General features: G+C 60.3%; 47 protein-coding genes. 31 read left to right on the top strand and 16 right to left on the bottom strand.

Annotated elements, in window-relative coordinates; all coding sequences use genetic code 11:
* Positions 1 to 380: 380 nt before the first annotated feature.
* Together GIW02_RS15870 and GIW02_RS15875 are read right to left on the bottom strand one after the other, a co-directional pair.
* Positions 381 to 1,601, bottom strand: coding sequence for a CaiB/BaiF CoA transferase family protein (locus tag GIW02_RS15870; RefSeq protein WP_236421939.1), 1,221 nt, complete (start codon positions 1,599 to 1,601; stop codon positions 381 to 383).
* A gap of 13 nt (positions 1,602 to 1,614) precedes the next feature.
* The gene (locus GIW02_RS15875) at positions 1,615 to 2,796 is read right to left on the bottom strand and encodes an acyl-CoA dehydrogenase (RefSeq protein WP_236411288.1); all 1,182 of its coding nucleotides are present in this window, start codon (positions 2,794 to 2,796) and stop codon (positions 1,615 to 1,617) included.
* A 156-nt stretch (positions 2,797 to 2,952) separates the two neighbouring features.
* Between GIW02_RS15875 and GIW02_RS15880 the strand changes: the two genes are divergently transcribed.
* The 19 genes from GIW02_RS15880 (at position 2,953) to GIW02_RS15970 (ending at position 23,273) form a co-directional block, all read left to right on the top strand.
* Positions 2,953 to 3,852 carry a LysR family transcriptional regulator gene (locus tag GIW02_RS15880; RefSeq protein ID WP_236411290.1) on the top strand — a complete coding sequence of 300 codons (900 nt, stop codon included), beginning with the start codon at positions 2,953 to 2,955 and terminating at the stop codon, positions 3,850 to 3,852.
* A gap of 452 nt (positions 3,853 to 4,304) precedes the next feature.
* Positions 4,305 to 5,426, top strand: coding sequence for a Re/Si-specific NAD(P)(+) transhydrogenase subunit alpha (locus GIW02_RS15885; protein WP_236411291.1), 1,122 nt, complete (start codon positions 4,305 to 4,307; stop codon positions 5,424 to 5,426).
* 15 nt (positions 5,427 to 5,441) lie between these two features.
* A complete protein-coding gene (locus GIW02_RS15890; protein ID WP_003187417.1) occupies positions 5,442 to 5,762 on the top strand; it encodes an NAD(P) transhydrogenase subunit alpha in 321 nt (106 codons plus the stop codon).
* On the top strand, positions 5,762 to 7,198 hold the full coding sequence (locus GIW02_RS15895) for an NAD(P)(+) transhydrogenase (Re/Si-specific) subunit beta (protein ID WP_105699076.1): 1,437 nt from the start codon (positions 5,762 to 5,764) through the stop codon (positions 7,196 to 7,198). Before GIW02_RS15890 ends, GIW02_RS15895 begins: the two co-directional genes overlap by 1 nt.
* A 179-nt stretch (positions 7,199 to 7,377) precedes the next feature.
* Positions 7,378 to 8,871: an acetyl-CoA hydrolase/transferase family protein gene (locus GIW02_RS15900; RefSeq protein WP_236411293.1), complete on the top strand. Its 1,494-nt coding sequence runs from the start codon at positions 7,378 to 7,380 to the stop codon at positions 8,869 to 8,871.
* Positions 8,872 to 9,189: 318 nt separating this feature from the next.
* On the top strand, positions 9,190 to 9,405 hold the full coding sequence (locus GIW02_RS15905; protein WP_032885015.1) for a DUF1127 domain-containing protein: 216 nt from the start codon (positions 9,190 to 9,192) through the stop codon (positions 9,403 to 9,405).
* A gap of 336 nt (positions 9,406 to 9,741) precedes the next feature.
* Positions 9,742 to 10,062 (top strand): DUF2388 domain-containing protein, encoded by a 321-nt coding sequence (locus GIW02_RS15910; RefSeq protein ID WP_236411294.1) that lies wholly within the window; start codon positions 9,742 to 9,744, stop codon positions 10,060 to 10,062.
* A gap of 102 nt (positions 10,063 to 10,164) precedes the next feature.
* Complete coding sequence (locus GIW02_RS15915; RefSeq protein WP_236411296.1) at positions 10,165 to 10,473, top strand: DUF2388 domain-containing protein; 309 nt, start codon at positions 10,165 to 10,167, stop codon at positions 10,471 to 10,473.
* Between the two features lie 39 nt (positions 10,474 to 10,512).
* Positions 10,513 to 10,833, top strand: coding sequence for a DUF2388 domain-containing protein (locus GIW02_RS15920; protein ID WP_131699555.1), 321 nt, complete (start codon positions 10,513 to 10,515; stop codon positions 10,831 to 10,833).
* The gene (locus tag GIW02_RS15925; RefSeq protein WP_236411297.1) at positions 10,830 to 12,791 is read left to right on the top strand and encodes a DUF7844 domain-containing protein; all 1,962 of its coding nucleotides are present in this window, start codon (positions 10,830 to 10,832) and stop codon (positions 12,789 to 12,791) included. The genes GIW02_RS15920 and GIW02_RS15925 overlap by 4 nt, the downstream gene beginning before the upstream one ends.
* A 375-nt stretch (positions 12,792 to 13,166) precedes the next feature.
* Positions 13,167 to 14,474 (top strand): CitMHS family transporter, encoded by a 1,308-nt coding sequence (locus GIW02_RS15930; RefSeq protein ID WP_159932315.1) that lies wholly within the window; start codon positions 13,167 to 13,169, stop codon positions 14,472 to 14,474.
* 65 nt (positions 14,475 to 14,539) lie between these two features.
* On the top strand, positions 14,540 to 15,307 hold the full coding sequence (locus tag GIW02_RS15935) for a TerC family protein (protein WP_236411298.1): 768 nt from the start codon (positions 14,540 to 14,542) through the stop codon (positions 15,305 to 15,307).
* A 212-nt stretch (positions 15,308 to 15,519) separates the two neighbouring features.
* A complete protein-coding gene (locus tag GIW02_RS15940; RefSeq protein WP_236411299.1) occupies positions 15,520 to 17,178 on the top strand; it encodes a Na/Pi cotransporter family protein in 1,659 nt (552 codons plus the stop codon).
* Positions 17,179 to 17,235: 57 nt separating this feature from the next.
* Positions 17,236 to 18,618 carry a M16 family metallopeptidase gene (locus GIW02_RS15945; RefSeq protein ID WP_236411300.1) on the top strand — a complete coding sequence of 461 codons (1,383 nt, stop codon included), beginning with the start codon at positions 17,236 to 17,238 and terminating at the stop codon, positions 18,616 to 18,618.
* Between the two features lie 72 nt (positions 18,619 to 18,690).
* Entirely contained in the window at positions 18,691 to 19,722 is a 1,032-nt protein-coding gene (locus GIW02_RS15950) for a DUF5924 family protein (RefSeq protein ID WP_236411301.1), read from the top strand.
* A 54-nt stretch (positions 19,723 to 19,776) separates the two neighbouring features.
* On the top strand, positions 19,777 to 20,925 hold the full coding sequence (locus tag GIW02_RS15955) for an MlaE family ABC transporter permease (RefSeq protein ID WP_236411303.1): 1,149 nt from the start codon (positions 19,777 to 19,779) through the stop codon (positions 20,923 to 20,925).
* A complete protein-coding gene (locus GIW02_RS15960; protein ID WP_236411304.1) occupies positions 20,922 to 21,725 on the top strand; it encodes an ATP-binding cassette domain-containing protein in 804 nt (267 codons plus the stop codon). Before GIW02_RS15955 ends, GIW02_RS15960 begins: the two co-directional genes overlap by 4 nt.
* Before the next feature lies 1 nt (position 21,726).
* Entirely contained in the window at positions 21,727 to 22,665 is a 939-nt protein-coding gene (locus GIW02_RS15965; RefSeq protein WP_101265194.1) for an MlaD family protein, read from the top strand.
* Positions 22,662 to 23,273 carry an ABC-type transport auxiliary lipoprotein family protein gene (locus tag GIW02_RS15970; RefSeq protein WP_236411306.1) on the top strand — a complete coding sequence of 204 codons (612 nt, stop codon included), beginning with the start codon at positions 22,662 to 22,664 and terminating at the stop codon, positions 23,271 to 23,273. Before GIW02_RS15965 ends, GIW02_RS15970 begins: the two co-directional genes overlap by 4 nt.
* 118 nt (positions 23,274 to 23,391) lie before the next feature.
* On the opposite strand, the gene GIW02_RS15975 is transcribed toward GIW02_RS15970, so the two are convergent.
* The 5 genes from GIW02_RS15975 to GIW02_RS15995 all read right to left on the bottom strand — a co-directional run bounded on the left by GIW02_RS15975 (position 23,392) and on the right by GIW02_RS15995 (position 27,790).
* Positions 23,392 to 24,621 carry a spore maturation protein gene (locus tag GIW02_RS15975; protein WP_236411307.1) on the bottom strand — a complete coding sequence of 410 codons (1,230 nt, stop codon included), beginning with the start codon at positions 24,619 to 24,621 and terminating at the stop codon, positions 23,392 to 23,394.
* 97 nt (positions 24,622 to 24,718) lie between these two features.
* Positions 24,719 to 26,050, bottom strand: a complete 1,332-nt coding sequence (gltP, locus tag GIW02_RS15980) for a glutamate/aspartate:proton symporter GltP (protein ID WP_236411308.1) — start codon at positions 26,048 to 26,050, stop codon at positions 24,719 to 24,721.
* Between the two features lie 727 nt (positions 26,051 to 26,777).
* On the bottom strand, positions 26,778 to 27,242 hold the full coding sequence (locus tag GIW02_RS15985) for an inhibitor of vertebrate lysozyme family protein (protein WP_236411310.1): 465 nt from the start codon (positions 27,240 to 27,242) through the stop codon (positions 26,778 to 26,780).
* Positions 27,243 to 27,244: 2 nt separating this feature from the next.
* Positions 27,245 to 27,409: a DUF1328 domain-containing protein gene (locus tag GIW02_RS15990; RefSeq protein ID WP_003170804.1), complete on the bottom strand. Its 165-nt coding sequence runs from the start codon at positions 27,407 to 27,409 to the stop codon at positions 27,245 to 27,247.
* Between the two features lie 81 nt (positions 27,410 to 27,490).
* Complete coding sequence (locus GIW02_RS15995) at positions 27,491 to 27,790, bottom strand: hypothetical protein (protein WP_236411312.1); 300 nt, start codon at positions 27,788 to 27,790, stop codon at positions 27,491 to 27,493.
* Positions 27,791 to 28,168: 378 nt separating this feature from the next.
* Between GIW02_RS15995 and algB the strand changes: the two genes are divergently transcribed.
* Positions 28,169 to 29,515 (top strand): sigma-54-dependent response regulator transcription factor AlgB, encoded by a 1,347-nt coding sequence (gene algB / locus GIW02_RS16000; RefSeq protein ID WP_236411314.1) that lies wholly within the window; start codon positions 28,169 to 28,171, stop codon positions 29,513 to 29,515.
* 10 nt (positions 29,516 to 29,525) lie between these two features.
* Positions 29,526 to 31,313, top strand: coding sequence for a KinB sensor domain-containing domain (locus GIW02_RS16005; protein ID WP_236411318.1), 1,788 nt, complete (start codon positions 29,526 to 29,528; stop codon positions 31,311 to 31,313).
* A gap of 3 nt (positions 31,314 to 31,316) precedes the next feature.
* Here the strand turns inward: GIW02_RS16005 and GIW02_RS16010 are convergent, their stop codons facing one another.
* The 6 genes from GIW02_RS16010 to GIW02_RS16035 form a co-directional block, all read right to left on the bottom strand.
* Positions 31,317 to 32,093, bottom strand: a complete 777-nt coding sequence (locus GIW02_RS16010; protein ID WP_236411319.1) for an N-acetylmuramoyl-L-alanine amidase — start codon at positions 32,091 to 32,093, stop codon at positions 31,317 to 31,319.
* A gap of 88 nt (positions 32,094 to 32,181) precedes the next feature.
* Positions 32,182 to 34,236 carry a GGDEF domain-containing protein gene (locus tag GIW02_RS16015; RefSeq protein WP_236411324.1) on the bottom strand — a complete coding sequence of 685 codons (2,055 nt, stop codon included), beginning with the start codon at positions 34,234 to 34,236 and terminating at the stop codon, positions 32,182 to 32,184.
* The gene (locus tag GIW02_RS16020; RefSeq protein ID WP_236411328.1) at positions 34,233 to 35,111 is read right to left on the bottom strand and encodes an endonuclease/exonuclease/phosphatase family protein; all 879 of its coding nucleotides are present in this window, start codon (positions 35,109 to 35,111) and stop codon (positions 34,233 to 34,235) included. Before GIW02_RS16020 ends, GIW02_RS16015 begins: the two co-directional genes overlap by 4 nt.
* A gap of 10 nt (positions 35,112 to 35,121) precedes the next feature.
* A complete protein-coding gene (gene dsbA / locus GIW02_RS16025) occupies positions 35,122 to 35,757 on the bottom strand; it encodes a thiol:disulfide interchange protein DsbA (protein ID WP_236411329.1) in 636 nt (211 codons plus the stop codon).
* A 168-nt stretch (positions 35,758 to 35,925) separates the two neighbouring features.
* Positions 35,926 to 36,531 (bottom strand): c-type cytochrome, encoded by a 606-nt coding sequence (locus GIW02_RS16030; RefSeq protein WP_236411330.1) that lies wholly within the window; start codon positions 36,529 to 36,531, stop codon positions 35,926 to 35,928.
* 33 nt (positions 36,532 to 36,564) lie between these two features.
* Positions 36,565 to 36,774: a cytochrome gene (locus GIW02_RS16035; protein WP_236411331.1), complete on the bottom strand. Its 210-nt coding sequence runs from the start codon at positions 36,772 to 36,774 to the stop codon at positions 36,565 to 36,567.
* A 204-nt stretch (positions 36,775 to 36,978) separates the two neighbouring features.
* On the opposite strand from GIW02_RS16035, the gene yihA reads away from it, so the two are divergent.
* Positions 36,979 to 37,620, top strand: a complete 642-nt coding sequence (gene yihA, locus GIW02_RS16040; RefSeq protein WP_236411332.1) for a ribosome biogenesis GTP-binding protein YihA/YsxC — start codon at positions 36,979 to 36,981, stop codon at positions 37,618 to 37,620.
* Between the two features lie 270 nt (positions 37,621 to 37,890).
* Here the strand turns inward: yihA and polA are convergent, their stop codons facing one another.
* Complete coding sequence (gene polA, locus GIW02_RS16045) at positions 37,891 to 40,680, bottom strand: DNA polymerase I (protein ID WP_236411333.1); 2,790 nt, start codon at positions 40,678 to 40,680, stop codon at positions 37,891 to 37,893.
* 74 nt (positions 40,681 to 40,754) lie between these two features.
* On the opposite strand from polA, the gene GIW02_RS16050 reads away from it, so the two are divergent.
* Entirely contained in the window at positions 40,755 to 41,045 is a 291-nt protein-coding gene (locus GIW02_RS16050; RefSeq protein WP_101265162.1) for a DUF2782 domain-containing protein, read from the top strand.
* A gap of 56 nt (positions 41,046 to 41,101) precedes the next feature.
* Positions 41,102 to 42,055, top strand: a complete 954-nt coding sequence (locus tag GIW02_RS16055; protein ID WP_236411334.1) for a homoserine kinase — start codon at positions 41,102 to 41,104, stop codon at positions 42,053 to 42,055.
* Between the two features lie 111 nt (positions 42,056 to 42,166).
* Here the strand turns inward: GIW02_RS16055 and GIW02_RS16060 are convergent, their stop codons facing one another.
* Positions 42,167 to 43,096, bottom strand: coding sequence for a metal ABC transporter solute-binding protein, Zn/Mn family (locus GIW02_RS16060; RefSeq protein WP_236411336.1), 930 nt, complete (start codon positions 43,094 to 43,096; stop codon positions 42,167 to 42,169).
* Positions 43,097 to 43,154: 58 nt separating this feature from the next.
* On the opposite strand from GIW02_RS16060, the gene zur reads away from it, so the two are divergent.
* From zur to GIW02_RS16080, 4 genes are read left to right on the top strand one after another with little or no spacing between them, the layout of a single operon-like run.
* Positions 43,155 to 43,637, top strand: a complete 483-nt coding sequence (gene zur, locus GIW02_RS16065) for a zinc uptake transcriptional repressor Zur (RefSeq protein WP_026136513.1) — start codon at positions 43,155 to 43,157, stop codon at positions 43,635 to 43,637.
* Positions 43,637 to 44,422 (top strand): zinc ABC transporter ATP-binding protein ZnuC, encoded by a 786-nt coding sequence (znuC, locus tag GIW02_RS16070; RefSeq protein WP_236411337.1) that lies wholly within the window; start codon positions 43,637 to 43,639, stop codon positions 44,420 to 44,422. The genes zur and znuC overlap by 1 nt, the downstream gene beginning before the upstream one ends.
* Positions 44,415 to 45,203: a zinc ABC transporter permease subunit ZnuB gene (gene znuB / locus GIW02_RS16075; protein ID WP_236411338.1), complete on the top strand. Its 789-nt coding sequence runs from the start codon at positions 44,415 to 44,417 to the stop codon at positions 45,201 to 45,203. Before znuC ends, znuB begins: the two co-directional genes overlap by 8 nt.
* Before the next feature lie 37 nt (positions 45,204 to 45,240).
* Complete coding sequence (locus GIW02_RS16080; protein WP_236411340.1) at positions 45,241 to 45,960, top strand: PA5502 family lipoprotein; 720 nt, start codon at positions 45,241 to 45,243, stop codon at positions 45,958 to 45,960.
* Between the two features lie 58 nt (positions 45,961 to 46,018).
* Here the strand turns inward: GIW02_RS16080 and katE are convergent, their stop codons facing one another.
* Positions 46,019 to 48,160 (bottom strand): catalase HPII, encoded by a 2,142-nt coding sequence (gene katE / locus GIW02_RS16085; RefSeq protein ID WP_236411342.1) that lies wholly within the window; start codon positions 48,158 to 48,160, stop codon positions 46,019 to 46,021.
* 265 nt (positions 48,161 to 48,425) lie between these two features.
* Here katE and GIW02_RS16090 point away from each other — a divergent pair, with 265 nt between their 5' ends.
* Genes GIW02_RS16090 through GIW02_RS16100 form a run of 3 tightly spaced genes read left to right on the top strand, consistent with a single transcriptional unit; the run spans position 48,426 to position 50,929 of the window.
* Positions 48,426 to 49,433: a methionine ABC transporter ATP-binding protein gene (locus GIW02_RS16090; protein WP_236411344.1), complete on the top strand. Its 1,008-nt coding sequence runs from the start codon at positions 48,426 to 48,428 to the stop codon at positions 49,431 to 49,433.
* Complete coding sequence (locus GIW02_RS16095; protein WP_236411345.1) at positions 49,433 to 50,107, top strand: methionine ABC transporter permease; 675 nt, start codon at positions 49,433 to 49,435, stop codon at positions 50,105 to 50,107. The genes GIW02_RS16090 and GIW02_RS16095 overlap by 1 nt, the downstream gene beginning before the upstream one ends.
* A gap of 51 nt (positions 50,108 to 50,158) precedes the next feature.
* Positions 50,159 to 50,929 (top strand): MetQ/NlpA family ABC transporter substrate-binding protein, encoded by a 771-nt coding sequence (locus tag GIW02_RS16100; RefSeq protein ID WP_236411347.1) that lies wholly within the window; start codon positions 50,159 to 50,161, stop codon positions 50,927 to 50,929.
* Positions 50,930 to 51,022 lie beyond the last annotated feature (93 nt).

Below are 51,022 nucleotides of genomic sequence, written 5' to 3' on the forward strand. Positions count from 1 at the left end.
AAGATTTCTTCAACAACTTCAACCACTTGCGCTTCCGATCTCTCGTTAGCGGGAGGCGAATTCTACAGCGTTACACGCTGCTGTCAACACCTCTTTTTCTCCGCTTTCGACCGAGAAGATCGAAACGTTAATAGAGCCAAACAACACCGCTCTACCAACTCCTTCTGGGCTTGAATGAACTCAAGCAACTCGCTGTCGAATCTCGCATAACTCTTTGTTTACCAAGGAGTTTTCCGTTTCGACTGCGCCGGAAGTGGGGCGAATTATAGACTTCCAGAATCTGCCGTCAACCCTTAATTTTGCTTTTCTATCAATTAGTTAGGATTGATTAAAAAACAACCAAGACAACACCCCTAACGCTTCTATATAGAGGGAAAGCCTCAGATAACGCCCGCTTCCTTTAAGGCAGCCACATTCGCCGCCCCTAACCCCAACACATCCTTTAGCACCTGAGCCGTATGCTCCCCTAATAGAGGAGGCGCACTTCGATACTCCACAGGCGTCTTGGATAAACGAATCGGGCTGGCAACCTGGGGCACCATGCCCGCCAACGCATGAGGCAACTCCAATGCCAACCCACGCGCCTTGACCTGTGGGTCGGCAAACACCTGGTCCAGATCATTGATAGGCCCGCACGGCACACCGACTTGCTCCAGCGATGCCACCCACTCGGCCGTCGTCTTGAAGACCGTCGCCTGGCGAATCAACGGAATGAGCTCTGCGCGGTTGGCCACCCGCATCGTATTCGTAGAGAACCGCGGATCATCCGCCCACTGCGGTTGCCCGGCCACTTGAGCAAACTTGCGAAACTGGCCGTCATTCCCCACCGTCAGGATGAAGTCGCCATCGGCCGTAGGAAAATCCTGATAAGGGACGATGTTCGGATGAGCATTGCCAAGGCGCTTGGGCGATACCCCTGTGGTCAGATAATTCATGGCCTGGTTGGCCAGGCAAGCTACCTGCACATCCAGTAGCGCCATATCGATATGCTGCCCGCCGCCGTCATGGTCCCGGTGAGCCAGTGCGGCCAGGATCGCCACCGTCGAATAAAGCCCGGTGAGGATGTCCGTCAAGGCCACCCCAACCTTCACCGGCCCAGCCCCCTCATCACCCTCGGGCCGGCCAGTCAGGCTCATCAGCCCCCCCAGCCCCTGAATCATGAAGTCATAACCAGCGCGCGCCGCATAGGGCCCGGTCTGACCGAAGCCGGTGATCGAGCAATAGATCAACTCCGGGTTGATCTCCTTCAGCGACTCATAGTCCAGCCCATACGCTGCCAGGCCGCCGACCTTGAAGTTCTCGATCAAGATGTCCGACTTGGCGGCCAGGTCACGTATCAGCTTCTGCCCCTCCGGCCGCGTGAAGTCGATGGTGACCGACTCCTTGTTGCGGTTGGCCGAGAGGTAATAAGCCGCCTCACTGGTGTTCTCGCCATAAGCGTCTTTCAGGAAGGGCGGGCCCCAGGCACGCGTGTCGTCGCCATTAACCGGCCGCTCGACCTTGATCACCTCAGCGCCAAGGTCGGCCAGTATCTGCCCGGACCAAGGGCCCGCGAGCACTCGCGATAAATCCAGTACCCGTAGATGCGAAAGCGCGCCCATGCTCATGCTCCTATTAATAGAAGGCCTGCAGACCGGTCTGCGCGCGCCCGAGAATCAAGGCGTGCACGTCGTGGGTACCTTCATAGGTGTTCACCACTTCGAGGTTGACCAGATGCCGCGCCACACCAAATTCGTCGGAAATACCGTTGCCGCCCAGCATGTCCCGGGCCATGCGCGCGATGTCCAGGGACTTGCCGCACGAGTTACGCTTCATGATCGAAGTGATCTCGACCGCCGCCGTGCCCTCGTCCTTCATCCGCCCCAGACGCAGGCAACCTTGCAGGGCCAGTGTGATTTCGGTCTGCATGTCGGCCAGCTTCTTCTGGATCAGCTGAGTAGCCGCCAAAGGGCGCCCGAACTGCTTACGGTCCAGGGTGTATTGGCGCGCGGTGTGCCAGCAGGCCTCAGCAGCCCCCAACGCCCCCCAAGAGATACCGTAACGCGCTGAGTTGAGGCACGTGAAAGGCCCCTTCAGGCCGCGCACATCCGGGAAGATGTTCTCGTCCGGCACAAACACGTTGTCCATGACGATCTCACCGGTAATGGAGGCCCGCAGCCCGACCTTACCGTGAATCGCTGGCGCGCTCAGACCCTTCCAGCCCTTCTCCAGGACGAAGCCGCGGATATCGCCCGCGTCATCCTTGCCCCACACCACAAACACATCAGCGATCGGGCTATTGGTGATCCACATCTTTGCGCCCGTCAGGCTGTAGCCGCCATCCACCTTACGTGCGCGAGTAATCATCGCGCCCGGGTCAGAACCATGGTCAGGCTCTGTAAGCCCAAAGCAACCGATCCACTCACCCGAGGCCAGCTTGGGCAGGTACTTCTGCTTCTGGGCCTCAGTGCCAAACTCGTTGATCGGCACCATGACCAGTGAGGACTGCACACTCATCATCGAACGGTAACCCGAGTCGATCCGCTCCACTTCACGCGCAATCAGCCCGTAGCTCACGTAGTTCAAGCCACTGCCACCGTACTGCTCTGGAATCATGGCGCCCAGCAGCCCGGTTTCGCCCATCTCGCGAAAGATCGCAGGGTCGGTCTTTTCATGCCGGAAGGCTTCGAGTACGCGGGGCGCCAACTTGTCCTGGGCAAATTGCTCAGCACTGTCACGCACCATGCGCTCTTCTTCGGTGAGCTGTTGATCCAGCAGCAGCGGATCGATCCAGTTGAAGCTTGCCTTGCCAGCCATGAGTCAGTCCTCGTTCATAAAGCAGAAGTCGTGCTAGGAGCCTAGGCCGGGGAGAGGCGGAGGGCAAACGAGGTTTTTGCATAGGGTTGTGCTAATTTCTCACTTCGAAACGTTTTATAAGGGCGCCGACGCGCTTTATCAGTGAGCACACAGTACATGCGCAGAAAAATCCCCAGCACCACCGCCCTTGTCAGTTTCGAGGCTGCAGCCCGTCACGAAAGCTTCACCAAGGCGGCGCACGAGCTTTCCATCACCCAGGGCGCCATTTGTCGACAGATCGCCAGCCTCGAGGAGTTTTTGAGTGTCGAGCTGTTTCGACGCTCACGTCGCGGCGTCAAACTGACGGAAGCGGGGCTTTCCTATAGCCGCCGCGTCGCCACACAGCTGGATGCAGTAGAGCGCGACACCCTGTCGGTGATGGGACAGCAGGGCGCCAATGTCATCGAACTGGCTGTGGTCCCGACCTTCGGCACGCAGTGGCTGATACCTCGCCTCAAGGACTTCCAGCGCAAGCACCCTGAAGTCACGGTCAACCTCACCAACCGGACGCGACCGTTTCTGTTTGCTGACACCGAGTTCGACGCAGCGATCTACTTCGGCGACGCCGACTGGCCAGGCACCGAATCCCACCGACTGATGGGAGAAAACCCGGTTCCCGTGTGCAGCTCGCGCCTACTGGGCAGCCGCAAGCAATTCAGCCCGCAGGAGATTGCAGAACTCCCGCTGCTGCAGCAGACCACCAGGCCCTACGCCTGGCGCCAGTGGTTCAACGCCCAGCAGTTGAACGTGCCGCGCGACATGACAGGGCCGCGTTACGAGCTATTCTCGATGTTGTCCCAGGCCGCCATGCATGACATGGGGATTGCGCTGATCCCACCGTTTCTTATCCAAAGAGAGCTGGAAGAGAAACACTTGGTCATCGCAAGCCCCGAGGCGTTGAACAGCTCGAAGGCTTATTACTTGATGATTCCAGAAAGAAAGGTCGAATCCGCCTCACTGCACGCATTCAGAGACTGGCTGATCGACCAGTCACAGCGCTACAGCCCCAGCATATAAAGGAAATTCCGAATTTATTGACCCTGTAGTCAGTTAATTTGAAAGCCTACAGATATACGTATATGTCGCGTTTAAGCAGACTGTACCTCTCGTTTGAAAATAAGGCTCAAAGCCATGATTCTTCTGGCTTGTAGCGACTATCAGCGGTCAATGCGCGACTATTCACGGTAGCCATGGCGCAGATACGGATAATTGCCTGAACCCCTTTAAACACATGTATTTAAAGAGGTTATTTCGAGACATTGCGACAATCAGTCACAGGGTGACTTGTAGTTAATTTTTCGTCACCCGTCATAATCCCTTGAAGGCCGTAAAGTTCGCCTGCAAAATGCCGCGCCCCGCTGTCATTTCGGCGGGATCGTGCTGATCGGCCGCCCCAGCTGCGCCACCCACGGTGCACTGGCCTTTTTACAAAAAGATCAAAAGCAAAAAGATCATGCAGGAGATTTGACGTGCACATTGGTGTTCCTCTCGAAACCCAGACCGGTGAAACCCGGGTGGCTGCCACCCCGGAAACCATCAAGAAGCTGATCGGCCAGGGCCATAAGGTCACTGTACAAAGCGGCGCCGGCATCAAAGCCAGCATCGTCGACAGTGCTTATGAAACGGCAGGCGCAACCATTGGCAGCGCCAACGATGCGTTTGGCGCCGAGCTGATCCTCAAGGTGGTTGCCCCCAGCGACAGCGAACTGACGCTGATCAAAAGCGGCACCGTATTGGTAGGCATGCTCAATCCGTTCAGCAACGAAACCATTGCCAAGCTGGCCGAGCAGGGCATCACCGCCTTCGCGCTGGAAGCCGCGCCACGCACCTCAAGGGCGCAGAGCCTGGATGTGCTGTCATCGCAGGCCAACATCGCCGGCTATAAAGCCGTATTGCTCGCCGCCCATCACTACCCACGCTTCATGCCGATGCTGATGACCGCCGCCGGTACGGTGAAAGCCGCGCGCGTGCTGATCCTCGGCGCCGGTGTTGCCGGCCTGCAGGCCATCGCTACGGCGAAGCGCCTGGGTGCAGTGATCGAAGCGTCCGACGTACGCCCAGCCGTGAAAGAGCAGATTGAATCCCTCGGCGCCAAGTTTGTCGACGTGCCCTACGAAACCGACGAAGAACGCGAATGCGCCATCGGTGTCGGCGGTTACGCGCGGCCGATGCCTACTAGTTGGATGCAGCGCCAGGCCCTGGCCGTGCACGAACGCGCCAAGCAGGCCGACATCGTGATCACCACTGCGCTGATTCCCGGCCGCAAGGCACCGACCCTGCTCAGCGCCGACACCGTCGCGCAGATGAAGCCCGGTTCGGTAGTGATCGACCTCGCCGCCGCCCAAGGCGGCAACTGCCCGCTGACCGTCGCCGACCAGGTCGTAGTGGAAAACGGCGTGATCATCTGCGGCCCGACCAACCTGGCCGGTGCCGTTGCAGCCGACGCGTCAGCTTTATATGCGCGCAACCTGCTGGACTTCCTCAAGCTGGTCTTCAACAAGGAAGGGCAGTTTGAACTCAACCTCGAAGACGACATCGTCGCCGCGTGCCTGATGTGCCGCGACGGCCAAGTCATCCGCAAAAACGCCTAAACAGGGATTCAGACGATGGAAGAGCTTATCTCCCCCGGTATCTACAACCTGATCATCTTTGTGCTGGCGATTTATGTCGGTTACCACGTGGTCTGGAACGTTACACCCGCGCTGCACACGCCGTTGATGGCGGTGACCAACGCGATTTCAGCGATTGTGATCGTCGGCGCCATGCTGGCCGCCGCGCTCACCGTCACCCCGCTGGGCAAGACCATGGGCACCCTGGCCGTGGCGCTAGCGGCGGTCAACGTGTTCGGCGGCTTCCTGGTGACGCGCCGCATGCTTGAGATGTTCAAGAAGAAAGCCCCGAAAGTAAAAGAAGAGGCGCCCAAGTAATGAGCATGAATCTGGTCACGACGCTCTACCTGATCGCGTCGATCTGCTTTATCCAGGCTCTCAAGGGCCTGTCGCACCCCACCACGTCGCGGCGCGGCAACCTGTTCGGCATGCTCGGCATGGCGCTGGCGGTGCTCACCACCGTGGGCCTCATCTATAAGCTCGGCGCTGAGCTGGCAACCGCCGGCATCGGCTACGTGATTGTCGGCCTGCTGATCGGCGGCACCGCCGGTTCGATCATGGCCAAGCGCGTAGAAATGACCAAGATGCCGGAGCTGGTCGCGTTCATGCACAGCATGATCGGCCTTGCCGCGGTATTCATTGCGATTGCCGCCGTGGTCGAGCCGCAATCCCTGGGCATCGTCAAACACCTGGGCGATTCGATTCCTGCCGGTAACCGCCTGGAGCTGTTCCTCGGCGCAGCGATCGGTGCCATTACCTTCTCCGGTTCGGTGATTGCGTTTGGCAAGCTGTCGGGCAAGTACAAGTTCCGCCTGTTTCAGGGCGCACCGGTACAGTTCGGCGGTCAGCACAAACTGAACCTGGTGCTCGGTCTGCTGACGCTGGGTCTGGGCCTGGCGTTTATGTTCACTGGCAACCTGACGGCTTTCGCCCTGATGCTGGCACTGGCCTTCGTGCTGGGCGTGCTGATCATCATCCCGATCGGCGGCGCCGACATGCCGGTGGTGGTGTCGATGCTTAACAGCTACTCCGGTTGGGCTGCAGCGGGGATCGGTTTCTCGCTGAACAACTCGATGCTGATCATCGCCGGCTCCCTGGTAGGCTCCAGCGGCGCGATCCTGTCGTACATCATGTGCAAGGCGATGAACCGTTCTTTCTTTAATGTACTGCTCGGCGGTTTCGGCAATGCGCCGGATGCCGGTGCTGCTGCAGGCTCGAAGGAAGCACGCCCGGTGAAATCCGGCTCGGCTGACGATGCCACCTTCCTGCTGACCAATGCCGACACTGTGATCATCGTCCCTGGCTATGGCCTGGCAGTGGCTCGGGCGCAACACGCGCTCAAGGAACTGACCGAGAAGCTGACCCACCACGGCGTGACCGTGAAGTACGCGATCCACCCGGTGGCAGGCCGCATGCCCGGCCACATGAACGTCCTACTGGCCGAGGCAGAAGTGCCCTACGACCAGGTGTTCGAGATGGAAGACATTAACTCCGAATTCGGACAGGCCGATGTGGTACTGGTGCTCGGCGCGAACGACGTGGTCAACCCGGCCGCCAAGAACGACCCGAACTCGCCGATTGCCGGCATGCCGATTCTGGAAGCATTCAAGGCCAAGACCATCATCGTCAACAAGCGCTCGATGGCCAGTGGTTATGCCGGTCTGGATAACGAACTGTTCTACCTGGACAAGACCATGATGGTCTTTGGTGATGCCAAGAAGGTCATCGAAGACATGGTCAAGGCCGTCGAATAACACTGCTTCAGCGCAATACCCGAAACCCCGGCCTCGCGTAGGCTGGGGTTTTTTATTCCTTCATGAAACCCGACCAAAGGCTCTAAATCGCTGCTCGGCATTCGACCATGGTAGCGGGCCGAAATTTTTTGAAATCACTACACTGCCCACCTTGCTTCCGTAGCCTGAGATAACAATTCATGTACCGTGATCGTATCCGCTTGCCTTCGTTGTTGAACAAGGTCATGAGCGCGGCAGACGCCGCCGCACTGATCGAGGACGGCATGACCGTCGGCATGAGCGGCTTCACCCGTGCCGGTGAAGCCAAGGCCGTCCCCCACGCCCTGGCCGAACGCGCCAAGACTTCCCCGCTGAAAATCACCCTGATGACCGGCGCCAGCCTGGGCAACGACCTCGACAAGCAACTGACCGAAGCCGGCGTGCTCTCGCGCCGCATGCCGTTCCAGGTCGACAGCACCTTGCGCAAGGCAATCAACGCTGGCCAAGTGATGTTTATCGACCAGCACTTGTCGGAAACCGTCGAGCAACTGCGCAACAACCAGCTCAAGCTACCCGACATTGCCGTGATCGAAGCCGTCGCGATCACCGAACAAGGACACATCGTGCCGACCACCTCCGTGGGTAACTCGGCCAGCTTCGCGATTTTTGCCAAGCAGGTGATCGTCGAGATCAACCTGGCGCACAACCCGAACCTCGAAGGGCTGCACGACATCTATATACCGACCTACCGGCCCACGCGCACGCCGATCCCGCTGGTCAAGGTCGATGACCGTATCGGCAGTACCGCGATCCCCATCCCGCCGGAAAAGATCGTCGCCATCGTGATCACCAACCAGGCCGATTCGGCCTCCACCGTCACGCCACCTGACGCCGATACCCAAGGCATCGCCAACCACCTGATCAACTTCCTCAAGCAGGAAGTGGACGCCGGGCGCATGACCAACAAGCTCGGCCCGCTGCAAGCCGGGATCGGCAACATCGCCAACGCGGTGATGTGCGGCCTGATCGAATCGCCGTTCGAAGACCTGACCATGTATTCGGAAGTGCTGCAGGACTCCACGTTCGACTTGATCGACGCCGGCAAGCTGAGTTTCGCCTCGGGCAGTTCGATCACCCTGTCGGAACGGCGCAATGCTGATGTGTTCGGCAACCTGGAACACTACAAGGACAAACTGGTGCTGCGCCCGCAGGAAATCTCCAACCACCCGGAAGTGGTGCGGCGCCTGGGCATCATCGGCATCAACACCGCGTTGGAGTTCGACATCTACGGCAACGTCAACTCAACCCACGTCTGCGGCACGCGGATGATGAACGGTATTGGCGGCTCCGGTGATTTCGCGCGCAACGCCCACCTGGCAATCTTCGTCACCAAGTCGATCGCCAAAGGCGGCGCGATTTCCAGCGTAGTGCCAATGGTCAGTCACGTGGACCACACCGAGCATGATGTCGACATCCTCGTGACCGAGGTGGGCCTCGCCGACCTGCGTGGGCTCGCGCCACGGGAGCGGGCTCGGGTGATCATCGACAACTGCGTGCACCCGGCCTACCGCGATGCATTGAACAGTTACTTCGACGCGGCCTGTGCGATTGGCGGGCACACTCCACACATCCTCCGTGAAGCACTGAGTTGGCACATCAACCTGGAAGAAACCGGGCATATGCTCAACGGTTGATTGATACAGATTCGAGCTGATGCAAACACAGTTTCATCAGCTCGACAGTTCCATCCTCACATATTGAAAAAACTGTACTGCTGTACTGGTCTTTTCCTACTGAAATATCCTACTCCCCTGCCTCAAAATGCCGATTTCGCACTATTTAAGTGCAGACAGGTACAGTTGCCCCAATTACGTACAGTACAGCCCCTTCAAACAGTTAACTGCGCCCTCACAATACAGGTGAACTGTATCTAGAGAGTCTTGCGTCGGAGGAGGATCATTGGCATCAGTTAAACCACTACCTAATCCCGCCACAAGCGGAAGGATGTCATCATGGAACGTACACTCAGTTCCGAACTGTTCTTCGAAGAAAAAGCTGTAAACACCCAGGCTTCCATGCCTCTGCGCGTTCTTGCCAACCTGATGTTGTGGCAGCGCCGCATCTCCAGCCGCCACCAACTGGCTCGTCTGGATTCGCGTCTGCTGGCTGACGCCGGTATCAGCGAAGCTCAACGCTACGAAGAGCTGAGCAAGCCGTTCTGGCGCTAATTGGCGCTCGCTGGCCCTGACCCACCGGGTCCACCGCCAGCACTGATTTGTCAAAACAAAGCCCGCCCCGGGAAACCGGAGGCGGGCTTTGTTGTTTGCAGGATTCGCCCACGAATCGGCACTTTCCAGCCAGACAGGCACAGTTAACAGATATTTGATTATTACCAGTACAGTTATCCGATACATATAAAAGCTACGCGAATGGATAAACGTCGGCTTAATATCCAACCATCACGTGGCGAACCTCGTAGGACAGGCGTCTGAAGCCTATGGCAGCGGTGCTCGTTCAATCTCCGCGCTACGCCCACCTTAGTATTCATTTACAGGAGTCACCCCATGTCCCGTCTTCGCCTGCTCAGCGCAGCCGCCCTGTTGGTCCTGGCTACCAACGCCCACGCGACCAGCTTCATCGTGACAACCGACTCCATCGTCGGCGCCCTGAAAGCCACTTCCGACGCCACCTCCGATGCCACCTCGTCGCTGCGTGACAATAAGGTCGTGCGCGCCGCGCGTGACGACGCCGCCAGCTTTGTCGCCAGCGAAGGCGCCATTCGTGGCGTGAAGCTGGAAAGCGCACTGGCACAGATCCGCCAACAAGCACCACAACTGAACACCGCGACGGACGCACAACTGGCCCAGGCGATCCTGGCCATCTGAACCTGAGCCAGGCAGGGAGCGCCCGCCGCTCCCTGACACCTTCACTGGCTCTCGCCCGGGCATTGCGCTAGCCTTGGCGCTCGTTTTCAGTTGTCGAGTCCCATGGCTTTTTCAAACCGTCTGTTACTAGCATCCGTACTGTTATTTACCGGTGGGTCGCCAATGGCTTGGGCCTTTGACCTGACCACCCAAAGTACCGTCGCGAGCGCGTACGCCACCAGTAAGGTGACCTCCGCCCCCTTCGACAGAAAAGTCGTCGTGGCCGCTCAAGATGACGCTGCTGCCTTCATCGCCACTGGCGGTCAATGGCGGGGAGCACGGCTGGAGTCAGCGCTGGATTACCTGCGCCACACCCAACCAAAACTTAGCGCCAGCGACCTTGAACTGGCGCAGGCAATTCTCGTCCAATAATCATCTTTGTATTTCCATCTTTGTAATTGGAGTCATTACATGCGTAGCCCGCTGATCGCCGCCACCCTTGGCCTGCTGTTGTTGGCCGACGTTGCCCAGGCGCAAACCCTGGTGGCCACCAGTAACATCATTGTTCGCGCTTCCGGCCGTACCATTGATTTCACTTCGGACACCACGACTTCCATCCGCGACTCCAAAGTCGTGCGCGAAGCGCATGATGACGCTGCCAGTTTCGTCGCCACCAACGGTGAGATCCGCGGCGCACAGCTGGAAGCCGCCTTCGATACCCTGCGCACCCGCCTGCCGGAAGCGCGTGACGCCAGTGACCAGACCCTCGCCGAAGCCATTCTCGCTCTGTGAGGCGCCTCACCGCCTGGCTCCTGGTCGGGGCTGTGCTGCTGTGTGCCAACGCAGCCCAGGCCAGCCTGCAACTGCGGCTCAAGACCGATGGCTTGAGCCCGGCCGAACAGCAGGCCAGCCAGGCATTGCTTGATGAAGCGCTGCGCTCGCTGCCGCCGCGCTTTATCGAACAACTGGACCGAACCATAGACGTCGGCTGGACCGACAAGATGCCCGAGAACGCCTACGGCCAGGCCTCCCTGGTGTCGGAGCTGGACCTCAACCGCAACCTGCTGGCCAGCCTGACCGACGGCAGCGCCGCCACCCAGAAAACCAATCGCCCCCACGGCACCGTGCGCCGGGAAATGCTCGCCACCGTGCTGCATGAACTGACCCACATCTATGACCGTGCACGCCTGTGGTCCAAAGACGAGCGCACGCTCATCCAGCGCTGCAGCCGCCAGAACAACATCACCGGCCTGATCGGCCTGCCCGATCAATGCCGTGGCCAGAACGACCGGCGCTTTACTCTCAGCGACGACCCACGCCTGCTGGACCTTGCCGGCTGGCCGCAATATGTCGGCCGTCGCGGTGAGCGTGAACAGCACAACCGTCAGATCGTGCGCAGCCCGGACATCTACGAAACCACCAGCCCGCTGGAGTTCGTCGCGGTCAACATGGAGTACTTTCTCCTCGACCCGAGCTACGCCTGCCGTCGCCCCGCGTTGTTCCGCTATTACAAGGAACACTTCGGCTGGGCCCCGCCCGACCAGGACACCTGCGCCAAGAGCTACGCATTCCTCAACGCCGGTAATGATTTCGCCAAGACGCCCCTGGGCCACGTCGACCCGGAGCGAGTCTACGAAATCGACTACCTGCTCGCCGAAGCCAACCAGAACCTGGTAAGCCGCTGGGGCCACAGCATGTTGCGCCTGGTGATCTGCGCGCCGGGCCGCCCGCGTGGCCCGGATTGCCGGCTGGATCTGGACCAGCACCTGGTGCTGTCCTACCGTGCCTTTGTCGGTGACGTACAGCTGTCGAGCTGGGACGGCCTGGTCGGCAAATACCCGTCACGGCTGTTCGTCCTGCCGCTGGCTCAGGTGATCGACGAATACACCAAGACCGAGCTGCGTGGCTTGGCGTCGGTGCCGCTGAAACTCACACGCCAAGAGATCAACGACACTGTCGAGCATGCCGCCGAAATGCACTGGAGCTACGACGGCAGCTACTTCTTCCTCTCCAATAACTGCGCCGTCGAAAGCCTCAAGCTATTACGCAGCGGCAGCGCCAACCCGCAATTGACCGGGCTGGACAACATCACCCCCAATGGCCTGCTCGAAGTCCTGCAAGCCCGCGGCCTGGCGGACACCAGTGTACTCAACGACAAACGCGAGGCGTTGCGCCTGGGGTATCACTTCGACTCCTTCCGCGAACGCTACCAGGCGATGTTCGATGTGCTGCGCAAACACCTGCCGATCAAACAGACCCAGGTCGAAGACTGGCTGTCCCTGAGCGCCGCAGAACGCCGCCAGTGGTTCGACCAGGCCGACCTGCGCACCAGCGCCGCGCTGTTGCTGCTGGAGCAGGCGAGCTTTCGCAAACAGCTGATGCTGGCCCAGGACGAAGTCAAACAACGCTATCTGGGTGCCCGCGAGCTGAAAAACGGCGGCATGGAGAAGGCCAACGCCACGCTGCAACAAATCCTCGCCAACAGTGGCTTCCTCAGCCGCCCGGCGGAACTGCTGGGCAGCGGCGGCTATGGGCTGCCGCAACCGTCGGAGGCCAAGCGCCTGGAATCGGAAAGCGCCGAGCGCCAGAAGCAGCTGCAATCGCTGACCGGCGAGCTGGATAAAGAGGTGAGGGCGCTGCTGGAGCCTTCCCGCGCGGCCGAAATTGCTGCCTGTGAAGCCAACCTCAAACAAGTCGGCGAGCACTTGCGCAAGCTGCACAAGGCTGCGGGCGGCCTCGAACTGCCCTGACACCCAGGCCTGAACACAGTCCAAATGTAGGAGGGGGCTTGCTCCCGATAGCGGTGGATCAGCCAATGAATCTGGTGGCTGACACTCCGCTATCGGGAGCAAGCCCCCTCCCACATTTGACCTATGAATGTCTGAAGACCGTGCGTCCGCCCACCCTCACCTGTTTGCTCAGCGAAAGCTGGCTGAAAGCTTCCCCGTCTAGGATCGCCCCACTGCCGGCAACAGACCGGCCGTTAACAACAACAATGGTGATCCTGATGTCCGCTCGTACCCGCCTGTTCGCCCCAACTCCACCCGTACGCCTCGTGCCTTTCGTTCTGCGCTGACCCCAACCGGTTCGCCATTCCCTAGCCGCGCTACGCCTGGAGTACTCCTATGCTGACTTTCCTTGGCTTTGCCATGGTCATCACGTTCATGTTCCTGATCATGACCAAGCGCCTGTCCGCGCTGATCGCGCTGATCATCGTGCCGATCCTGTTCGCGCTGTTCGGCGGTTTCGCACCCAAGATCGGCCCAATGATGCTCGAAGGCATCACCAAGCTCGCGCCGACCGGCGTGATGCTGATGTTCGCCATCCTCTACTTTGCCTTGATGATCGACTCCGGCCTGTTCGACCCGGCCGTGCGCAAGATCCTCAAGATGGTCAAGGGCGACCCGCTCAAAGTCTCGGTCGGCACCGCCGTACTGGCACTGGTGGTGTCTCTGGACGGCGACGGCGCGACCACTTACATGATCTGCGTAGCCGCCATGCTGCCGCTGTACCAGCGCATCGGCATGAGCCCGCGGATCATGGCTGGCCTGATCATCCTCGCCGGTGGCGTGATGAACATGACGCCTTGGGGTGGCCCGACCGCCCGCGCCGCCAGTGCGCTGCATGTGGACCCCTCGGACATTTTCGTACCGATGATCCCGGCCATGGCCGCGGGTGTGGTGGCGATCCTGGTCATCGCCTATATGTACGGCAAGCGCGAACGTGCACGCTTGGGCGAGTTGCACTTGCAAGGCGACGAGATCGACCATAGCGAAATCAGCGTGTCGCAATTCCCGGACGCCCGTCGTCCCAAGCTGATCTGGTTCAACGGCGCCCTGACGCTGGCCCTGATGTGCACGCTGATCGCCGGTCTGTTGCCGCTGCCGGTGCTGTTCATGGTGGCATTCAGTATCGCGATGATCGTCAACTACCCCTGCCTGCAACAGCAAAAAGACCGCGTCGCCGCCCATGCTGGCAGCGTTCTGGCGGTGGTGGGGCTGATCTTCGCAGCCGGCATCTTTACCGGCATCCTGTCGGGTACCGGCATGGTCGACGCCATGTCCAAAAGCCTGCTGGCGGTCATCCCTGAAGCCATGGGCCCGTACCTGGCGGTGATCACCGCACTGGTGAGCATGCCGTTCACCTTCTTCATGTCCAACGATGCGTTCTACTACGGCGTCTTGCCGGTGCTCGCCGAAGCGGCCAGCCACTACGGCATCTCGGCCGTGGAAATGGCCCGCGCGTCCATCGTCGGCCAGCCTGTGCACTTGCTCAGCCCGCTGGTACCCTCCACCTACCTGCTGGTGGCCCTGGCGGGTATCGAATTTGGCGATCACCAGCGCTTCACCCTCAAGTGGGCAGTACTGGTGTGCCTGTGCATAATGTTCGCCGCATTGCTGATGGGGATTTTTCCGCTGTTCAGCACTCTATAATCGTACCAACTCAACCGCGCGGCGCTGCAGCTTGCGCGGTTTAACACTTGCTCAAAGGAATACACATGGAATGGCTGACCAATCCGGAAATCTGGATTGCCTTCTTCACCCTGACGGCCCTAGAGATCGTCCTGGGCATCGATAACATCATCATGATTTCGATCCTGGTCAGCCGCATGCCCAAGCATATGCAGGCGCGCACCCGGATCTTCGGCCTGGCGCTGGCCATGGTCACGCGAATCCTGTTGCTGCTGTCCATCACCTGGGTCATGCAACTGACCGCCGACCTGTTCGTGGTCTTTGGCCAGGGCATTTCCGGTCGTGACCTGATCCTGTTCTTCGGTGGCCTGTTCCTGCTGTGGAAAAGCTCCCAGGAGATGTACCACGCCCTGGAAGGTGAAGACGAAACCCAGGAAGAACCGGGCGGCAAGGGCGGCAAGTTCATCTACACCATCATCCAGATCGCGATCATCGACATCGTGTTCTCGCTGGACTCGGTGATCACCGCCGTCGGCATGGTTTCCCATGTACCGGTCATGGTCGCGGCGATCGTGGTTGCCGTCCTGGTGATGATGCTGGCAGCCGGCACCATCAGCGAGTTCATCGACAAGCACCCGTCGCTGAAGATGCTGGCGCTGTCGTTCCTGCTGGTGGTGGGTACCGTGCTGATCGCCGAATCCTTCGACGTGCACGTGCCAAAAGGCTACGTCTACTTCGCCATGGCGTTCTCGCTGGCAGTGGAAGCGGTGAACATCAAGATGCGTACCGCCATCGCGAAAAAGAAGAAACAGCAGGACCCTGTGAAACTGCGCAAGGACATCCCGGGTCAATAATCTTGGTCCGCTGCTGAAAATGGGGCGTTCGCGCCCCATTTTTTCATCTGCAAAAAACTGATTTCATGACAGTTTTGTTTCAATCCGTACTTTAGCTATGCGATGCTGGCACGAAACCCATTCGCCAACTACAGCTTAACTACAAGACGTAGAGCGGCACGCGGCAATTCTCATTTGCTCCTGTTGGAGTACACCCACACGGGGGGCCGAGCATGCTGACCTTGCTCAATCTGCTTTCCGCCGTGACCCTGCTTATCTGGGGCACGCACATCGTCCGTACCGGCATCCTGCGGGTCTACGGTTCCAATTTGCGCCAAGTCATCGGGCAGAACATGTCCAAGCGCTGGCTGGCGTTTGTCGCCGGTATCCTGGTGACCGCCATGGTACAGAGCAGCAACGCTACGGCGATGCTGGTGACTTCCTTCGTTGGCCAGGGCCTGATGGGGCTGATGCCCGCCCTGGCAACCATGCTCGGCGCCGACGTCGGTACGGCGCTGATGGCCCGAGTGCTGACATTCGACTTGTCGTGGCTGTCGCCGCTGCTGATCTTTCTCGGTGTGATCTTCTTTCTGTCGCGCAAACAGACGCGGGCAGGGCAGTTGGGCCGAGTGGGGATCGGCCTCGGGCTGATCATCCTGGCGTTGCAATTGATCGTCGAAGCGGCCGGACCCATCACCCACGCCCAGGGCGTGAAAGTGCTGTTCGCATCGTTGACCGGTGACATCCTGCTCGACGCCCTGGTTGGCGCCTTGTTCGCGATGATTTCCTACTCCAGCCTGGCCGCCGTCCTACTGACAGCCACCCTGGCCGGTGCCGGCGTGATCGGTCTGCACGTGGCCATCGGCCTGGTGATCGGCGCCAATATCGGCAGCGGCGTGCTGGCCTTCCTCAGCACCAGCATGCAAAACGCGGCCGGGCGTCAGGTGGCCCTGGGCAGCCTGTTGTACAAATTGATCGGCCTGCTGTTGATCATCCCGGTGCTCGACCCGCTGGTGCTGTGGATGGATGGCCTGGACTACAGCGCCCAAGGCATGGTCATCACCTTCCACCTGCTCTACAACGTCAGCCGCTGCCTGATCCTGCTGCCGACCATCGGGCCGATGGCACGCCTGTGCGCCTGGTTGCTGCCGGAACAAGCAGAGACCAATGGCAAAGCCAAACCCCGTCATCTCGACCTCGCTGCCCTGGCCACGCCGAGCCTGGCACTGGCCAACGCCGCGCGGGAAACCCTGCGCCTGGGCGACCTGATCGACAACATGCTCACCGCGATGCAGGAAGTGCTGCGCGGCAAACAGACGGCCATCACCCAGGAAATGCGTAGCCTCAGCGATGACGTGGAGGCCCTGTACAGCGCGATCAAACTCTACCTGGCCCAAATGCCCCGCGAAGACCTCAGTGAACACGACAGCCGCCGCTGGGCCGAGATCATCGAATTGTCGATCAACCTCAAGCTCGCCGGCGACTTGATCGAACGCATGCTGCGCAAAGTCCAGCAGCAGAAGACCTCCCAACGCCGGCAGTTCTCGGAAGTGGGCCTGGAAGAACTCAGCGGCCTGCACAGCCAGCTGATTGCCAACCTGCGCCTGGGCCTGTCAGTGTTCCTCAGTGCCGACCCGGAAAGCGCCCGACAATTGCTGCGTGAGAAGCGCCGCTTCCGCGCCCAGGAACGCCGCCTGGCGCACGCCCACGTCAGCCGCCTGCAACGCAAGATCGTGCAGAGCCTGGAGACCAGTTCCCTGCACCTGGAACTGATTGCCGACATGAAACGGCTCAACTCGTTGTTTTGCAGCAGTGCTTATGTCGTGTTGGAAACGTCCGACACCGGCGCGCTCTCCGCCGAAGATATTGCCGACATCACACATTCGCCCTGAACGGATGAGGGCCCGTGAAGTCAGTTAAAGCTGACCTCACTCGCCAGGAAGCTAGTTATGCGTCGCCTGTTGTTCGCTTGCCTGCTCATGGGTTCTGCCCACGTCTTCGCCTTTGACCGCCTGCAAGTCGAGGGTTACACCTTGCCCAACGGCCTGCAATTGCTGCTCAAACCGGGCACCGAACGCGGGCACGTGGCCATCCGCCTGGTGGTGGGTGTTGGCCTGGATGACTTTGGTTGCGAAGAGAAAGAGCTGCCGCACTTGCTCGAACACTTGCTGTTCAGCGGTATAGACGGCGGCGGCGAGGGCGACCTGGAAGACCGCATGCAAGCCCTGGGCGGCGAGTGGAACGCCTACACCAGCAACGCCGACACCACCTTCGTAATCGAGGCGCCTGCGCAAAACCAGCGCAAGGTGCTCGACCTGCTGCTGGCCATCATCACGCGTACCGAGCTGACCGACGCCCATATCAACGCCGCCAAGCAGGTGGTCGAGCGCGAAGACGGCGGCCACTATTCACACCTGCAACGCCTGCTCGACCGCCAGGACCTGGGCCACACCGCGAGCAATCAATTGGCGGTCGAGCTTGGGCTTAAATGTGCGGAACGCGCCGAGGTCGATCACTTGACCCGAGAACAGTTGGAGAACCTGCGCAAAAATTGGTACGCCCCTAACAACATGACGCTGATCATCGTCGGCGACCTCGACAAATTGCTGCCCGCCTATCTGGAACGCACCTATGGCCAACTCGATCCGGTGGAGCCCACCGAGCACCCGTCGCTGCCGCACATCCAGCACACCGCCGCAGGCCATCGCGAGCTGATCCACGGCTGGGTCGGCGACAGCGCCAAGCTGCACTGGTTGTTCCCCGAGCCGGTGCTGGATGACCAGTACGATGAAACCTATGACCTGCTCAAGGATTATCTGGACTGGGCGCTGTACCGACAACTGCGACTCAAACACGGCTTGTCCTACGGCCCTTGGAGTAAACGCGAGGTGCTCGGCGGCGTCGGTTTCCTCAGCCTGAACGCCGACCTGGAACGGGAAAGCCTCCCCGAGGCCGAACAGGTGCTGCAAGACCTCAAGGCGCAATTACTCAAAGACGGCCTCGACCCCAAGGTATTCGCCCGCCTGCAACAAGCCGCCATCGCCCGCCAAGCGTGGGCGGTGCAGGGCAACAGTGCGCTGGCCGACTATTACTGGAGCGCTGCAGCGGACTACAACAACGGCCGTTTCAGCGACCCGGTCAAACGCATCAAAGCCGTCACCCTGGAGCAGACCAACCAGGCCATGCGCCAAGTGCTCGATCAACCCGGCTATTGGCGCGTCGAAAAACCGCTGCTGAGTTATGACACCCTCAGCTGGATCGGCGGCGCGGTGCTCGGGCTGATCGCCATTGTGTTGATCGGTGTGCGGGTTTATCGCAAACGGATCGCGTAATGAGGCACCGGACACCGGGCCAAGACGTTATTCTGTCTGGGATTTTCTCCTACAAAGACTGCGAACCGCCGAATGCAAAACGTGACCCGCTTAATCACCCGCATCCTCGAACTGATGAAGCGCTACCCAGGGGTGATTGCACTCGGCGGTTTCATTTCGGGCGTGTGCAGCTTCATCCTGGTGGATCGCCAGCAGGGCATGGCCAGCTGGATCGCAGTCATCATGCTGGTGAGCTGGCTGTGGCTGATGCTGGAAAACAGCTTTACCCAGCTGTTCACCAAAGTCTTCAAACGGGAAATACCCGAACCGCTGTTGCGCTACGCGACCCAGATGATCCACCAGGAAAGTCTGTTTTTTGTGTTGCCGTTCTTTTTCGTTACCACCGCCTGGAACAGCGGCCAATCGGTGTTCACCGGCCTGCTCGGTGCCGCCGCACTGGTGTCGATCATCGACCCGCTGTACTACAAGTGGCTGGCGCCCAAGCGCTCGCTGTTCCTTGCCTTGCACACCCTGACCCTGTTCGCCGCGCTGCTCACTGCGCTGCCGATCATCCTGCACCTGACCACCGCCGAAAGTTACAAACTCGCCCTTGGCGTGGCCATGGCGTTGTCGATTCCAAGCCTGGCGGTGAGCTTGCCGCTGCGCAGCCTCAAAGGCTGGGCGATGCTGCTGGGGGTCACGGCCGCGATTGGTTGCGCCGGGTGGTTCCTGCGCAGTTGGGTGCCACCCGCGACCTTGTGGATGACCGAGGTGGCCATCAGTACCCAACTGCAAGACCGCACGCCGGGCGATGACCTCAAGGAAGTCAACGCCGCCCAACTGCGCAGCACCGGCTTGTACGCGTACACCGCAATCAACGCACCGCGCGGGCTGGATGAGCGGATCTACCACGTGTGGAAATTCAACGGCAAAGAAGTCGACCGCATCGCCCTGGATATCCACGGCGGACGCAAGGAAGGCTATCGCGCCTGGACCCACAAACAGAACTTCCCGGCCGACGCGGTTGGCCGCTGGCAGGTGCAGGTGTTGACCGAAGACGGGCAGGTGATCGGCGTACTGCGTTTCAAAGTGACGGACTCAGCACAAACGGACAATCCAAAGTAGGCCGGATCGTGCTATTACGTAGGGATTGTGGATAGCCAGACAAGCTCGGAGCTTATGACCAGTAGCACTACGGCCGGCGCCGCCCAACTTGATACATCCGCCACCCCTCCCTTGCTCAGGATTACGGGGGACTGGACGCTTGCCCACTACGCCAGCCTGAAGAAGCTGTCGGACACACTCGACGGCCAATACGACGCCGGCGCGCGCATCGACCTCAATGGCCTCGGTGCTCTGGACACCGCCGGTGCGTCGCTGCTGGTGGAGTTGCTGGGGCCGACCCGTATCGAGCAATCCGCCGAGCAGACCGATTGCAGCCTGTCCGTCGCTGACCGCGCGCTACTCAAGACCGTCTACCGCTCTCTCAACGATTTTTGCGTGCCGGAAAAAGCCCCCGAAGAAGCCGCCGGCATCCAGGTGCTGGCGCGTATCGGGCGGGCAGTGGACACGGTGTGGCAGGACAGCAAGCAACTGCTGGGTTTTATCGGCCTGATCCTCGAAACCTTCGCCCGCGGTATTTTCCGGCCCAAACGCTGGCGCCTGACCCCGATGGTTGCGCACCTGGAGCAGGTCGGCCTCGACGCCGCGCCCATCGTGGCCTTACTGACCTTTCTGGTCGGCGCCGTGGTGGCCTTTCTCGGTGCCACGGTACTCAAAAGCTTCGGGGCGACGATTTTTACCGTGGACTTGGTGGCGTTCTCTTTCCTACGTGAATTTGGCGTATTGCTCACCGCAATCCTGATCGCCGGCCGCACCGCCAGTGCGTTTACCGCACAAATCGGCTCGATGAAGGCCAACGAAGAAATCGACGCGATTCGCACGTTGGGCCTGGACCCGATGGAGCTGCTGGTACTGCCACGCGTGTTGGCGCTGTTGGTGGCGCTGCCGATGCTGACCTTCCTGGCGATGCTTTCGGGGATTATCGGCGGTGGGGTGGTGTGTGCCGTGGCGCTGGATATTTCGCCGGCGATGTTTCTGTCGCTGCTGCAATCGGACATCGGCGTGCAGCATTTCCTGGTGGGTATGGTTAAAGCGCCGATCTTTGCCTTCCTGATTGCCGCCATCGGCTGCCTGGAAGGCTTCAAGGTCAGCGGCAGCGCCGAGTCGGTGGGCGCCCACACCACCTCCAGCGTGGTGCAATCGATCTTTGTGGTAATCGTGCTGGACGCGGTCGCTGCGCTGTTCTTCATGGAGATGGGCTGGTGAGTCGCTTACACCGTGCGCCCGCCGAGGCGGTGATTGAGGTGCGGGGCCTGTGCAATCGCTTTGGCACTCAGAGCGTGCACGAGAACCTCGACCTGGACTTGTACAAGGGCGAGATTCTCGCCGTGGTCGGCGGCTCCGGCAGTGGCAAGTCGGTGCTGTTGCGCAGCATCGTTGGCCTGCGTCGGCCCAGCGAAGGCGAAGTGCGGGTGTTCGGCAAGAACCTGCCGAACCTGTCGGAGCATGAACGCTCGCTGGTCGAGCGGCGCTTCGGCGTGCTGTTCCAGAAGGGCGCGCTGTTTTCCTCACTGACCGTGACCGAGAACGTCGCACTGCCGTTGATCGAACACGCCGGCCTCAGCCGCCGCGATGCCGAGCACCTGGCCGCCGTCAAACTGGCCCTGGCCGGGCTGCCGCTGTCGGCCGCCGACAAGTACCCAGCGTCACTGTCTGGCGGCATGATCAAGCGCGCCGCCCTGGCCCGCGCGCTGGCATTGGACCCGGACATCCTGTTTCTCGACGAACCCACCGCCGGCCTCGACCCGATCGGCGCGGCGCAATTCGACCAACTGATCCTGACCCTGCGTGATGCACTGGGCCTGAGCGTGTTCCTGGTCACGCACGACCTCGACACGCTGTACACCATCACCGATCGCGTGGCGGTGTTGGCGCAGAAGAAAGTGCTGGTGGCCGATGCCATCGATATCGTCTCGGAAACGGACGACGCCTGGATTCACGAATATTTCCACGGCCCCCGGGGCCGCGCGGCATTGGATGCCGCTCAACCGCTCAACGAGGTATGACATGGAAACCCGAGCCCATCATGTGATGATCGGTCTGTTCAGCGTAATCGTGGTGGTCGGCGCGATGCTGTTTGGCCTGTGGCTGGCCAAATCCAGCGTCGACAGCGCCTTCCAGGATTACGAAGTGATCTTCAACGAGGCGGTCAGCGGCCTGTCCCAGGGCAGCTCGGTGCAGTACAGCGGGATCAAGGTGGGCGACGTTATCAGCCTGAGCCTGGACCCTAAGGACCCGCGCCGTGTACTCGCTCGCATCCGCCTGGCCGGCCAGACGCCGATCAAGGAAGACACCCAGGCCAAGCTGGCACTGACCGGCATCACGGGCACCTCGATCATCCAGCTCAGTGGCGGCACCCCGCAAAGCCCGGAACTCAAGGGCAAGGACGGCAACCTGCCGCAGATCATCGCGTCGCCATCGCCTATTGCGCGGCTGCTGAACAACAGCAACGACCTGATGACCGGCATCAACCTGCTGCTGCACAACGCTAACCACATGTTCTCTTCAGAGAACGTCGACCGCCTGAGCAAGACCCTGGACAACCTGCAACAAACCACCGGCGCCATCGCCGACCAACGCGGTGACATCAAGGTGGTCATGCAGCAACTGATGCAAGTGAGCAAACAGGCGAGCGCCGCCCTGGAGCAAACCACCACGCTGATGCGCAACGCCAACGGGTTGCTCAACGATCAAGGCAAGCAGGCCTTTGGCAGCGCCGAGCAGGCGATGAAATCCCTCGAACAGAGCACCGCGACCATCAACACCTTGCTGACCAACAACAAGGACTCAGTGAACAGCGGCATGCAGGGCCTCAACGAGCTGGCACCGGCCGTGCGCGAACTGCGCGAAACCCTCGGCTCGTTGCGCGCCATTTCCCGCCGCCTGGAAGCCAACCCCAGCGGCTACCTGCTGGGCAGCGACAAGAACAAGGAGTTCACGCCATGAAGCGTGCTTACCAAATGATCGCCCCTGTGGCGTTGGCCCTGATCAGTGCGTGCTCGATCCTGCCCAAGGCCGACCCTACGGACGTGTACCGCCTGGCCTCGGCCCAGACCACCCATCAAGGCGCGCCAGTGGCGTGGTCGCTGCGTGTGAACAAACCACAGACCAGTGAGTTTCTCGACAGCCCGCGCATTGCCGTGGTGCCCAATGGCGACCTGATCAGCAGCTATGCCAACTCACGCTGGAGCGATCCGTCGCCGGTACTGTTGCGCAACCGCTTCATGGATGGCTTTCAACGCGATGGTCGGGTGACGCTGCTGAGTACCGACGACACCAACCTGCAGTCTGACTATGAGCTGGGCGGGCAATTGCAGGCGTTCCAGAGTGAATACCGCGGCAGTGCGGTGGAGGTGGTGATTCGCCTGGACGCGCGGTTAGTGCGCGGGAGTGATCAGCGGATTGTGGCTAGCCGGCGGTTTGAAGTGAGGCAGCCGGTGAGCGATACCAAGGTGCCGGCGGTGGTCGCCGGGTTTGGCCGGGCGGGGGATCAGTTGAACCAGCAGGTGGTGGATTGGGTGGTGCAGCAGGGCAATACAGCACCGAAACATTGAGGGCCTCATCGGGGGCAAGTCGAATCGTCGCACCGCCCCTCCCACATTTGCCCGCATTCATCCTGACGAAATGCGGTCAAATGTGGGAGCGGGCTTGCTCGCGAAAGCAGTGTCAGCCTTAACCAAAGAACCAGTAGCACACCGCAATCGCCGCCACCACACCAGCCAATTCCGCCAGCAATGCACACCCAACCGCATGCCGCGCGCGCTGGATGCCCACCGAGCCAAAGTACACCGCCAACACATAGAAGGTGGTTTCCGTACTGCCCTGAATCGTCGCCGCCACCAAGGCCGGGAAGCTGTCCACGCCTTGGGTCTGCATGGTCTCGATCAGCATCGCCCGCGCAGCGCTGCCCGAGAACGGCTTGACCATCGCAGTCGGCAAGGCGTCGACAAAGCGCGTATCCAGGCCGGTCCAGGCCACCACATGACGAATCCCTTCCAGAGCCAGGTCCAACGCCCCGGAGGCGCGCAACACGCCCACCGCGCAGAGCATCGCGACCAGATACGGCAGCAGGTTCTTGGCGACATCAAAACCTTCCTTGGCCCCTTCGACAAACGCTTCGTAGACCTTGACCTTGCGCAGCGCGCCGATCACCAAAAACAGCATGATCAGGCCAAACAGCGTGAGGTTGCCGAGGATCGAGGACAGCGCAGCCAGTGCCGTCGCGGACAGGGTCGCCAGCAGCGCCATGAAGCCCCCCAGCACCAGTGCACCCGGGATCAGGTACGCCAGCACCACGGGGTCCCACAACCGCAGCCGCTGCATCACCGCCACTGACAACAGGCCCACCAGGGTCGATGCACTGGTCGCCAACAGGATCGGCAAAAACACCAACGTCGGGTCGGGGGCGCCTTGCTGGGCGCGGTACATGAAGATGGTCACCGGCAGCAGCGTGAGGGAGGACGCATTGAGCACCAGGAACAGGATCTGCGCATTGCTTGCGGTGTTGGGAATGGGGTTGAGTTCCTGCAGCGCCTTCATGGCTTTCAAGCCAATCGGCGTTGCGGCGTTGTCCAGGCCCAGGCCATTGGCGGCGAAGTTGAGGGTGATCAAGCCGATGGCGGGGTGCCCGGCAGGCACTTCCGGCATCAGGCGACGAAACAGCGGGCCGAGTGCCTTGGCCAGCCAGTCGACGATCCCGGCCTTTTCGGCAATACGCAGAAAACCCAGCCACAACGTGAGGGTGCCGAACAGCAGCACCATCACTTCTACCGACAATTTGGCCATGGCGAAAATGCTTTCCACCATCGCCGCAAAAATCCCGGCGTTACCGCCGACCAGCCATTGCCCCAGTGCTGACACCATTGCCACGACAAAGAAGCCAAGCCACAGGCCATTAAGCATCAGTTAAATCCCCCGAAAGATGGAGCGAATGATAGCGGGGCTGGCAGAAACGACAAACCCCGGATTTTCCGGGGTTTGCGTAGGAATAACGACGTGATCAGCCGCGACTGGCTTCACCGACCGGCAGCGCTTGCTTGCTGCGCCAGTGCGGCAGGGAGTTCCAGTAACGCTCGCCCTTGGCGTCGTCGTACATGCCTTCCCAACGGGAGATAACCAGTACGGCCAAGGCGTTACCGATCACGTTCAAGGCGGTACGCGCCATGTCCATGATGCGGTCGACACCGGCAATGAACGCCAGGCCTTCCAGCGGAATGCCGACGCTGCCCAGTGTAGCCAGCAGCACCACGAAGGACACGCCCGGTACACCCGCGATGCCTTTGGACGTGACCATCAGGGTCAGCACCAGCATCAGTTGCTGGCCGATCGACAGATCGATGCCATACAGCTGCGCGATAAAGATCGCGGCGATGCTCTGGTACAGGGTCGAGCCGTCGAGGTTGAACGAGTACCCGGTCGGCACCACGAAGCTGCAGATGGCTTTTGGCGCACCGTAGGCTTCCATCTTCTCGATCACCCGTGGCAGCACGGTTTCGGAGCTAGCGGTGGAGTAGGCCAGCACCAGCTCATCCTTGAAGATGCGCATCAGCTTGATCACCGAGAAGCCGAACAGGCGGGCGATCAGGCCGAGGATCACAAAGGCGAAGAACAGGATGGCCACGTAAACCAGGATCACCAGCTTGGCCAGCGGCAGCAAGGAGGCGAAACCGAAATTGGCCACCGTTACCGCGATCAGGGCGAATACACCGATAGGAGCGTATTTCATGATCATGTGGGTGACTTTGAACATGCTCTCGGACACGCCCTGGAACATGGTCACCAGCGGCTCGCGCAGCTCCGGCTTGAGGCTCGACAAGCCAAGGCCGAACAGCACGGAGAAGAAGATGATCGGCAGCATTTCGCCACGGGCGACAGCTGCGAAGATATTCGACGGGATCAGGTTGAGGATGGTCTCGATGAACGCATGCTCATGCTGCACTTCGGCAGCGGTGGCGGTGTACTTGGAAATATCGACGGTACCCAGGGTACTCATGTCGATGCCAGCGCCCGGGTGGAAAAGGTTGGCCAGCAGCAGGCCCACCACGATAGCGATGGTGGTGACCACTTCGAAGTAAAGGATGGTTTTGACACCGATACGCCCGAGCTTTTTCGCGTCACCGACACCGGCAATGCCGACGATCAGCGAAGAAATCACAATCGGGATCACGATCATCTTGATCAGGCGGATAAAGATATCGCCTGCCGGCTGCAGCACATTGCTGATCCACCAGGCCTTTTCAGCACTGAAATGGTTGAGCACTGCACCGATTGCGATCCCCAGCACCAAACCGATGAGGATCTGCCAGGCGAGGCTTAGCTTTGCCTTCTTCATGTCATTACCCTTACTTCAAGTGAACTCAAGGCAAATGCGCCAGCTGCAACGCTCGAAAGCGAAAAAGTGTGTGCATCAGCCTCCATGGAAGGTCACCGCAGCGTGGCCGAAATGGCTTACTGGCAGGCGAAAAAAGGCGCAACTATTCCGATGCAAGGGAGCGACGTCTAATGCCGTAAACGCCTACCCTATGCCGAATCGGCATGGCTTTTTTTCATAATAACTGTCCGAACGGTCAGTTCAAATGCGACATATTGCCAGGGGAATATGCCGTGAACCTGCCAAATCAGGCTCGCGCAGAGATTCAACACGAGTTGGATCGGCTGGCAGAAATGCCCGAAAAGTCATGGGGTAAGGTCAGAAATGTCGTCTGTAGCAGACGAAACTTTCTCGATAGATGGTCGCGCGGACACACCCAGTAATGGTTGCTTGCGTGCGAAAAGAAAATTCACAGCTATGAGCGGCATGAGAGGCGCAGATAGGACGCATAAGCCCGCCGCAAGTTCAGCAAGCTTGAGGACTTGTGAACTTGCGTCGCAGCTTTTCACCTGACCCGGCCCTTGCGCAGGCACTCCCTGTACCCGTAGGTCACGCCGATCTCGATTGATCAGAGCAACCCAGCCCCCTGGTCATGCACCGCCCTTGGCGAGCGGTACAGACAGAAAGAAGCGAGGGGCTTCTTTCTATGGACGCTGGCCCCGTCGACGACATGTGCGTCAGACGGAACCTAGTACCAATTCGGATCTTTCTTCAGCTGCTCCATCAGCAGCTTCTGCATCCCTTCATCCGGCTTACCGATAAAACGGTAATCGGCGTGCCGCGTTGGAGACTTGTCCGACGGCAAGCCGACCGGTACTTGCACCAACATGGCATAGGCGTCGTCCTTGTCGAGGCTGAAAGCAACGATCAAGCGCTTGTTCAGGCATGTGTCTGCAGTCTCACAGAGCGGCCCAACCAGGTACTTGTCGCCGTCTTCTTCCACGGCATTCATTTGTTCGGCCGTGCCGGACAGGTTCATCACCCATTCCGGCAGGCGCTCTTCTTTCTTCACCACGTCTTGCCAGGTTTCGCGGTACTGCGGGTCCGCGCTGAGCAACTCGTTGGCCCGGGATTGGCCGTCATTGGCAGCCATCGCCAGGCCGCTGCCGCCCACGAGCAGGGCGGCAAACATGGCTTTAAAGGAAGTGGTCATGTTCAGCCTCGGCCGCGACGACCAAAGAAGAACGACGCAATGAACATCACCAGGAAGACCACGAACAGGATCTTGGCGATACCCGTAGCGGTGCCCGCGATACCACCGAAGCCCAGGACTGCAGCCACAATGGCGATGATCAGAAATGTGATTGCCCAACTCAACATGGTGATTCTCCTTACGCTTCTATAAGAGGTAACAGCGGTAATGCCAAACGGCTGCTCAGTACAAGCAGCCGCTTTTGTTGCCTAGAACACCCAACGCTCTTGGGTTGGCAGCTCGCCCAGGGTTGAATCCTGGTCGGCTACGCGCAATTGCGGGGCAGTTACATCGGCACTTGCGCTACCGACGGAACGGCTCTCAATTGAACTGAAATGGGTTTGTGTCATGGCCGGACGTTCGAAATGCGCGGTCTGCTGCTGACTCTGCTGCCAATGTTGCATCTGCTGGCCCGCAATCAACGTGACCATCAACGCCAGGCTGGCAAACAGACCTTGCTGCAAGCGCAGTGGCGATACACACAATTGGTTGAGGCTTTGGCGAGTCATGCTGCTTTGCTCCCGCATTCTGATTGTTCGTTGGGATAGCTATTGCAGAGCGCATGCCAGCTTTTTTACAAAAAAAAATTCAATAAAATCAATGAGTTAAATATATGCGCTAGGTGAACTGCCTAGCATCCTGCACGATGCCCCCCAGCAGGCCGTGCGAAATGCACGATGGTCAGTGGTCGGGTCAGCGGATAGAAAGGCAATAGGCCGTTGCCGAACTGGCAAGACGGAATGAAAACGCCATCAATCAGGGCTATTTAGGACGCTTTACAGATACCTGCACGACGTTGTCATTTATCGATCAGAATAAACCATGCAACTTGCCCGATTATTCCGGGACTAAGCAAAGATCATTCATAGTTAAGGAGCGCGGGACAGATGGAATCAGCCAAGGAACTTCAAGGCCGTATTCTTTTAGTGGATGACGAATCCGCGATCCTCCGCACCTTCCGTTATTGCCTGGAAGATGAGGGCTATACGGTTGCCACCGCCAACAGCGCGGCCCAAGCCGATGCCCTGATGCAGCGCCAGGTGTTCGACCTGTGCTTCCTCGACCTGCGCCTTGGCGAGGACGATGGCCTGGTGGTGTTGGCCCAGATGCGTATTCAGGCACCGTGGATGCGGGTCGTGATCGTGACCGCGCACTCCGCTGTGGATACCGCCGTGGATGCCATCCAGGCTGGCGCCGCTGATTATCTGGTAAAACCCTGCAGCCCTGACCAACTGCGCCTGGCCACCGCCAAGCAACTGGAAGTGCGCCAGCTCTCCGCCCGTTTGGAAGCGTTGGAAGGTGCAGTACGCCAGCCCAAGGACGGCCTCGACTCCCACAGCCCGGCGATGATGGTGGTGCTGGAAACCGCGCGCCAGGTCGCCGGTACGGATGCCAACATCCTGATCCTGGGTGAGTCCGGCACCGGTAAAGGTGAGCTGGCCCGCGCCATTCACGGCTGGAGCAAGCGTTCCAAGAAATCCTGCGTGACTATCAACTGCCCGTCGCTGACCGCAGAGCTGATGGAAAGCGAGCTGTTCGGCCATAGCCGTGGCGCGTTCACCGGCGCCAGTGAAAGCACGTTGGGCCGCGTCAACCAGGCGGACGGCGGTACGCTGTTTCTCGACGAGATCGGCGATTTCCCCCTCACGTTGCAGCCCAAGTTGCTGCGCTTTATCCAGGATAAGGAATACGAACGCGTGGGCGACCCGGTCACCCGTCGCGCCGACGTGCGCATCCTTGCGGCCACCAACCTGAACCTGGAAGACATGGTGCGCGACGGTCGCTTCCGTGAGGATTTGCTCTACCGCCTCAACGTGATCACCTTGCACCTGCCGCCACTGCGCGAGCGCAGCGAAGACATCCTGACCCTGGCCGACCGCTTCCTGGCACGTTTCGTCAAGGAGTACGCTCGCCCGGCGCGCGGTTTCAGCGATGAAGCGCGCGAAGCGCTGCTGAACTATCGCTGGCCGGGCAATATCCGCGAGCTGCGTAACGTAGTGGAACGCGCGAGCATTATCTGCCCCCAGGAAAAGGTCGAGATCAGCCACCTTAGCATGGCCGAGCAGCCGACCAACAACGCGCCGCGTATCGGCGCAGCGTTGAGCCTGGACGAACTGGAAAAAGCCCACATCGGCGCCGTGCTTGCCACCAGCGACACCCTGGACCAGGCGGCTCGTACCCTTGGCATCGACGCGTCGACCCTGTATCGCAAACGCAAACAGTACAACCTGTGAGCTGTACCCTATGAAGTTAGCGATGAAACTGCGCACTCGTCTGTTCCTGAGTATCTCAGCGCTGATTACCGTCGCCCTGTTGGGTTTGATCCTGGGCCTGGTCAGCGTGATGCAAATGGCCAAGACCCAGGAGTCCCTGATTCGCAGCAACTTCATTACCCTGGATCTGGGGCTCAAACTGCGTCAGAGCCTCGGCGATCAGTTGATCATGATGCTGGAGCAACGCCCCGACCCCGAGGCTTTGCAAACCTCCAAGCAACATTACTTCGACCTGTTGGACCAAGGCATTGCCCACGAACAGCGCGACGGGCATGGCAACGGTTTCAGCCAGGCGCGTGTCGACTATCAAAAGCTGCTGGACGCGTTTGATCAGTCTCAGCAGCCGTCTCCACCGCCGGGCAGCAAGGATAAACTCACCGAAGCCTTCAATGTGCTGCGCAACGGGCTGATCACCGAACACAAACAGGCGTTGGCGAACATCAGTACCAGCGAACACAAATCACGCGAACGTGCCTTGCTGATCGCCGGCCTGTTGGGGTTGGTGGGGCTCGCGGTGCTGATCATCGGATTTGTCACGGCCCATGGCATCGCCCGGCGCTTCGGCGGGCCGATCGAAGCACTGGCCAAAGCGGCGGACAAGATCGGCCAGGGTGATTTCGAGGTGACGCTGCCGATCTCATCGGCGGCGGAGATGAACCAGTTGACCCGCCGCTTCGGCATCATGGCCGAAGCCTTGCGCCAGCATCAGGCGACCAATGTCGATGAGCTGTTGGCCGGCCAGCAACGCCTGCAAGCAGTGCTCGACAGCATCGATGACGGCCTGCTGATGATCGACCGCCAAGGCCGCCTGGAGCACCTCAACCCCGTCGCGCAGCGCCAGCTGGGCTGGGACGAAGCACGCCTCGGCCAGGGCCTGGGCGAGGCACTGGTACGTCCGGAGCTGGATGAACAGCTGCAACTTGTACTGCGTGGCGGCAACCTGGAGCGGGCGCCGGAAGACCTGGAAATAGAAGTGGAAGGCGAGCTGCGCTTGCTGACTTACAGCCTCACGCCCGTCAGCCATACCCAAGGGCATATTCTGGGGGCGGTGATGGTGCTGCATGACGTGACCGAGCAACGCGCCTTCGAGCGGGTGCGCAGCGAGTTTGTGTTGCGCGCCTCCCATGAGCTGCGCACGCCAGTCACCGGTATGCACATGGCGTTCGGGCTGTTCCGCGAGCGCGCGAAGTTTCCTGCGGAATCCCGTGAAGCGGACCTGCTGGATACGGTGAACGAAGAAATGCAGCGCCTGATGCAGTTGATCAATGACCTGCTCAACTTCTCGCGCTACCAGAACGGCCTGCAGAAACTCACCCTGGGCCCGTGTGACGTCACCGACCTGCTCGAACACGCCCGTGCGCGCTTCGTCGAGCCGGCCAATGCGCAGCACATCGAACTGCTGGTAGAAGCGCAGTCCGACCTGCCCCGGCTGTATGCCGACCAGGCACAACTGGAACGGGTGCTCGACAACCTGCTGGGCAACGCCCTGCGCCACACCGCCCAAGGCGGGCAGATTCGCCTGCAGGCGCGTCGCCATGGCGAGCGGGTGATCATCAGTGTCGAGGATAACGGCGAAGGCATTGCCTACGGGCAGCAGGGCCGGATCTTCGAGCCCTTTGTGCAGGTGGGTCGCAAGAAAGGCGGCGCCGGCCTTGGGCTGGCGCTCTGTAAGGAAATCGTGCAATTGCATGGCGGCCGCATGGGCGTGTATTCGCGGCCGGGGCAGGGCACCCAGTTCTATATGGCGCTGCCGCTTTAGGGCTTATCGTCGGTTCAACGCCCGCAGGATCGCGGCACTTTCCGCATCGGGCGTGCCATCAAACAGCGCCGGCCGGAAGTGCATCTGGAACGCCGCCATCACGTGACGCGTGGCTACATCCAGTTCGCCGGTCTGAGGCGTCTGGTAGCCCAGGTGCGCCAACTCCTCCTGGAACCAGGAAATGCTCGGCAACTGGGCGGCATATTGCACCTGGAAACGCGCCACGGCCTGGGCATCCGGCCACACGCCCAAGCCTTCATCGGCCAACTGCTTCCAAGGGAACAGGGGGCCCGGGTCGAGCTTGCGCAATGGCGCGATATCGCTGTGGCCAATAATGTTCTTGGGGTCGATTCCGTTGCGCCTGCTGATGTCCTTGAGTAACACCAGCAGCGATTTCACCTGCGCTTGCGAATACGGGTACCACAAGCGGCCCGTGGGCGTGTCCGTGTAGCCGGGGTTTACGATCTCGATGCCAATGGAGCTGGAATTGAGCCAGGTGCGGCCCATCCACTCGCTTTCCCCCGCATGCCATGCGCGCTTGCCCTCGTCTACCAACTGGTAAACCGTAGCGGAGGCATCATCGCCGATCAGGTAATGGGCACTGACCTCGCCGTGGGTCAACAGGGCCAGGGAGCGCTCAAGGTTGGTCGAGGTGTAATGGACGACCACGAATTGCACACGGTTGTCGTAGTTGACCGACGGGTGGCTGGTGTCCAGGCGGGGGCCGCTGGCGCAGCCCGCGAGCAGGAGAAACACAAAGGCGAAGTACAAGGATTTCATGGCGGAAGACATTACGCTGAAGACGATAATGCAACAGTGTAACGTACCGTTCCGGGCCCGGCGGTCAAATTACAAAATGGAACATCTTTTACGCCGCTTGCACCTGATTGCGCCCGGCAGCCTTGGCCCGATACAGCGCCGCGTCGGCACGCTTGAGTGCCAGATCACTGCGCTCTCCCGGCTGGAACTGTGCCACGCCCATGGACACGGTGATCGTCACCGGCTCGCCCTTGAAGTGAAACGGGCACGCTTCAATCGCCGCGCGCAGCACGTCGCCGGCCGCCAGGGCCTCCGTCAAGGATGAGTTCGGCATCAGCAACACAAACTCTTCACCGCCAAAGCGCGCAATAAAGTCGTTCGGCCGCAGGCGCTTGCGCAGCACGTTGGCGATGATCTTGAGCACCTTGTCACCGGCCAGGTGGCCGTAGCCATCGTTGATCCGCTTGAAGTGGTCCAGGTCCAGCATCGCCAGCGACAGGCTATTGCCGCGCTGGTGCCAGAGGTTCACCTCCTGGTCGAGGCGTTCGCTCCAGGCTGCACGGTTGGGCAGGCCGGTGAGCGGGTCGATCAGAGCTTTCTGACGCTGCACCTCCAGGTGCTCGCGATAGCCCTGGGCCTCCTGCTCCATATGGGCGACCCGCTCGGCCAGCCCTTTGAGGCGCGCAGCCACTTCCTGCTCGCGCTGATCACGTTGTTGCTGGTGCTCGTCCATGGTGCCAAGCAAGCCTTCAAGATGGCTTTCCAGCACGTGCTTGAGGCTGTCCAGGTCGGCGGCCTCCTGCACACTGCTTTGCAGGCCGTCGACCTGTTCGCGGATCTGCGTATCCAGCTCCCGCGCGGCGGAACGGCTATCGGCATGGCCGTCGCTGGCGACCTGCAAGTGCCCCTGGAATGCCTCGAGGCGCTCGTTGAGCTGCTTGAGGTACGCCTCGAACTCATGCTGGCCGCTGTCGGTGATCGCCAGCATCAGCACCGCCAGGTCATCGAGGATCGGCAGCAGCTCGTACCAGTTCAAGCCGTGGGCCAGGCGCTCACGCATGGCTTCGGCCTGGGGCCGGTGACGCTCTGGCAGGGACAACTCTTCCAGCAGGCCGAGCAAGGTGTCTTCGATGTGTTTGGCCACGGAGCTGTAGGACGGCTCCGGCGAATCCGGCAAGGAATAGACGCCATCTGTTTGCAATTCGTCGGGGTCAGGCTCCTCCGCTTCCAGCACGGGCGGAAGCGACAGGCTGCCGATAGCCGTCTCATCGGGTGTCTCGACCTGAGCCGATGGCCTCTCGATGAAGGCTGCGAGAGCGCTTTCGGGGGCTTGCTCTTCTGCCCGAGGCTCGGACGCCTCAGGCTCGATAGGCGCGACGGGCACCTCGACTGGAGCCGATTGAGCCGGGGTATCGGCGATCACTGGTTCGCTGGCCGCCTCGACAACCTGGGACGGCGCAGCGGGCTCAAGGGGCGCGGCCACGGGCTCTTGGGCCTGTGGCGCAAAGGCGCGCAAGGCTTGGGTAAGCTCGTCGGATTGCTCGGGCTGCTCAGGCTCGGCTTGCGGTTTGGGCGCTACCGAAGCTGGGGAGGGGCCAGCAGGCTGGTCACTTACTACCGTTTCGCTTGCTGCCTCCTTGGCGCCGAACAGGCGTTGCAACAAACCAGGCCCGGCGCGTGTGGTTTCGCCGTCCGGCTCCAGGTTATCCAGTGCCTGCCCCTGGAGGCCACTCAGTTCACTGAGCAACAACGGGATCTCACGGGCCTGGCTGACGCGCCCATCCAGCTGCTTGGCAAAGGTTTTCAGCGGGCGTGCGACCTCACGAGGCAACGGCAGCTTTTGTAATTGGCTGACCAGGGAAGTGAGCGCCGTGCTGATCTGTTCCACCCGGGTTTCGCGGCGCTGCTCGGAATCCAGCACGGCTTTTTCGAGGCGCGGCAACAGGGCAGCGAGGGCTGCATCCATGTCATCCGTGCGAACGACGTCGCGCATTTCCTTCATGCATTGGTCGACAGCGCGGTCGGTGCCTTCAGCGGCCAACGTACTGCGCACCAGGCCTCGGCGCAGCAGGTCGAGGCGGGCAGCCCAGCGGCGTTCGAGCTTTTCTTGTTGCTCGATGCTTTTAAGGTATTTTTCTTTCCAGCGCTGGGCGTCGTCGCTCATGCAAGGGGTCCGCTGGTACCCGGGCTCAACGCCGGAAATGCATCCGCGGTAAGCGAACCCGGCAAACGAATCTCTACCGCGACCGGCAGATGATCGGAGATGGGCTGCGCCAGCACCTGCACACTTTCCAGGGTGAGGGTCGGGCTGAGCAGGATATGGTCAAGACAGCGTTGCGGGCGCCAGCTGGGAAACGTGGCCTCGACTTGCGGCGCCAGTAGCCCGAGGTCGCGCAACGGCGAATTCAGCAGCAGGTCGTTGGCATGGGTGTTCATGTCACCCATCAACACCTGGTGTTTGTAATTGCCGATCAACTCTCGGATGTAGGCCAGCTGCATGGTGCGCGTGCGTGCACCCAGCGCCAGGTGCATCATCACGACCACCAGGGCTTCAGGGCCTTCGCCAAAGCGCACGAGAATCGCCCCCCGCCCCTTGGGGCCTGGTAACGGGTGATCTTCGATGACAGAGGGCTTCAGGCGGCTGAGCACGCCATTGCTGTGCTGCGCCAAGCGCCCGAGATTACGATTGAGTTGCTGGTACCAGTAGGGGAATGCACCGAGATGGGCCAGGTGTTCCACCTGATTGATATAACCGGAGCGCAGGCTGCCGCCGTCGGCTTCCTGCAGGGCGACCAAGTCGAAATCATTCAACAGGTCGCCGATCTTCTGCAGGTTACCGGCCCGACCATTGTGGGGCAGCAGGTGCTGCCAGCCACGGGTGAGGTAGTGCCGGTATTTTTCGGTGCTGATACCCACTTGGATATTGAAGCTGAGCAGGCGCAGGCGGCTGTCTGCCGGCAGGCCTGTGGATTCCAGGTGATGCTCGTTGACCTGCGGGTCATGCAGGCCAACGACGCGTTCGGTACCCCAGCGGCGCATGGCAGGCCCCTTACTTGGCTGCGCGCTCTTTGGCGATCAGCTGGTCGGCAACGTTGAGGGTCGCTTCAGGACCACCGGTGGTGCCCAGGTCGAAACGGTACTTACCGTTGACGATCATGGTCGGTACACCTTGCACACCGTACTTCTGCGCGAGTTCCTTGGCCTGTTTGATCTGGCCCTGGATAGCGAAGGAGTTGAAGGTGGCCAGGAACTTGTCCTTGTCGACACCTTGGGTTGCAACGAAGTCAGCCATTTCGTCCGGCTTGGTCAGGCGCTTGCCTTGTTTCTGGATCGCGTCGAATACCGCGTTGTGGACCTTATGCTCCACACCCATGGCTTCCAGGGTCAGGAACAGTTGGCCGTGGGCATCCCATGGGCCGCCGAACATGGCTGGGATACGTTTGAAGTTTACGTCCTTGGGCAGTTTTTCAACCCATGGGTTGATGGTCGGCTCAAAGGCGTAGCAATGCGGGCAGCCATACCAGAACAGCTCCACTACTTCGATCTTGCCAGGCACCGAGACCGGCACCGGGTTGGCCAATTCCACGTAGGTTTTACCGGCTTCAAGCGGCACGTCGGCAGCTTGTGCGGTCATGCCTAAGAGGCTGGCAGTGACGAGAGCGGCGCTGAGGATCAGATTACGCATGCTTTACTCCTGGACAAATAAAGTCGCCTCACGCGACCTTTGTTGTGACAGGTCTACGCGGACATGAGTTCGTTAGTGTAACGGCAGCGGCCACAAAAAAGGGCGGCCTAAGCCACCCTTTTTATGCTTGCATCGACGGATTAATCGAGTGTTAACGTACGGCCGAGATCAGTGCAGGCCCTGGATATACTGGGAAACCGCTTCGATGTCTTTGTTGCTGAGCTTGCCGGCGATGCTTTGCATGATTTTGGTATCGCCGTCGTTGGTGCGATTACCTTCACGGAAGTCCGTCAGTTGCTTGGAAATATACTGCGCGTGCTGCCCACTCAAATGTGGGAAACCTGCTGCGGCAAGCCCAGCACCATTGGGCGAATGGCAGCCGATACAAGACGGCATGCCTTTTTCCAGGTTGCCGCCGCGGAACAATTCTTCACCGCGAGCAACCGTTTTAGGATCAGCAGCTCCCACACTGCCTTTCTGGCTGGCAAAATACGCCGCGAGGTCTGCCAGGTCCTGATCGCTGAGGTTGGTCAACAAGCCGGTCATTTCCAGCACCGTGCGCTTGCCGTCCTTGATGTCGTGCATCTGCTTGGTCAGGTAACGCTCACCCTGGCCCGCCAGTTTGGGGAAGTTCGGCGCCGGGCTGTTACCATCCGGTCCGTGGCAAGCACCACATACGGCGGCTTTCGCCTGACCCGCTGTAGCGTCGCCTGCAGCATGGGCAACACCGGTGATGCCCAAGGTCAACAGCAGACTCACGATCAGTTTGTTCATCAGCTAATCCAACTACGGCTAAGGGTTTAAGAGTTATCTACCGGGTTTACTCACCATCAACTCGTTGATGGCCTGGTAATCCTCAGTACTGCAGTCCATGCACAAACCACGCGGCGGCATTGCCTTGAAACCCTGGGTCACGTGTTGCCTCAGCGTGGCCACGCAAACTCGGTTGTACAGCGCCTCTGGTTCCTGTGTAGCCTGAGCGCCAAAAAGCGGGACCAGGACACCAAAAGCGCGCAACCATCAGGTCATACATCGACCTTTTCAGGGTTTGAGAGCGTTTTGCGTTCTAATGCGCAATAAAGGTCTTTCGCTCCCGTGAATTTCATCCTTCGCTGGGACAAAACACACACAAAATCTGCGGCATTATATACTGGCGCTACTGAAACGGAAACGACACCGCTTGCCGCACCCTTTTTCGGCACCGCCCACATCGGAAATCTCATGCAACTCAAGAATCCCATCCTCGGTCTGTGCCAACAGTCCACCTTCATGCTCAGCGCCGCCAAAGTTGACCAATGCCCCGATGACGAAGGCTTTGAAGTTGCCTTCGCCGGCCGTTCCAACGCCGGTAAGTCCAGCGCACTGAACACCCTGACCCACGCCAGCCTGGCGCGCACCTCGAAAACCCCCGGTCGCACGCAACTGCTCAATTTCTTCAAGCTAGACGATGATCGGCGTCTGGTCGACCTGCCAGGCTACGGTTACGCGAAAGTACCTATCCCGCTGAAGCTGCACTGGCAGCGTCACCTGGAGGCTTACCTGGGTGGCCGCGAGAGTTTGAAGGGGTTGATTCTGATGATGGACATCCGTCATCCAATGACCGACTTCGACCTGCTGATGCTCGATTGGGCGGTCGCCAGCGGCATGCCGATGCATATCCTGCTGACCAAGGCCGATAAGCTGACCTACGGCGCAGCCAAGAACACCCTGCTCAAAGTGCAGTCCGAAATTCGTAAGGGTTGGGGTGAGGCGATCACCATCCAGCTGTTCTCGGCGCCCAAGCGCATGGGCCTGGAAGACGCTTACACAGTGCTGGCCGGCTGGATGGAATTGGCGGACAAAGGCGCGGAAGTTACCGAGTAACTTTTCTGCGGGCAAAAAAAACCCCGGACTTCGTATGGGGAGGGGAAGTTCGGGGTTCAAGTTCCGGACCGCTAGGGCGGGGTCCAGATATCTGCCAACACTTAACACAACATAGGAGCATTGAAGGGCTTCACCACCCATTCAGTAACTCTGAGTAGCACTTCACAGGTTAAGTTCCGGCGCGCTCAAAAAACTATTGGAAATAACTGACGGCGAATTCGGTACTAAAGCACTCTGCCACCACCCCGAGTGATGGCAAAACCCCCGAAATCAGTGCGCTTCGTCCCAGTTGTCGCCCACGCCCACATCCACCACCAACGGTACATCCAGCTGCGCAGCGGCACTCATGTGCTCGCGGATTTTCTCGCTGACGACGTCAACCAAGTCCTCACGCACCTCAAGCACCAATTCATCGTGAACCTGCAGAATAACCTTGGCATCCAGGCCGGAGTCGGTCAGCCAGTTGTCCACCTGCACCATGGCTTTCTTGATGATATCCGCGGCCGTGCCCTGCATCGGCGCGTTGATCGCGGTACGTTCGGCGGCGGCGCGCTCCTGGGGCTTGTTGGAGTTGATATCCGGTAGGTACAGCCGGCGGCCAAAGAAGGTTTCGACATAGCCTTGATCGGCCGCCTGAGCGCGCGTGCGCTCCATGTACTCGCGAACCCCAGGGTAACGGGCGAAATACACATCGATATAAGCCTTGGCGGTCTTGGTATCGACGCCGATGTCTTTGCCGAGCTTTTGCGCCCCCATACCGTAGATCAGGCCAAAGTTGATCGCCTTGGCACTGCGGCGCTGATTGGACGTGACCTGCGCCAACTCAACCTTGAACACCTCTGCCGCCGTGGCGGTGTGCACATCCAGGTCGTTGCGGAACGCATTCATCAGCCCCTCGTCCTTGGACAAGTGCGCCATGATCCGCAGTTCGATTTGCGAATAGTCCGCCGCCAGCAGCTTGTAGCCCTTGGGCGCGACGAATGCCTGGCGAATCCGCCGACCCTCGGCGGTGCGCACCGGGATGTTCTGCAGGTTCGGATCGCTGGAAGACAGGCGCCCGGTGGCCGCTACCGCCTGATGATAAGACGTGTGAACACGCCCGGTACGCGGGTTGATCTGCTCCGGCAGACGGTCGGTGTAGGTACTCTTCAGCTTGCTCATGCTGCGGTACTGCATCAGCACCTTGGGCAGCGGATAGTCATCTTCGGCCAGCTTGGCCAGCACCTCTTCCGCCGTGGACGCCTGCCCTTTGCCGGTCTTTTTCAGCACCGGCAGGCCGAGTTTCTCGTAGAGAATCGCCCCAAGCTGCTTGGGCGAGCCCAAGTTGAATTCCTCACCGGCGATCTCGAACGCCTGGCGCTCCAGCTCGACCATCTTGTTGCCCAGCTCAATGCTCTGAACGCCGAGCAACTGCGCATCCACCAGGGCGCCCTGGCGCTCGATACGCGCCAGCACCGGCACCAAGGGGATTTCGATGTCCGTCAGCACGCTGGCCAGGCTCGGGATGGCTGCCAGTTGCGCGAACAGGGCCTGATGCAAGCGCAACGTCACGTCGGCGTCTTCCGCCGCATAGGGGCCGGCCTGTTCAAGCGGGATCTGGTCGAAGGTCAGCTGCTTGGCGCCTTTGCCGGCGATGTCCTGGAAGCTGACGGTGTCGTAGTCCAGGTACTTCTTGGCGAGGCTGTCCATGTCATGACGGGTCGCGGTGGAGTTCAATACATAGGACTCCAGCATCGTGTCGAACGCGATACCGCGCACGGTGATGCCGTTCGCCGGGTCGCCGCCAATCGCGCAGTTGGCCAGAATGTTCATGTCGAACTTGGCGTGCTGGCCGACCTTGAGTTTGCTCGGGTCTTCCAGCAATGGCTTCAGGGCCAGCAAAACGGTATCGCGGTCCAGCTGCTGCGGGGCATCGATGTAGGAGTGGGTCAGCGGGATGTAGGCCGCTTCATGGGGCTGCACAGCAAAGGAAACCCCGACCAACTGCGCCTGCTGGGCATCAATCCCGGTGGTTTCAGTGTCGAAAGCAAACAGTTTTGCGGCGTTCAGCTTTTTCAGCCACGTGTCGAACGTGGCCTGGTCGAGGATCGTGGTGTAGGACGCCTCCACCGGCGCAGCCGGCGCAATCACCTCTTCAACAGCCGGAGCCGCCTCGGTGGATGCCTTGAGCTCTACACGCTTGGCATCGCGCTGAATCTCATCAAACCAGCTCTTGAACTCCAGCAGCGTGTACAGCTCCAGCAGTTTTTCGCGGTCCGGCTCGATCAGGTGCAGGTCGTCCAGGCCTACATTCAACGGCACATCGATCTTGATTGTCGCCAGCTGATAGGACAGGAACGCCATCTCCCGATGCTCTTCCAACTTGGCCGGCAGCGTCTTGGCGCCGCGGATAGGCAAGGTCGGTACGATGTCCAACTGCTCATAAAGCTCTTTGAGGCCGCCGTTCACACCCACCAGCAAGCCGGAAGCGGTCTTGGGACCAATGCCCGGAACGCCTGGAATGTTGTCGGACGAATCGCCCATCAACGCCAGATAATCGATGATCTGCTCGGGAGCGACGCCGAATTTCTCTTTTACGCCCTCGATATCCATCGAACTACCGGTCATCGTGTTGACCAAGGTAATGTGCCCGTCGACCAGTTGCGCCATGTCCTTGTCGCCGGTAGAAATCACCACCGGACGGTCAGCTGCCGCGCTGCTGCGCGCAAGGGTGCCGATCACGTCATCGGCCTCGACGCCTTCGACGCACAGCAACGGGAAGCCCAGGGCGATCACGCTCTGGTGCAACGGCTCGATCTGCACACGCATGTCATCAGGCATGCTTGGGCGGTTGGCCTTGTATTCGGCGTACATGTCATCGCGAAACGTCCCACCCTTGGCGTCGAATACGACGGCAAACGGGCTGTCCGGGTACTGCCTGCGCAGGCTTTTGAGCATGTTCAACACGCCCTTGACCGCACCGGTCGGCAGGCCTTTGGAGGTGGTCAGCGGTGGCAGCGCGTGGAAGGCGCGGTACAGGTAAGAAGAACCGTCCACCAGGACGAGGGGCGCTTGGCTCATGAGCAGGATCAACCTTTTCGGCGGGTCAGGCGCTAGAATAGCCGGACCAATGAAAACAAAGGGACAAGGTTATCATGCGTACATTCAATCGCCTGCTGTTGACTGGCCTGATTGCACTCGCTCCGATGGCTGCCATGGCGGCAGACAGCGCCCCTTCGGGTGACCCGGAAGTGACCATTCGCACGGAAGGCGACAAGACCATCCAGGAATACCGCCAAAACGGTTTCCTGTACGCGATCAAGGTCACGCCAAAGGGCGCACCCCCGTATTTTCTGGTGCGCGCGGACGGAACCGATGCGAACTTCATCCGCTCTGACCAGCCGGATATGCTGATCCCGTCATGGAAGATCTTCGAATGGAAATGATTTCTTAACTTAAATTGGCGCCGCGCCCTGCGGCGCCCGTAATGGCAGTTTTAACCATGTCTGTGTTCACCCCCCTGGCTCGGCCCGAGCTGGAAACCTTTCTCGCCCCTTACGGGCTCGGCCGCCTGCTTGATTTCCAGGGGATTGCTGCCGGTAGCGAAAACACTAATTTCTTTATCAGCCTGGAGCAGGGCGAGTTCGTCCTGACCCTGGTGGAGCGCGGCCCGGTCGCAGAAATGCCGTTCTTCATCGAACTGCTCGACGTGCTCCATGACGCCGACCTGCCTGTGCCGTACGCGCTGCGAACCACTGACGGCGTGGCCTTGCGCGAGTTGAAGGGCAAGCCTGCGCTGTTGCAACCGCGCCTGGCCGGCAAGCACATCAAAGACGCCAACGCCCAACATTGCGCACAGGTCGGTGACCTGCTCGGCCACCTGCACCTGGCGACTCAAGGCGAAAAAGTGCTGGAACGCAAGACCGATCGCGGGCTGGACTGGATGCTCAGCGAAGGCGCGAAGCTGATTTCACACCTGAGCGACGCGCAGCAGCGCCTGCTGCACGCTGCGTTGGCCGAGATCGATGCGCATAAAGCCGACATCCTCGCCCTGCCACGCGCCAACGTGCATGCCGACCTGTTCCGCGACAACGCGATGTTCGAAGGCACACACCTGACCGGCTTGATCGACTTCTACAACGCCTGCTCAGGCCCGATGCTGTACGACGTGGCAATCGCCCTGAACGACTGGTGTTCGGATGCGGATGGCCTGATCGATGGGCAACGCGCCCGTGCGTTGCTGGGCGCCTACGCAGGGTTGCGGCCGTTTACCGCCAAGGAAGCCGAGCTGTGGCCGACCCTGTTGCGCGTAGCGTGTGTGCGTTTCTGGCTGTCTCGCTTGATCGCGGCGGAGTCGTTTGCCGGGCAGGATGTGTTGATCCATGACCCCGCCGAGTTCGAACATCGGTTGGCGCAGCGCCAGCAAGTGACCGTCCACCTGCCGTTCGCGCTCTGAAAATGTGGGAGGGGGCTTGCTCCCGATTGCGGTAGCTCAGTCAACTTATGCATCGACTGAACTTCCGCCATCGGGAGCAAGCCCCCTCCCACCTTAGATCTGCGCTGCGTCTTACAACGATTCCAGGCAACCCGCCAAGTCATTCCCCAGCTTCTCCAGCACCTGCTCATAACCTTGAGCCGTCGCCGGGGTATAACCGCCCAGCGCATCCAACTCCGCCAGTTTCACCGGCAACCCGGCCACCAGCGTTTCAGCCAGACGCGGGCGCAACGGCGGCTCGCTGAACACACAGGTCTTGCCGACTTCCTGCAAACGCGTACGCATCGCCGCCACGTGCTGGGCGCCAGGCTGTACCTCTGCGGCAACGCTGAACACACCGGCATGCTTGAGCCCATAAGCGTCTTCGAAGTAATCGAAAGCTTCGTGGAACACGAAGTAAGGTTTGCCATCAATCGGTGCCAGGCGGGCTTTCAAGCGCGCGTCCAGGGCATCCAGGCGCTCATCGAAAGCCTTCACATTGCTCTGGTAACGCGTGGCATTGGCCGGGTCGGCGGCGCTGAGATCAGACGCCATACGCGCAGCAATCACACGAGCGTTTACGGTCGATAGCCACAAGTGCGCATCCAGGCTACCTGGACGGTGATCGTGGTCGTGTTCGTCGGCATCGTCGGCGTGAGAGTGGCTATCTTCAGCGAATCGACGCAGCTTCATGCCCGGAAGGTCCTGCACGGCCACCGTTGCTGCCGTACGACCCTTCAGCACGCGTGGCAGGAAACTCTCCATATCCGGGCCGATCCAGTACAGCAGGTCCACCGACTGCACGCGCCGTACGTCGGAAGGTCGCAACGCATAGTTATGCGGCGACGCACCCGGTGGCAGCAACACCTCGGGAACGGCCACGCCGTCCTGCACAGCCGCGGCAATCAACTGTAATGGCTTGATACTGGTCAGCACCTTGACCTCAGCCTGAGCGGCACCCGCGATGAACAAACTGGTGACAAAAACGACAAAAACGGGAAAAAGTCGGGACACGATGACCACTCAATGACGTAGGAACGGGTAACATAATAACGTCTCTATCAAATGTCTGTCGCCGCTCATGCCTAAAACACCGCTTGCCAGCCGTCCCCACGACCACTCTCACTGCGTGCATACCGCGCTGTCGGAGGCCGATACTCTGTGCGCACAGAAGGGCTTGCGCCTGACCGCCTTGCGCCGTCGGGTGCTGGAACTGGTGTGGCAGAGCCACAAGCCACTGGGCGCCTACGACATCCTTGGCGTGCTCAGCGAGCAGGACGGCCGCCGCGCCGCGCCGCCTACCGTGTACCGCGCGCTGGATTTCCTGCTGGAAAACGGCCTGGTGCATCGCATCGCCTCCCTCAACGCCTTTGTCGGCTGCAACCACCCGGAACACGCGCACCAGGGCCAGTTCCTGATCTGCCGCGAGTGCCACGCCGCCATCGAGCTTGAGCAAAAAAGCATCAGCGACGCGATTATCAAAAGCTCCGCCGACGTGGGTTTCCGAGTCGAAGGGCAGACGGTCGAAGTGGTCGGCCTGTGCTCGGGCTGCCAGGGGGCTTGATGAGCAACGCTTTAATCCGCCTGGAACAGGTCGGGGTCACGTTTGCCGGGCAAAACGTGCTGGATAACATCGCGCTGAGCGTGGAGCCGGGGCAAATCGTCACCCTGATCGGCCCCAATGGCGCGGGCAAGACCACCCTGGTGCGCGCCGTCCTCGGCCTGCTCAAGCCCGACACCGGCAGTGTGTGGCGCAAGCCCAAGCTGCGCGTGGGTTACATGCCGCAAAAACTCCACGTCGACCCGACCTTGCCGCTGTCCGTACTGCGCTTCTTGCGCCTGGTGCCCGGTGTAGACCGTGCCCGCGCGCAGGCGGCGCTCAAGGAAGTCGGGGCCGAGCAAGTCATCGACAGCCCGGTGCAAAGCATCTCCGGCGGCGAAATGCAGCGTGTGCTGCTGGCCCGCGCCTTGTTGCGCGAACCCGAGCTGCTGGTGCTCGATGAGCCCGTGCAAGGCGTCGACGTCGCCGGCCAGGCCGAGCTGTACAGCCTGATCACGCGCCTGCGCGACCGCCATGGCTGCGGCGTGCTAATGGTCTCCCACGACTTGCACCTGGTGATGAGCACCACCGACCAGGTGGTCTGCCTCAACCGCCACGTGTGCTGTTCCGGCCACCCGGAACAGGTCAGCGGCGACCCGGCGTTCGTCGAGCTGTTCGGCAAGAATGCCCAGAGCCTGGCGGTCTACCACCACCATCACGACCACGCGCATGATCTGCACGGTGCCGTGGTCGACGATCCCGCCGCCCCTCATACCCACGTTCATGGAGATAGCTGCAAGCATGGCTGATTTTCTGCTCTACGCCCTGCTGGCAGGCTTGGCTCTGGCTGTGGTGGCGGGCCCATTGGGCTCGTTCGTGGTCTGGCGGCGCATGGCGTATTTTGGCGACACCTTGTCACACGCCGCGCTGCTGGGCGTGGCCATGGGCTTTTTGCTGGACGTCAGCCCGACCATCGCGGTGACCGTGGGCTGCCTGCTGCTGGCGGTGCTGCTGGTGACCCTGCAACAGCGCCAACCGCTGGCCTCCGACACACTGCTGGGCATCCTGGCGCCCAGCACCCTGTCCCTGGGCCTGGTGGTGCTGAGCTTCATGCACGAAGTGCGCATCGACTTGATGGCTTACCTGTTCGGCGACTTGCTGGCGATCAGCCCGACCGACCTCGCCTGGATCCTCGGCGGCAGCGCGGCTGTGCTGCTGGTGCTGGTCGCCCTGTGGCGTCCGCTGCTGGCGATCACTGTGCATGAGGAACTGGCCAGGGTCGAAGGCCTGCCCGTGCCGGCGCTGCGCATGGCCCTGATGTTATTGATCGCGGTGGTGATCGCTGTTGCGATGAAGATTGTCGGCGTATTGTTGATCACGTCGCTGCTGATCATCCCCGCCGCCGCCGCCCAGCGCCATGCCCGCTCACCGGAGCAAATGGCAATTGGCGCAAGCCTGTTGGGGATGCTGGCAGTGTGCGGGGGCCTGGCGCTGTCCTGGTTCAAAGACACGCCAGCGGGGCCGTCGATTGTGGTTACGGCGGCCGCCCTGTTTCTGCTGAGTTTTGTCCTGCCCCGTCGAGGGGTGTAGACTTGCTCGCTTTTTGCGCAATTAGAGAGTCGCAGGAATGAAGCCGTTCACCTCCCGTTATCTGCTCCTTGCCGCATTTTCCCTGCTGCTGGGCGCCTGTCAAAGCACACCGCCCGTCGCCCCAGAGGCTCCGGACACGCGCGCTGCGGCCATCGCGCAGCTGGAGCAAAACCTGGCCAGCAGTGAACTGGCCACCGCCGAAGATCAGCTTGCCGCCTTGCAGGCACAGTCGCCCAACGACCCGGCTTTGGAGTCCTACCAGCGCCAGCTGGCCGAAGCGTATCTGCAGCGCAGCCAGATCGTGCTGCAAAAAGGCGATGTAAACGCCGCAGCGACTGCCCTGAGCCGTGCCCGCGCGCTGATGCCCAAGGCGCCCGCGCTGACCGGCGGCGTCAACAGCGCCATCAGCCACGCCCGCAAAGCTGAACTGGATAAAGCCGAGGCGGCGTTGAAAGCTGCCGAAGCCAAGCCCGCTGCCAAGGTCATCGACCCGTCAGCGCCCAGCACCACCGTGGCACTGAACCTCACGGATATCGAAGAGCTTCGCCACCAACTGGATGCGATTGCCACCGACGTGGTGAATTACGAGTGCGACGTGAGCATCCAGGCGCCGCGCACCGAGGATTACCCGTGGCTGGCCACGTTGCTGACCAAACGGGTAAAGCGAATTGATTCGGGGTATGACCTGAAGATTCACCGGCAGATTCTGAAGAATATTCCGGCGCAGGTTGTGCTGATTCCGCGCAAGGCGGAGTAAAGCTATCGGGGGCAGGTTCGACTTGCCCCCGATAGCGATCTAACCAACAACCATTGATTTAAGCCGGAATGGCCTTGGCCTTAGGCTCCCGATCCCAGACCCGATGCTGGCCGATCGCGGCAAAAAACGCCTTGAACGCCTTGGCATCCGCACCCACGATCAACCCCGCATCCGTCTCCAGCTTGAGCAGATCCAGCAATGGCTTCGCGTCATTGGCAACGGCAATCGCCTTGAGGTGCTTGTACGCCTCGAGCACGTAATGCAACGCCACGCCATCGCCGCTCAGCGCTTTCACCGACTCTTTGCCACCGGGGATAAACACTGCGTCGAACGCAACCGACGGCAAACCCTCCATCGACGCATCCACCGGCAGGCTCTTGCCATCCGCCGTGGTCACCGGCGCCGATGTTGGCCCCAGCAATTTGGCGTGTGCACCTTCGGCCTCAAGCGCTTTTTTCAACGCGGCAATCGCGGCCCCGTCCACACCATTCGCCGCCAGGATCGCGACCTTGCGGGTTTTGATGTCGCCGGGCAACAGGTTGGCCTGACTCAACGCCGGCGAACGGGCCAACGCGGTTTCGCGCTCTGGCACCGTGCCTTTTTTGGGCACCGGCAAGCCAAGGTTCTGCGCCACGCGCTTGGCCAGCTCCAGGTCGATATTGGCCAGGATCTCATTGACCTGACGGGCGCGAATGAATTCACGCTCAACCTTGCCCAACTCAAAACTGTAGGCGGCAATGATGTGCTCTTGCTCGTGCTTGCTCATGCTGCGAAAGAACAGGCGCGCCTGGGAGAAGTGGTCGCCGAACGACTCGCTGCGCTCACGCACTTTGTGGGCGTCGATGCGTTCGTGATACGTCTCAAAACCACCGTCCTGCGCGGCAGGCGGAGTTTCTTTCGGCCAACCGCCGTCAATGGAGTTCGGCTCATACGCCGCGCGGCCTTTGTCGATGGTGGTGCGGTGCATCGCATCGCGCTGGCCATTGTGATACGGCGCCACCGGGCGGTTTATCGGCAACTCGTGAAAGTTCGGGCCACCCAGTCGGCTGATCTGCGTGTCGGTGTAGGAAAACAGCCGACCTTGCAGCAACGGATCATTGGAGAAGTCGATGCCGGGTACAATATGGCCTGGGCAGAACGCAACCTGCTCGACCTCGGCGAAGAAGTTATCCGGGTTGCGGTTGAGCACCATTTTGCCCAGCGGCGTAATGGGCACCAGCTCTTCCGGGATCAGTTTGGTAGGGTCAAGGATGTCGAAATCGAAGGCATGCTCCTTGTCCTCGGGAATCACCTGCACACCCAGTTCCCACTCTGGGTAATCGCCCATTTCGATGGCTTCCCACAGATCGCGACGGTGGTAATCGGTGTCTTTACCGGCGAGCTTTTGCGCTTCGTCCCACACCAGCGAACAGGTGCCAGCTGTAGGGCGCCAATGGAATTTTACGAAGTTGGAAGTACCTTGGGCATTCACCAGGCGGAAGGTGTGCACGCCAAACCCCTGCATGCTGCGCAGGCTTTTTGGAATGGCGCGGTCAGACATTGCCCAGATCACCATGTGGGCAGATTCGGGCTGCAGCGAGACGAAATCCCAGAAGGTATCGTGGGCCGATCCGCCGGTAGGAATTTCGTTATGCGGCTCAGGCTTAACGGCGTGTACAAAGTCAGGAAACTTGATCGCGTCCTGGATGAAAAACACCGGCATGTTGTTGCCCACGAGGTCGAAGTTACCTTCGTCGGTGAAGAACTTCACGGCAAAGCCGCGCACGTCACGCACCGTATCGCCGGAGCCACGCGGGCCTTGCACGGTGGAAAAGCGCACGAATACCGGGGTTTTATGCCCTGGGTCACGCAGGAATCCGGCCTTGGTCAGCGCCGAATGGTTTTCATAGGATTGGAAGTAGCCGTGGGCGCCGGTGCCCCGGGCATGCACGATGCGCTCGGGGATACGCTCATGGTCAAAGTGCGTGATTTTTTCACGCATGATGAAGTCTTCAAGTAAAGACGGGCCACGGGCGCCGACTTTCAAGGTGTTCTGGTTATCGGAAATCTTGACGCCTTGGTTGGTACGCAGGGCCTGGCCGGTCGCGTCGGAACGGAACTCCTCCAGGGCCTGCAACTTGGCGTTGGTATTGCCACGGTCCAGGGTGTCGGTGCCCGCAAGTTCACTCTTAGGCGGGGTCGCTGGCTTCTTGGTACTCATCAGTCAAAACTCCTTATTCAAATTGGCCAGAGCGGTCCCCGGCTCGTTTGAGCAAAACCCCAGGCACGGCACCTGGGAAATCGAGTTGCTTAACTAGTGACTGATGGGGTTTTGGGCCGTTCCTTTTTTATGACCTTTGATCGCGTTATTGCCAAATCGCTGGTTGAATGCGAAATAAATGCTAAGAAACACTATACGGACAGGCTAAAATGCGCGCCCGGCTAACCGCTGATCCCTTTTCCATGCGCCCCACAAGGTTCGCTACGTGATCGAGTTTCATAACGTCCATAAAACCTACCGCGTCGCCGGTAAGGAAATCCCCGCGCTGCACCCCACCAGCCTGCGCGTCGAAAACGGCCAGGTGTTTGGCCTGATCGGCCACTCCGGTGCGGGAAAAAGCACCCTTTTGCGTCTGATCAATCGCCTGGAACAGCCAAGCGGCGGTCAGATCCATGTCGACGGTGAAGAAGTCACCGCGCTGGACGCCAACGGCCTGCGCCGTTTCCGTCAGCAGGTCGGGATGATTTTCCAGCACTTCAACCTGCTGGCCTCCAAGACCGTCGCCGACAACGTGGCATTGCCGCTGACCTTGGCCGGCGAGTTGTCCCGCAAGGAAATCGACCTGCGCGTGGCAGAATTGCTCGCCCGTGTCGGTTTGTCTGACCACGCCAAAAAGTACCCGGCGCAGTTGTCCGGCGGTCAGAAGCAGCGCGTCGGCATCGCCCGCGCCCTCGCGACCAAACCCAAGATTTTGCTGTGCGACGAGGCCACCAGCGCCCTCGACCCACAGACCACCGCCTCGGTCCTGCAACTGCTGGCCGAGATCAACCGCGAGTTGAAGCTGACCATCGTGCTGATCACCCATGAAATGGACGTGATCCGCCGCGTATGCGACCAGGTGGCCGTGATGGACGCCGGCGTGATCGTCGAGCAAGGTTCGGTGGCCGACGTGTTCCTGCACCCCAAGCACCCGACCACCAAGCGCTTCGTGCAAGAAGCCGAGCAGGTTGACGAAGGCGAGCAGCGTGATGACTTTGCTCACGTACCCGGCCGCATCGTGCGCCTGACGTTCCAGGGCGAAGCGACCTACGCACCGCTGCTGGGCACCGTCGCACGCGAAACGGGTGTGGACTACAGCATCCTCGCCGGTCGTATCGACCGCATCAAAGACATCCCCTACGGGCAACTGACCCTCGCCGTCACCGGCGGCGACATGGAAGCCGCGTTTGCGCGCTTCACCGCCGCAGACGTCCACATGGAGGTGCTGCGCTAATGGAAACCCTGTTGAGTTTCTTCGCCAATATCGACTGGTCCGAAATCTGGCTGGCCACCGGCGACACCATGACCATGCTGTTCGGTTCGTTGTTCTTCACTGTGGTGCTGGGCCTGCCGTTGGGCGTGCTGCTGTTCCTGACCAGCCCGCGCCAACTGTTCGAACAAAAGGGTCTGTACGCGCTGCTGTCGCTGATCGTGAACATCCTGCGCTCGCTGCCGTTCATCATCCTGCTGATTGTGATGATCCCGTTCACCGTGTTGATCACCGGCACCTCGTTGGGTGTGGCGGGCGCGATTCCGCCGCTGGTAGTGGGTGCGACGCCGTTCTTCGCGCGCCTGGTGGAAACCGCCTTGCGTGAAGTCGACCGCGGCATCATCGAAGCCACGCAGTCGATGGGCGCCAGCACGCGCCAGATCATCACCAACGCGCTGCTGCCCGAAGCACGCCCTGGCATTTTCGCGGCGATTACAGTGACGGCTATTACACTGGTTTCCTACACGGCCATGGCCGGTGTGGTCGGTGCCGGAGGCCTGGGTGACTTGGCGATCCGTTTCGGTTACCAGCGTTTCCAGACCGATGTCATGGTGGTCACCGTGGTGATGCTGTTGGTACTGGTGCAAATTCTGCAAACCGTCGGCGACAAGCTGGTGGTGCATTTTTCTCGAAAATAACGGCCATTGCCGGCCATAAGCCGGCCAATGCCCGAACAAGGAGCTTGTTGGATGAAAAAACTACTGGTTGCTTTCGCCGCCGTTGCCGCGTTTTCCGCCCACGCCGAGACCATCACGGTCGCTGCGTCGCCGGTGCCCCACGCGGAAATCCTCGAATTCGTGAAGCCTGCACTCGCCAAAGAAGGCGTGGATTTGCAGGTCAAGGTGTTCACCGATTACGTGCAGCCGAACGTGCAGGTGGCTGAAAAGCGCCTGGACGCCAACTTCTTCCAGCACCAGCCGTACCTGGATGAGTTCAACAAAGCCAAGGGCACTCACCTGGTGAGCGTCGGCGCTGTGCACCTGGAACCGCTGGGCGCTTACTCCAGCAAGTACAAGAAGCTGGACGAGCTGCCAAGCGGCGCTAACGTGGTGATCCCGAACGACGCCACCAACGGCGGCCGTGCGCTGTTGCTGCTGGCCAAGCACAACCTGATCACCCTGAAGGACCCGACCAACATCCTGTCGACCATCAAGGACATCACCGGCAACCCGAAAAACCTGAAGTTCCGCGAACTGGAAGCCGCCACATTGCCGCGCGTGCTGACCCAGGTCGACCTGGCGCTGATCAACACCAACTACGCCCTGGAAGCCAAGCTGGACCCTTCCAAGGATGCATTGGTGATCGAAGGCAACGACTCGCCTTACGTGAACATCCTGGTGACCCGCGACGACAACAAGGATTCGGACGCAGTGAAGAAGCTGGTTGCTGCCCTGCATACGCCTGAAGTGAAAGCGTTCATCCTCGAGAAGTACAAAGGCGCGATTCTGCCGGCGTTCTGATCTGACTCGATCTCCAGCACACTGAAGATCAAAAAATGTGGGAGGGGGCTTGCTCCCGATAGCTGAGTGTCAGTCACTGCATCTGGTGACTGA

Origin of the sequence: Pseudomonas syringae, from assembly GCF_021606685.1 — a bacterium.
Lineage (GTDB): Bacteria > Pseudomonadota > Gammaproteobacteria > Pseudomonadales > Pseudomonadaceae > Aquipseudomonas > Aquipseudomonas syringae_R.

Bases quoted from the DNA above. Each gene is read 5' to 3' on its own strand.
- katE (WP_236411342.1), bottom strand. From the start codon at position 48,160: ATGAGTACCAAGAAGCCAGCGACCCCGCCTAAGAGTGAACTTGCGGGC.
- GIW02_RS15930 (WP_159932315.1), top strand. From the start codon at position 13,167: ATGCTGACTTTCCTTGGCTTTGCCATGGTCATCACGTTCATGTTCCTG.
- GIW02_RS15990 (WP_003170804.1), bottom strand. From the start codon at position 27,409: ATGTTGAGTTGGGCAATCACATTTCTGATCATCGCCATTGTGGCTGCA.
- znuB (WP_236411338.1), top strand. From the start codon at position 44,415: ATGGCTGATTTTCTGCTCTACGCCCTGCTGGCAGGCTTGGCTCTGGCT.
- GIW02_RS16015 (WP_236411324.1), bottom strand. From the start codon at position 34,236: ATGAGCGACGACGCCCAGCGCTGGAAAGAAAAATACCTTAAAAGCATC.
- GIW02_RS15950 (WP_236411301.1), top strand. From the start codon at position 18,691: ATGCAAAACGTGACCCGCTTAATCACCCGCATCCTCGAACTGATGAAG.
- algB (WP_236411314.1), top strand. From the start codon at position 28,169: ATGGAATCAGCCAAGGAACTTCAAGGCCGTATTCTTTTAGTGGATGAC.
- znuC (WP_236411337.1), top strand. From the start codon at position 43,637: ATGAGCAACGCTTTAATCCGCCTGGAACAGGTCGGGGTCACGTTTGCC.
- GIW02_RS15875 (WP_236411288.1), bottom strand. From the start codon at position 2,796: ATGGCTGGCAAGGCAAGCTTCAACTGGATCGATCCGCTGCTGCTGGAT.
- polA (WP_236411333.1), bottom strand. From the start codon at position 40,680: ATGAGCCAAGCGCCCCTCGTCCTGGTGGACGGTTCTTCTTACCTGTAC.
- GIW02_RS15905 (WP_032885015.1), top strand. From the start codon at position 9,190: ATGGAACGTACACTCAGTTCCGAACTGTTCTTCGAAGAAAAAGCTGTA.
- zur (WP_026136513.1), top strand. From the start codon at position 43,155: ATGCCTAAAACACCGCTTGCCAGCCGTCCCCACGACCACTCTCACTGC.
- GIW02_RS16005 (WP_236411318.1), top strand. From the start codon at position 29,526: ATGAAGTTAGCGATGAAACTGCGCACTCGTCTGTTCCTGAGTATCTCA.
- yihA (WP_236411332.1), top strand. From the start codon at position 36,979: ATGCAACTCAAGAATCCCATCCTCGGTCTGTGCCAACAGTCCACCTTC.
- GIW02_RS15995 (WP_236411312.1), bottom strand. From the start codon at position 27,790: ATGACTCGCCAAAGCCTCAACCAATTGTGTGTATCGCCACTGCGCTTG.
- dsbA (WP_236411329.1), bottom strand. From the start codon at position 35,757: ATGCGTAATCTGATCCTCAGCGCCGCTCTCGTCACTGCCAGCCTCTTA.
- GIW02_RS16055 (WP_236411334.1), top strand. From the start codon at position 41,102: ATGTCTGTGTTCACCCCCCTGGCTCGGCCCGAGCTGGAAACCTTTCTC.
- GIW02_RS15955 (WP_236411303.1), top strand. From the start codon at position 19,777: ATGACCAGTAGCACTACGGCCGGCGCCGCCCAACTTGATACATCCGCC.
- gltP (WP_236411308.1), bottom strand. From the start codon at position 26,050: ATGAAGAAGGCAAAGCTAAGCCTCGCCTGGCAGATCCTCATCGGTTTG.
- GIW02_RS16095 (WP_236411345.1), top strand. From the start codon at position 49,433: ATGGAAACCCTGTTGAGTTTCTTCGCCAATATCGACTGGTCCGAAATC.
- GIW02_RS16050 (WP_101265162.1), top strand. From the start codon at position 40,755: ATGCGTACATTCAATCGCCTGCTGTTGACTGGCCTGATTGCACTCGCT.
- GIW02_RS16080 (WP_236411340.1), top strand. From the start codon at position 45,241: ATGAAGCCGTTCACCTCCCGTTATCTGCTCCTTGCCGCATTTTCCCTG.
- GIW02_RS15890 (WP_003187417.1), top strand. From the start codon at position 5,442: ATGGAAGAGCTTATCTCCCCCGGTATCTACAACCTGATCATCTTTGTG.
- GIW02_RS15975 (WP_236411307.1), bottom strand. From the start codon at position 24,621: ATGCTTAATGGCCTGTGGCTTGGCTTCTTTGTCGTGGCAATGGTGTCA.
- GIW02_RS16030 (WP_236411330.1), bottom strand. From the start codon at position 36,531: ATGAACAAACTGATCGTGAGTCTGCTGTTGACCTTGGGCATCACCGGT.
- GIW02_RS15940 (WP_236411299.1), top strand. From the start codon at position 15,520: ATGCTGACCTTGCTCAATCTGCTTTCCGCCGTGACCCTGCTTATCTGG.
- GIW02_RS15920 (WP_131699555.1), top strand. From the start codon at position 10,513: ATGCGTAGCCCGCTGATCGCCGCCACCCTTGGCCTGCTGTTGTTGGCC.
- GIW02_RS15910 (WP_236411294.1), top strand. From the start codon at position 9,742: ATGTCCCGTCTTCGCCTGCTCAGCGCAGCCGCCCTGTTGGTCCTGGCT.
- GIW02_RS15945 (WP_236411300.1), top strand. From the start codon at position 17,236: ATGCGTCGCCTGTTGTTCGCTTGCCTGCTCATGGGTTCTGCCCACGTC.
- GIW02_RS15965 (WP_101265194.1), top strand. From the start codon at position 21,727: ATGGAAACCCGAGCCCATCATGTGATGATCGGTCTGTTCAGCGTAATC.
- GIW02_RS15880 (WP_236411290.1), top strand. From the start codon at position 2,953: ATGCGCAGAAAAATCCCCAGCACCACCGCCCTTGTCAGTTTCGAGGCT.
- GIW02_RS15915 (WP_236411296.1), top strand. From the start codon at position 10,165: ATGGCTTTTTCAAACCGTCTGTTACTAGCATCCGTACTGTTATTTACC.
- GIW02_RS15985 (WP_236411310.1), bottom strand. From the start codon at position 27,242: ATGACCACTTCCTTTAAAGCCATGTTTGCCGCCCTGCTCGTGGGCGGC.
- GIW02_RS16010 (WP_236411319.1), bottom strand. From the start codon at position 32,093: ATGAAATCCTTGTACTTCGCCTTTGTGTTTCTCCTGCTCGCGGGCTGC.
- GIW02_RS15900 (WP_236411293.1), top strand. From the start codon at position 7,378: ATGTACCGTGATCGTATCCGCTTGCCTTCGTTGTTGAACAAGGTCATG.
- GIW02_RS15970 (WP_236411306.1), top strand. From the start codon at position 22,662: ATGAAGCGTGCTTACCAAATGATCGCCCCTGTGGCGTTGGCCCTGATC.
- GIW02_RS16100 (WP_236411347.1), top strand. From the start codon at position 50,159: ATGAAAAAACTACTGGTTGCTTTCGCCGCCGTTGCCGCGTTTTCCGCC.
- GIW02_RS15870 (WP_236421939.1), bottom strand. From the start codon at position 1,601: ATGGGCGCGCTTTCGCATCTACGGGTACTGGATTTATCGCGAGTGCTC.
- GIW02_RS15895 (WP_105699076.1), top strand. From the start codon at position 5,762: ATGAGCATGAATCTGGTCACGACGCTCTACCTGATCGCGTCGATCTGC.
- GIW02_RS16020 (WP_236411328.1), bottom strand. From the start codon at position 35,111: ATGCGCCGCTGGGGTACCGAACGCGTCGTTGGCCTGCATGACCCGCAG.
- GIW02_RS15935 (WP_236411298.1), top strand. From the start codon at position 14,540: ATGGAATGGCTGACCAATCCGGAAATCTGGATTGCCTTCTTCACCCTG.